This window comes from Haemophilus parainfluenzae, from assembly GCF_003252795.1.
GTDB lineage: Bacteria > Pseudomonadota > Gammaproteobacteria > Enterobacterales > Pasteurellaceae > Haemophilus_D > Haemophilus_D parainfluenzae_K.
This window is the reverse complement of record NZ_QEPQ01000001.1, coordinates 1-57671: the sequence shown is the minus strand read 5'-3', so window position 1 is coordinate 57671 and position 57671 is coordinate 1. Positions and strand designations below refer to the sequence as shown.

Sequence of the window (57671 nt, the reverse complement as noted above, 5' to 3'; positions counted from 1 at the left end):
CTGAATTGACTTTAACTTTGTTGTAGCCCACTTCGAATGCACGATCGATACCACGCATCACGTCATCAAATTTATTGATACCCGTAATTTGATGGAACATTTTGGGATCTAAGCTATCAACACTGACGTTAATAGACGTAATCCCTGCTTTCTTCCAATCAGCCACATCTTTTGCCATGCGATAGCCATTTGTCGTGACAGCTAATTGACGAATGCCATCAATGTTAGCAATGCTTTCAGCAATAGAAATAAAATCTTTGCGTAAAGTCGGCTCGCCACCTGTTAAACGGATTTTCTCTGTGCCCATTTCAGCAAACGCTTGAGCAAGGTGGGTGATTTCTTTTAAGGTTAAGAAACTTGGCTTGTTAGCTTCAGGTTGATAACCATCAGGTAAACAATAGGTACAACGAAAGTTACACTGATCGGTAATCGACAGTCGTAGATAGTAATATTGGCGTTGGAAAGGATCGACTAAGCGAGACTCTCCTACGTTTTTAATAGGAATGGATTGCATTTTACACCTTTCTAAATATGGAGAGGATAAACCGTTTCCAGCGTATCCCTGAATAACGTACCGCGTTATTGGCTTGCCGCCGTATTTCTTGTGAAACTTAGGCTAAACAAGCTCGGAGTTATGCGTTAAAAATAAATTGTGTTGATATTGTAATAAAAGCAAGCGGTTAATAGCAATAATTTGGTAAAATAACCCAACTATATTGATAAAAATAACAGCATTAACTTATATAAAAAAATATATAACATTATTTTTTATAATTATTTATAGGTAAAAAAGGAAGAAAAATGTCTGATTTATCTCGTCACAGCCGTCATGAACATTTAGACGAAATCAAACATATTGTTGCCATTGGTGGTGGCCATGGATTAGGGCGTGTATTATCGGCGCTTAGTTTTATGAAAGAGCGTTTAACCGGTATTGTCACCACCACAGATAACGGCGGTTCAACTGGCCGAATTCGCCAAGAACAAGGTGGTATTGCGTGGGGCGATCTACGTAATTGCTTAAACCAAATCATCATTGAGCCAAGCACGGCATCTGCATTATTTGAATACCGCTTTACTGGTGAAGGTGAACTTTCTGGGCATAATTTAGGCAATTTAATGCTCAAAGCCTTAGAAGATATGCATATTCGCCCCATTGAAGCCATTAACTTAATTCGTGAATTACTCAAAGTAAAATCTCACATTATTCCCATGTCAGAAGAACCTGTTCATCTTGCCGCGAGTTTAGGTTCAGGCTCCAGTATTGTCGGTGAAGTGAGCATTGATAATTTAACAGAATTACCCCAATCACTTTTCTTAGTGCCTATGGTTAAAGCTGCACAAGAAGCCATCCAAGCATTGGAGCAAGCGGAAGTCATTTTACTTGGTCCAGGAAGTTTTATGACGAGCATTATGCCTCCGCTATTGCTACCTGAATTAGCTACTGCCCTGCGTGATAGCAAAGCGAAAGTGATTTTTATTGATAATTTAGGGGTAGAAATTGGCGCCGCCTCTCAGCTTTCACTGGCTGATCGTATTCAGAAAATTCATGAAATTGTTGGCGAACCCATTATTGATGGTGTCATTACACCTTATCGCGAAAAAAGTGCGGTCGATTTGTCTGCGATTTCTTCTGTTAAAATTTTAGCTAAACGCTTGAATGCAGATGATATCAGCTATCGTCATGACAGAACATTACTTGCCAAAGCTATCGATGAATTAGTGGGTGAATTAGATTACGAATAAAAAACCGCACGTTAAAGTGCGGTCATTTTTTGCTTATTTTTTCCCGAAAACTCTTACATTCGTGAAACCATTTTCTTTTAAATAAAGTGCTTGCAGTTTACTCATCACACCTCGCTCACAATAAAGCACATAATTTTTACTTTGATCTAATGAGCCGAATTGTGAAGATAATTTATAAAACGGCAGTTGCATCACTTGATGCTCATCTGATTCAAATGGATTTTCATCTGTCTCTTCTGGGCTGCGAATATCTAAAATAATATCATTTTCACCAAGCACTGAAATGGTATCCACTTCCACCACTTCTTTCTCCGTTTCTTCTGCAATCTGACGAATATCTAAATATTGTGCATTTTCAACCGCACTTTCCAACACGCCAAAATCAAAGTGATTTTCTTCTTCAAGAATTTTTTCACGTACTGCTTTAATCGTTGGATTTTTAGAAATCACTCCACAGAATTCCGGCATTGATTTAGCAATATCATCTGTGCCGATCTCTTTCGCCATCGCGATAATTTGTTCTTTATCATGGGTAATGAGTGGACGTAATACTAACGCATCAGATGCTTCATCAATTAAACGTAAATTGGTCAAGGTTTGGCTCGAAACTTGTCCGAGTGCTTCGCCAGTAACAATGGCTTGAATATCAAAGCGTTGTGCGACTTTACTTGCAGCTCGTACCATCATTCGTTTTAACACGACGCCCATTTGTCCGTTATCGACTTTCTCTAAAATCTCGCCCACTACGCCTTCAAAAGGAATGGCAATAAAGCGGACTTTATGAGATGAGCTATAGCAATTCCAAATATGGTAAGCCATTTGTTTCACGCCAATTTCATGGGCTGCACCACCTAAATTGAAGAAACAATAATGCACACGTGAACCACGGCGAATGAGCATATAACTGGATACGCCTGAGTCAAAGCCCCCTGAAATCAATGAAAGCACGTCTTCCTGCGTCCCAATTGGATAACCACCAAGGCCAACATGACGAGCTCTCACCAGCATCATTTTGTCATCTTCAATATCAATACGCACCGTCACATCAGGATTTTTTAAGCGTACTTTTGCACTTTCAATATGCTGATTTAAACCACCACCGATATAACGTTCTGCTTCAATGGAACTAAAATCATGTTTTCCTTTGCGTTTTACACGTACACAAAAAGTTTTGTTTTCAAGTTGAGTAGCAACATCCGCTAAGGTTAACTCAAAGATATGATGTAAATCGGTAAACGGTTTTTCTTCCACTTCTAAAAAATGATGAATACCCGGAATGCGTTGTAAAAGCGCAATCAACTCTTCACGATTGGCTTCATTTTTTGACCGCACTTCGATGTAATCCCAATGACGAACAACAGCCGTTTCTTCATCATATTTTTGTAAAATATTGCGGATATTAGAGGTCAAAATTTTCGCGAAACGCTTACGCACGGTTTCGCTTTTAATCATAATTTCAGGAAAAAGTTTAACAATAAATTTCATAATAATCTGTGAATAATAAAAAATGGCCGTATTGTACGCTAAATTCCAGATCCCACAAAGTTCAAATTCTCACGAAAAACTGACCGCACTTTGAAATAAGTTTTTAACATCCCTATAAAAATCAAGTACAATACGGAGCAATTTATTCATCTGAAAAGGATAATTTAATGGCGCGTAAACCAGCAAATGCTGAACCAGATTTTGAAACAACACTTGCACAATTAGAAACCATTGTGACAAAACTTGAAAGCGGTGAATTACCATTGGAAGATGCGCTGAAAGAATTTGAAAATGGCATTAAATTGGCTCAACTTGGCCAAGAACGCTTACAACAAGCAGAGCAACGTATTCAAATTTTGTTACAAAAAAGCGAAACCGCCCCATTAAGTGATTATCAAGGGGACGAGTAATCCATGAGTTATCAATTCGGCACTGAACTCAAACAAGTTCAAGATCGTATTAATCAGTTTTTAGCCAATCAATTTGAAGAAATTGACTCTTATAATGCCCCTTTGCGTGATGCCATGAAATATGGCTTATTGCTAGGCGGCAAACGCGTTCGTCCTTTCCTTGTCTATGCAACGGGTAAAATGCTGGGCGCAGAAATGTCCGCTTTAGATTACGCGGCAGCAGCCATTGAATCTATTCACGCTTATTCTTTAATCCATGATGATTTACCTGCAATGGACAACGATGAACTTCGTCGTGGTCAACCAACTTGTCATATTGCTTTTGATGAAGCTACGGCTATTTTAGCAGGCGATGCGTTACAAACTTTTGCCTTTGAAATTCTTACCGAAGCCCCTTCTCTTTCCGCAGAACAAAAATTGCAATTAGTGAAAGTATTGGCTCAAGCATCTGGCGTACAAGGCATGTGTTTAGGGCAAAGTTTAGATTTAATTTCAGAGCACAAACAAGTTAATTTAGACGAATTAGAACTTATTCATCGCAATAAAACGGGTGCATTGCTAACAGCCGCATTAAAACTGGGTTTTATCTGTTCACCTCACTTTGAAAACAAAGAATTAGAGCAACAACTAGAACGTTATTCACAAGCTATTGGTCTGGCGTTCCAAGTGCAAGATGACATTTTAGATATTGAAGGTGACAGTGCTGAAATCGGCAAACCAGTGGGTTCTGATTTAGGTTTAGATAAAAGCACTTATCCAAAGCTGTTAGGATTAGAGGGCGCGAAACAAAAAGCACAAGAACTCTACCAAACCGCCTTACATGAATTAGACAATTTACCTTTTGATGCTACTGCATTGCGTGCATTAGCTGAATTTATTGTCAATCGTAAAAGTTAATGGTGACAGTACTGACTTTGATTTCTCAAAGTGCGGTCACTTTTTTCACATTTTAGGACTAACGAATATATGAACAACTATCCTCTTTTATCCTTAACTAATTCGCCGGAAGATTTGCGTCTTTTAAATAAAGATCAGCTTCCGCAACTTTGTCAGGAGTTACGGAGTTATCTGTTGGAATCCGTTAGTCAAACCAGTGGTCATTTAGCTTCTGGTCTTGGTACTGTTGAATTGACTGTTGCACTACACTACATTTTCAAAACCCCTTTTGATCAATTAATTTGGGATGTGGGCCATCAAGCTTATCCACATAAAATTTTGACAGGTCGTCGTGATCAAATGTCCACCATCCGCCAAAAAGGCGGCATTCATCCTTTCCCTTGGCGTGAAGAAAGTGAATTTGATGTATTAAGTGTTGGTCACTCTTCTACTTCTATCAGTGCAGGACTAGGGATTGCTGTTGCGGCAGAACGTGAAAATGCAGGTCGCAAAACTGTTTGTGTAATTGGTGATGGTGCAATCACTGCGGGTATGGCATTTGAAGCCTTAAATCATGCGGGTTCTTTGCATACTGATATGTTGGTCATTTTAAATGATAATGAAATGTCGATTTCTGAAAATGTGGGGGCATTAAATAATCACCTTGCGCGTATTTTCTCTGGTTCCTTATATTCAACAGTTCGTGACGGCAGTAAAAAAATCTTAGATAAAGTACCGACCGTTAAAAACTTTATGAAGAAAACCGAAGAGCACATGAAAGGTGTGATGTTCTCTCCAGAAAGCACACTCTTTGAAGAGCTTGGTTTTAACTATATTGGACCAATTGACGGACATAACATTGATGAATTGATTGCTACTTTAAGCAATATGCGTGATCTTAAAGGACCCCAGTTCTTACATATCAAAACCAAAAAAGGCAAAGGCTATGCCCCTGCAGAAAAAGACCCTATTGGTTTCCACGGTGTGCCAAAATTTGATCCAATTAGTGGACAACTGCCTAAATCAAACGCCAAACCAACCTATTCAAAAATCTTTGGCGATTGGTTATGTGAAATGGCAGAACAAGACGATAAATTAGTGGGTATTACTCCTGCGATGCGTGAAGGTTCTGGCATGGTTGAATTTTCAGAGCGATTCCCGCAACAATATTTTGATGTGGCCATTGCTGAGCAACATGCTGTTACCTTTGCGGCGGGTCTTGCAATTGGCGGTTATAAGCCGGTTGTAGCAATTTATTCTACCTTCTTACAACGTGCTTACGACCAACTTATTCATGATGTAGCCATTCAAAACTTGCCAGTTCTCTTTGCTATCGATCGTGCTGGTATTGTAGGTGCGGATGGGCAAACTCACCAAGGTGCTTTTGATTTAAGTTTTATGCGCTGCATTCCAAATATGATCATCATGACACCAAGTGATGAAAACGAATGTCGCCAAATGCTTTACACTGGTTATAAATGCGGTAAACCTGCTGCGGTACGTTATCCGCGTGGAAATGCAATCGGCGTAGAATTAACTCCACTTGCAGAATTAGAAATTGGCCGTTCAAAAATGGTTCGTCAGGGTGAAAAAATTGCAATTCTGAATTTTGGCACACTCTTACCTGCGGCTTTATCTGTGGCTGAAAAACTCAATGCAACTGTTGTTGATATGCGCTTTGTGAAACCAATTGATGAAGCTCGTATTCTAGAAATGGCAGATACCCATGACGTCATTGTGACATTGGAAGAAAATGCAATTCAAGGTGGTGCAGGTTCTGCTGTTTCCGAAGTGCTAAATTCTCATGGAAAAACAACCGCACTTTTACAGCTTGGTTTACCTGATATCTTTATTCCGCAAGGCACACAACAAGAAGCACTTGCTGAAATTAAATTAGATGAAAAAGGGATTGAAGAGCAAATTATTGCCTTTATAAAGGGCTAAATTCGTTCATTTTGGTTTAATTTTGATATTTTTAAAAATTTTTTCAAAAATATCGAACTATTTCAAAAACACACAGTCTGATACATTGCTAGTGCACTGCATATTGCAGTTATCTTTTTGAAGTTTCTTATAAATTAAGACCTCCCCGCTATTCAAGTTTTGAGTAGCGGTTTTTTCTTTTTTAGAGATAATAAAAAAGGACGCTTTTCAGCGTCCTAATTTTTTGAATCTAAACTTTAAAAAATTAAAGTGCAGATTTTGCTTTTTCAACTAATGCAGCGAAAGCTACTTTGTCGAATACAGCGATATCAGCAAGGATCTTACGGTCGATTTCAACAGACGCTTTTTTCAAGCCGTTGATAAATTTGCTGTAAGATAAACCATTTTGACGAGCCGCAGCGTTGATACGTGCAATCCATAATTGACGGAATTGACGTTTACGTTGACGACGGTCACGATATGCGTATTGACCAGCTTTGATCACCGCTTGGAAAGCAACGCGATACACGCGTGAACGTGCACCATAATAACCTTTAGCAGCCTTAAGAACTTTCTTATGGCGTGCTCTTGCAATAACACCACGTTTTACACGAGCCATTATTTAATCTCCTATGTAATATTTTAACTAATTTAACTAATCGTACGTTTTGCTTAAATAACGGCTTATGCGTATGGTAAGCAAGCGACTACTAAAACTTGGTCTGCTTTCGCAACCATTGATTTATGACGTAAATGACGTTTACGTTTAGTTGTCTTTTTAGTCAAAATATGACGTAAGTGAGATTGTTTACGTTTGAAACCGCCAGAAGCTGTTTTTTTGAAACGCTTAGCAGCACCACGTACTGTTTTAATTTTAGGCATTGTTAAAATAACTCCGCATTTTAAGTTAAACACATAATTAGGCGAATCCGAAGATTACTTGTAGGCACTAATTATTCCAATATGGCAAATTGAATTGCCCTTCTCCAAAAGCAATTAGGCTGCGTAGTTTGCCCAATGTGCAGTTGTATTCTCACCGAAGTGAAAATTCGATTATCTAGATTAGATCTAAATAAAAAATTATTTTTTCTTAGGTGCTAACACCATTACTGCTTGGCGACCTTCTAATTTACCTGGTGCAGATTCCACTACTGAAATGTCAGCCAAATCGTTTTTAACGCGTTCTAACACGTCTAAACCGATGTCTTGGTGAGCCATTTCACGACCACGGAAGCGTACGGTAATTTTCGCTTTATCGCCATCTTCTAAGAAACGAATTAAGCTACGTAATTTAACTTGGTAGTCACCTTCGTCAGTACCTGGACGGAATTTAATTTCCTTCACTTGTACAACTTTTTGTTTTTTCTTCTGTTCTTTTGCAGTTTTGCTCTTCTCATAGAGGAACTTGCCGTAGTTCATAATACGACAAACCGGTGGTTCGGCATTCGGACTGATCTCAACTAAATCAAGCGCTGCTTGTTCTGCCATATCTAAGGCTTGCTGAATTGATACAATCCCCGCTTGTTCACCATCTTGGTCAATCAAACGAACTTCTTTTACTCGAATTTCATCGTTAATGCGATTCGGGCGGTTAGCTGCCGGAGCTTTTTTTACGGTTTTGATAATGTTATTCCTTCTATTTATTTAAGAAAAAATCGACTGTCTTCAAACAGAAGATTTATTAAATCATTTGCATAAAAACAAACAAAAAACGGGCAAAATTTTATAGTATTTGCCACGTTTATGCAACAAGGATTTCTATTCCTTTAAATATCAACTGGTAAAGCACTAATTTCAGCAGAAATACTTTCACCAAATTGAAGTAATTTCTCTAATCTCGCAGTTTCAATACACACCATATTTCGATATCCATCTGCTTTCATTGCACTTGGCGTTTTTTCCCAAGGATTCCATAGCACAATTGAATCTGCATGATGATGGGTAATTTGAATACGTCGATTAAATGCTTTATCAACCAAGAATGTTTTATCTTCCTCTAGTGAATAAATACAGTCGACGCCTTGTTCTATTCTGCGTGTTGAAGGAACGTCAGTATGTTTACCTTGTAATGAGTCATAACAATGGTTTGGTAAATGTTGGACTTCAATTTGTGAAATATCACCAATATTAAAATAACTGTGTAATGCCGCTTGAGCAGGTTCTTGCCCTAAATGCGTTAAAGTCATTGTGCATTTACCGGTAAATTCCATTTTCATTTTGGCTTCAATCACACTATATTCAGAAAAGAGCGAAAATTCTAACCGCACTTTATTCGCTTGCAGATCATAGTCACTTAATTGCCACAAACGTAAACGCGCTGTACCGTGTGAAGGTTGTTTTACGCCACCAAACCAAGGGTAACAAAGCGGTACACCGCCGCGAATTGCCACACCTTGTGTGAAAGGCTCAATCTCACTTAACCAAAAGATATCCTGCTCTGCCCCTTTAGGCTGCCAATTTAATAGCTGCGCCCCTTGTAGTGCAATTCGAGCTGAACCGACAGAGTGATTTAAAGTTAAAACAGGAATTTCATTGATATTTTCTAAAGTTAATTCTGGTGTTAATTGCTGAATTTGAGCTGTCATATTCGCCTCCTTGTGATAAGGCTATTATATAGAAGAAAGAGATATTTGAGTTTATTTTTATACCGTGAATATAAAAAAACCGCACATAAAAGTGCGGTCATTTTTAATTAAGATTTTAAAGAATTAATTACTCTTCACCCAACAATTTCAACTCACGTTGTCTTACTTGGGATTTTAAGATTTCAGCAAATTCTTCAATGGTGAAAGTACCTAAATCTGCACCTTTACGGGTACGTACAGCCACTTTGCCTTCTGCGATTTCTTTATCACCGCAAACGAGCATATAAGGCACGCGACGTAAGGTGTGTTCGCGGATCTTGAAGCCGACTTTTTCATTACGTAAATCTGCTTTAACACGTAATCCAGCATCAGAGAGTTGTTTCACCACTTTTTGCACGTAGTCAGCTTGACTATCAGTAATATTCATCACAACCGCTTGAACTGGTGCTAACCATGCAGGGAAGAAACCCGCATATTCTTCGGTAATAATACCGATGAAACGTTCAATCGAACCTAAAATCGCACGGTGAATCATAACCGGTGTACGACGATCATTGTCTTCTGCGACATAAGACGCATTTAGACGACCAGGTAATGCAAAGTCTAATTGGATAGTACCGCATTGCCATTCACGATCTAAACAGTCACGTAATGCAAACTCAATTTTCGGACCGTAGAATGCGCCTTCACCTTCTTGAATTTCATATTCAAGACCGTTATGCGCTAATGCTGCTGCTAGACCCGCTTCTGCGCGATCCCACATATCATCTGCACCGATACGTTTTTCAGGACGAGTAGATAATTTCACCTGAATATTTTGGAAACCGAAAGTGCTGTAAATGTCGTAAACCATTTTGATACAGCTAGTTACTTCACTTTCAATTTGATCTTCAGTACAGAAAATGTGTGCATCATCTTGAGTGAAACCACGTACACGCATTAAACCGTGTAAAGAACCCGATGGTTCATTACGGTGACAAGAACCAAATTCCGCCATGCGGATTGGTAAATCACGGTAAGATTTTAAACCTTGGTTAAAGATTTGAACGTGACCTGGACAGTTCATTGGTTTAATCGCATATTCACGGTTTTCTGATTGTGTAGTAAACATCAAATCGCCGTAGTTTTGCCAGTGACCTGTTTTTTCCCATAACACACGGTCCATCATAAACGGACCTTTCACTTCTTGATAATCGTATTCTTTTAATTTAGTACGAACGAAGGTTTCCAATTCACGGAAAATTGTCCAACCATCGTTATGCCAGAACACCATACCCGGTGCTTCTTCTTGCATATGATATAAATCTAACGCTTTACCGATTTTACGGTGGTCACGTTTTGCCGCTTCTTCTAAGCGAGTCAAATATTCCGCTAATTGTTTTTTATCTGCCCAAGCCGTACCATAGATACGTTGTAACATTTTATTTTTGCTATCACCACGCCAGTACGCACCTGCCACTTTCATTAATTTGAAGTGTTGGCAGAAACGCATATTTGGCACATGCGGCCCACGACACATATCAATGTATTCTTCGTGATGATAAAGCGCAGGCGTTGCGGTACGTTCGATATTTTCATCTAAGATAGCCATTTTGTATGGCTCACCGCGTTTTTCAAAAGTATCTCTTGCTTCTTGCCAGCTTACCGGAGTTTTAATTACGTCATAATTGGTTTTCGCCAATTCAAGCATACGTTTTTCAATAGCATCAATGTCTTCTTGCGTTAAAGAACGGTCTAGATCCACGTCATAATAGAAGCCATTTTCAATCGTTGGACCAATTGCCATTTTGACATCTGGGAATAATTGTTTGATGGCGTGACCAAGCAAGTGTGCGCAAGAGTGACGAATAATTTCTAAACCGTCTTCATCTTTTGCTGTAATAATTTCAAGGTTGGCATCTTCATTAATGATGTCACAGGCATCATGACGTACGCCGTTTACACGACCCGCAATGGTTGCTTTGGCAAGACCAGCTCCGATATCTTGAGCCACTTCTAACACAGAAACTGGACGATCAAATTCACGTTTAGAACCGTCCGGTAAAGTAATAATAGGCATAATTTTTCCTTATACAGTGGTCGCCCATACGAAAGGCAACATGCAAATAATAATTAAAAACAAACCGCACTTTCATTCACTCCCACTATTGAGCAAACCAAGTGCGGCGGAGAATTTTAGCACTTTCCACCACACTTGTTAATATCTCGGTGAATTCTTTCCAATGAGTAAACAATGATTTTCCTGATAGAGACTTTATCTATTCAAAATTTCCGATAAAATGACCGCACTTTTGATAGACACAAATTAAAGGAAACTCTATGAACGTATTAGTATTAAAATCCAGCATCCTTGCAGATAACTCTCAAAGCAATAAATTAGCCGATTACACCATTGAAAAATTAAAAGGCCACAACATTGTAGTACGTGATTTGGCAGCGCAACCCCTTCCCCATTTTGATGCAACAGCTGCAACAGCAGTACGTGGCGAACCTAAAACAACAGAAGAAAATGCACTTTTAGCGCTATCAGATGAATTAGTCGCAGAATTAAAGGCTGCGGATATCATTGTAATTGGTGCACCTATGTATAATTTAGGCATCCCAACACAACTTAAATCCTATTTTGATTTTATCGCTCGCCCTCGTGTAACTTTCCAATACACCGCAAATGGCCCTGAAGGTTTACTTCAAGGCAAAAAAGCGATTGTATTAGCGAGCTTTGGTGGCATGTATGATGAAAACAATAATGTGACAAATTACTTAAAAGCGATTTTAGGTTTTGTTGGTATTACCGATGTTCAGTTTTCTTATGCAAAAGGTATCGGATTAGGTGCTGAAGCGATTGAAAAAGCACAACGTTCAGCAAGAAATAAAATTGATGAGATCGTTGCATCTCTCTAATCAATAAAATCCCCAGATAAGCCATTTTGAGATATACCTCGAAATGGCTTTTTTTTCTGATTGAAAATCTCTATTTCTAATCTTGTTGGTTAAAAATTAAAAAAATATTGTAAAATTACGCCAATTTTTTGATTATTTTCTTGACTTATGCACCATGTACTAGTTTAATAGTGCAAAAGTTCAGAATACAGGATTGATTATGAAAAATACCCCTTTTATTGCGGTGACCTCTCAACCGGTTCCCTATCATGCCGACACTACCGCAATTTTTAATACGCTTTGCCAACAGAACTCAAATTCTCTTCTTCTCGACTCTGCAGAAATTGGTAGCAAAAATAGCTTACAAAGTCTTATTCTAATTAATGCGGCCGTTAAAATTACTTGCTTAGGCAATCAAGTGACATTTAGAGCGCTAAATGCGAACGGTAAACAAGTGTTAAAAGAAATTCATCCCGTATTAAGCCAACTCGGTACTGTAAGTGCGGTCAATTTTGATGATGAATTTTCTGTGCAATTTGCACCGCTCGATAATCAATTAGATGAAGACAGTAAATTACAAGCTGCAACCATTTTTGATGGACTTCGTGTCATTTCTAACCATTATCAACATAGCAGCACGCCTGTCTTTTTAGGTGGTTTATTTGCTTATGACTTGGTGGCAAATTTTATTCCAATGCAAGGTGTTGAATTAAAAGATGATGGTATTCACTGCCCGGATTACAGTTTCTATCTCGCAGAAAACTTAATTACCATCGATCATCAAAGCCAACAAGCTACCTTAAAAAGCTTCTGTTTTAGTCAAGAAGAACAAGTGGAAGTCGCGAAAACAGCACTTTCTATTGCACAAAAATTAAAAAATATTGATGGCGTACTTTCCATTAAAGCGGCAAGTGATGAGGTCAGCACCAACTTTGAAGATCCTGAATTTACAGGTATCGTTAAAGCGTTAAAACATCATATTAATATTGGTGATGTGTTCCAAATCGTGCCATCCCGCCGTTTTTCATTAGCTTGCCCGAATACGCTTGCGAGCTACGCACAATTAAAACTTAACAATCCAAGTCCTTATATGTTCTACATGAACGATGAGGAGTTCATTTTATTCGGCGCATCACCAGAAAGTGCGTTGAAATATGCACCGGATAATCGCCAATTAGAAATTTACCCAATTGCAGGTTCTCGCCCACGTGGTTTTGATGCGCATGGTAATATTGACCCAGAATTGGATGCACGCTTGGAATTAGAATTACGTCTTGATCATAAAGAGCAAGCTGAACATTTAATGTTGGTGGATTTAGCGCGTAATGACATTGCTCGTGTTTGCCAAAGCGGTACACGTAAAGTCGCCGAATTAATGCAAGTGGATCGCTATTCGCACATCATGCATTTGGTTTCTCGCGTGGTGGGTAAACTTCGTCCTGAACTTGATGCCTTACACGCTTATCAAGCTTGTATGAATATGGGGACGTTAACTGGTGCGCCTAAAATTAAAGCCATGCAGTTAATTTATCAATTTGAACAGCAAAAACGTCATAGCTACGGTGGTGCAGTCGGTTATCTTACATCTGACGGCCGTTTTGATACCTGTATCGTGATTCGTTCTGCTTTTGTACAAAATGGCATTGCCCATATTCAAGCGGGTTGTGGCGAAGTATTGGATTCTGATCCACAAATGGAAGCGGATGAAACTCGCCATAAAGCAGCGGCGGTGCTTAAAGCAATCAAACAAATCAATACCCAAGCAAAATAAGGACGATAAATTATGGCTAATATTCTCTTTTTAGATAATTTCGATTCATTCACTTATAACTTAGTGGATCAATTCCGTGTGCTTGGGCATAACGTAAAAATTTATCGTAATGACACCAATTTAGAACAAGTGGTGCAAGAAGCATTAAATACACCGGATACGATTCTTGCGCTCTCACCAGGGCCTGGTACTCCGGCAGAAGCGGGCATCTTACTCCCGCTCATTGAACGTTTAAAAAATGATGTGCCAATTATCGGGATTTGCTTGGGTCATCAAGCGCTTATTCAAGCCTTTGGTGGAGAGGTTGTACATGCAGGCGAAGTATTACATGGTAAAGTATCGCGCATTCAACACGATAACCAAGCTATGTTTAAAGATATTGCCAACCCAATGCCTGTGGCGCGTTATCACTCTTTAATGGGTAAAAATCTGCCTGACGAATTTATTGTCAATGCCGATTACAATGGTATTGTGATGTCTATTCGTCATAAAACCCTGCCAATTTGTGCTTTCCAATTCCATCCAGAAAGCATCCTTACTGTGCAAGGTTCGAAATTATTACAACAATCTGTGGAATGGTTATTAAACAGAGATTAAGGAAGAAAAAAATGATTACCGTATATGGATTAAAAGAAGTGCTTGCGCCTCGTCGTCAAGATATTGCTGAAGTAATTTATAACTGTTTAAACCTTGGTTTAGACATTCCCCGTGGAAAGCATGCAATTCGTTTTTTATGTTTAGATAAAGAAAATTTCCTTTATCCTATCGATCGTAACGATGATTATACCGTTATTGAGATTAACCTCATGCAAGGTCGTATGGAAGGTACAAAAAAACGTTTAATCAAAATGCTCTTCAGCGAACTCGAATACAAAATTGGGATTAAATCTCACAACGTTGAAATTACGATTAAAGAACAACCTGCGCACTGCTGGGGGTTCCGTGGTATGACAGGCGATGAAGCACGCGATTTAGATTACGATATTTACGTATAAGGGACGAGATTATGCAAACGGCTCAATTATTAGAACAACTTTACAACGGAAAAACACTTAACAAAGAAGAAAGTGCGGTCATTTTTAATGCTATTATGCAAGGCGAACTGAATAACGAACAAATCGCTGCCATGCTGATTGCGTTAAAAGTACGTGGTGCCACTATTGATGAATTAAGTGGTGCGGTATCTGCGTCTTTGCAAAATGCCAAATCATTCCCTCGCCCTAACTACCCTTTTGCGGATATCGTGGGTACTGGCGGTGATGGTCAAAACACGATTAATATCTCTACGGCGAGTGCGATTGTTGCAGCCTCTATGGGTGCCAAAGTAGCCAAACACGGTAACCGCAGTGTATCAAGCAAATCAGGTGCCAGTGATGTATTAACCGCACTCGGTGTGAATGTCAACGTTACGCCAGAACAAGCTCGTCAAGCACTTGATGATATTGGAGTATGTTTCTTATTTGCTCAACAATATCACAGTGGATTTAAACATGTTGCCCCTGTTCGTGCGGCATTAAAAACACGTACTCTTTTTAATATTTTAGGTCCATTAATCAATCCAGCTCGCCCAACTTATCATTTACTTGGCGTGTATGCCCCTGAATTAGTGAAAACCTATGCCGAAACTGCTGTTGCATTAGGTCATCAACATACTTTTGTTGTGCATGGTGCAGGTCTTGATGAAGTCGCTGTACACGGCGAAACCCAAGTGGCAGAAATTAAAAATGGCAAAATTGACTACTTCACCTTAACACCTGAAGATTTTGGTTTAAAAACACAATCTTTAGAAAGTTTACGTGGTGGCGAACCGCAAGAAAATGCCCAGTATCTGACCGCACTTTTGCAAGGTAAAGGTAAAGCTGAACACGCTAATGCGGTAGCGGCGAATGTGGCATTATTGTTGAAATTATTTGGTCATGATGACTTAAAACAAAATGTTCAAAATGTATTGGCTCATCTTGCATCAGGCAAAGCGTTTGATACATTACAACATTTAACAAGATATTAAGATAAAGGCTGATTTGATAAGCCACAATAAAAAGAAATATTATGATCATGCAAGATTTCACCAAACCAATTGACTCTGCGACGGTACTGCAAAAAATCGTCTTAGACAAAGCACAATGGGTTAAAGCAAAGGAAGCTGAATTTCCGCTTTCACAATTTAAAGAAAACATTCAAAAATCTGACCGCTCTTTTTATGATGCGTTGGCTAAAGGCACACATCAAAAGCCCGCTTATATTTTGGAATGTAAAAAAGCTTCCCCTTCTAAAGGATTAATTCGTAATGAATTTAATTTAGATGAAATCGCCAATGTGTATAAACATTATGCATCAGCTGTTTCTGTACTAACGGATGAAAAATACTTCCAAGGTAAATTTGACTATTTGCCGCAAGTACGTGACGTTGTCTCACAACCTATATTGTGCAAAGATTTTATGATCAGCGAATATCAGGTTTATCTTGCGCGCCACTATCAAGCTGATGCTATTTTATTGATGCTTTCAGTGGTGAATGATGAAACCTATCGCGTACTAGCTGATCTGGCGCATTCTCTTGGCATGGGCGTATTGACGGAAACCAGCAACGAAGAAGAGTTTGAGCGAGCCCTTGCATTAGGTGCAAAAATTATCGGTGTCAACAATCGTAATCTTCACGATCTCACTGTTGATTTAAACCGCGTGGTAGAACTTACACAAAAATATGCCGATCGCATTCCTGCTGATGCACGTATTATCAGCGAATCAGGGATTTATAATCACAGTCAAATTCGTGATTTGCAAAAAGTGGCACATGGCTTTTTAATCGGCAGCAGCCTAATGGGCAGTGCTGATTTAAATAATGCTGTGCGTGAAGTGATTTTTGGAGAAAATAAAGTATGCGGTTTAACTCGCACGCAAGATGTCAAAGAGGTTTACGCAAACGGAGCATTATACGGCGGCTTAATTTTCGCCGAACATTCAAAACGCTGTGTAAGCCTGCGTCAAGCCCAAGAATTAGTGACAGCATCACCACTTCGTTTTGTTGGAGTATTCCAGAATCAAGAAACTGATTTTATTGTAAAAATCGCTAAACAATTGCAGCTTTATGCCATTCAGCTACACGGTTCAGAAACCACTGAATTTATTACTGCACTTCGCCATCAACTACCTGAAGAAATACAAATTTGGAAAGCTATTTCGGTGAGTACTGAGGCACAAAGTGCGGTTGATTTTATTGATGATTTAAATATCGCTCGCTATATTTTCGATAGCCAATCCGCTAATCAGCAAGGTGGCACAGGAAAAACCTTTAATTGGTCACTCATTCCTGAAAACTTGAAACACAAAATTATTTTGGCTGGTGGCATTTCGCCTGACAATATTGAACAAGCCATTAAGCAAGGTTGCTTAGGGGTTGATCTCAATTCTGGTGTAGAAACTACCGCAGGCGTAAAAGACAGCGAAAAAGTGCGGTCAGTTTTTAATAAGATTTTATCAAATTAATCCGATTGCTAAGGGGAAGCATTATGCAAAGAACAGCGTTAGTAACCGGCGCAACTGCCGGATTTGGTGCGGCAATTTGTCGTACCCTCATTGAAAATGGCTATCGTGTAATTGGCACGGGTCGCCGTGTGGCTCATTTAGAACAATTACAGCAAGAATTAGGTGAAAACTTCCACTTTCTTGCCTTTGATATTTCAGATCGCCAAGCAACAGAAGATGCTTTCCATTCCCTTCCCACTAATTGGCAATCCATTGATTTATTGGTGAATAATGCAGGTTTAGGATTAGGCTTAGAAAGTGCCGATAAAGCGAGTTTAGACGATTGGATGCAAATGATTGATACCAATATTAAAGGACTCGTCACCATCACTCGTCTTGTGTTACCACAAATGGTTGAACGCAATTCAGGTCATATTATTAATTTAGGCTCAATTGCAGGTACTTATCCTTATCCAGGTGGTAATGTATACGGTGGCACTAAAGCTTTTATAAAACAATTTAGTTTAAATCTTCGAGCCGATCTTGCTGGTACACAAATTCGCGTGTCCAATGTTGAACCCGGTCTTTGTGGTGGAACTGAATTTTCTAATATCCGCTTTAAAGGTGATGATGCCCGAGCAAAAAAACTCTATGAAAATGTAGAATATGTCAGCCCACAAGATATTGCTAATATTGTGTTATGGCTCAATCAACAACCAGAACATGTCAATATTAATCGCATTGAAGTGATGCCTACTGCACAAACCTTTGCACCACTTAATGTCGCAAGAATTCAAAAATAACAAGGAAATATTATGTCAGAAACCCTTTTAAATCCTTATTTCGGTGAATTTGGCGGAATGTATGTACCAGAAATTCTCGTACCGGTACTACAACAGCTAGAAAAAGCCTTTGTTGAAGCAAAAGACGATCCTGAATTCCAACGTGAATTTCAAAATTTACTTAAAAATTATGCGGGCAGACCAACCGCACTTACCCTTTGCCGTAATTTAACCAAAGGCACAAAAGCAAAAATTTATTTAAAACGTGAAGATTTACTTCACGGTGGTGCCCATAAAACCAACCAAGTGTTAGGTCAAATTTTATTGGCAAAACGCATGGGTAAAACACGCATTATCGCGGAAACTGGTGCGGGCCAACATGGTGTTGCGACAGCCCTTGCTTGTGCAATGTTAGATATGCCTTGCCGTGTTTATATGGGGGCAAAAGACGTAGAACGTCAATCACCAAACGTATTCCGTATGCGTTTAATGGGTGCGGAAGTGATTCCTGTACAAAAAGGTTCTTGCTCATTAAAAGACGCATGCTGTGAAGCGATGCGTGATTGGTCAGCCAATTATGAAAACACCCATTATTTATTGGGTACGGCGGCAGGTCCTCACCCATTCCCAACCATTGTGCGTGAATTCCAAAAAATGATTGGTGAAGAAACTAAACGTCAAATCTTAGAAAAAGAAGGGCGCTTACCGGATGCAGTCATTGCTGCAGTTGGCGGTGGTTCGAATGCAATTGGTATGTTTACTGATTTTATCGATGAAAAAGGTGTGCGATTAATTGGTGTGGAACCCGCTGGTCATGGCATTGAAAGTGGGGAACATGGTGCACCATTGGGCCATGCAAAAGTGGGCATTTATTTCGGTATGAAATCACCTTTAATGCAAACTGAAGATGGCCAAGTAGAGGAATCCTACTCTATTTCTGCTGGATTAGACTTCCCTTCTGTAGGGCCTCAACATGCTTACTTGCAAAGTATTGGTCGTGCTGAATACCCAAGTATTACAGATGATGAAGCGTTAAACGCTTTCCAAGCATTAGCAAAACATGAAGGGATTATTCCTGCATTGGAAAGTTCTCATGCATTAGCACATGCGCTAAAAATGATTCATCAAGAACCGAATAAAGAACAAATCTTAGTGGTGAATCTCTCTGGTCGTGGTGATAAAGATATTTTCACCGTTGATAAAGTTTTAAAAGAAAAAGGAATGCAATAATGAGCCGTTTTGAAACTAAATTTGCAGAACTTGCAGCGAAAAAAGAAGGGGCTTTTGTACCTTTCGTGACATTATGCGATCCAACATTTGATCGCTCTTTTGAGATTATTTGCACGTTAGTCGAAAATGGTGCAGATGCGTTGGAATTAGGCTTTCCATTTTCTGATCCATTATTAGACGGCCCTGTTATTCAAGCAGCTAATAACCGTGCGCTCAATGCGGGCCATAGCACTGAGGATAGCTTTAAATTACTCGCTAAAGTGCGGTCAGCATATCCAGAAATTCCGATTAGTTTACTTCTTTGTGCGAATTTAATTTTTGCGAAAGGCTTAGATAATTTCTATCAACGCTGTGCAGAAGTCGGCGTGGATGCAGTTTTAGTGGCAGATATTCCACTATTGGCAAAAGAAGAGTATATTCAAGCAGCTAAAAAGCATGGCATTCAACCTGTCTTTATTTGCCCACCAAATGCTGATGCTAAAACGGTACAAGGCGTTGCTGAAAATAGCGAAGGTTATACCTATTTAGTTTCTCGTGCAGGTGTAACAAGTGCGGAAAACCAAGCTCACGCTGCGAACTTAGATACACTCGTAGAACAACTTAAAGCCCATAAGGCTCCACCAATTCTACAAGGTTTTGGTATTGCTCAACCTGCTCAAGTGAAAGAAGCGCTTCAACTGGGTGCAGCAGGCGCAATTTCAGGATCCGCGACAGTAAAAATCATTGAGCGAAACTTAGATAATCAGGCTCAATGCTTATCTGAACTCGCCGAATTTGTTCGCAATATGAAAGCAGCAACCAAATAATAATAATAAATAAAAAAGTGCGGTTAAAATTAACCGCACTTTTGTTTTTCTTTCATTAATCCACAATTCGTAAATGAGATACTGATTTCTGTGGTTTCTTTTCAGCTTTAGGCTTATCTACCGCTTCTGCAAAACTTAATGGCTGTTCTGATGTTGGCTCACGATTTAATTCATCGTAAATTTCTTCTGGCTCAAACATCACGCCATCACCATTTTCACGTGCATAAATAGCTAAAGCGGCACCCATCGGAATATATAACTCACGAGCAACACCTTGGAAACGTGCATTAAACTGAATAAAGTCATTTGTTAATTGCAAATTCCCAGTCGCCCCAGCAGAAAGATTTAAAACTATTTGTCCATCTTTCACATATTCCACAGGCACATTGGTACCATAATAATTAGCATCTACCACTAAATATGGGGTGAAATCATTATCCACTAGCCAATCATAATAGGCTCTTAGTAAATAAGGGCGTTTTGGAGAAGGTGTATGAGCCATTATTTATCATCCATTAAATTTTTAGGTGCAGCTTCACCTACAGATTGTAAGAATGAATCACGGCTAAATACACGATCCATATAGCCTTTGATTGCTTTGCTTCCTGTACCGCTGAATTCAACGCCCATATTACGTAGTTTCCATAATAACGGTGCAACATAGCAATCAACCAAGCCAAACTCTTCGCTCATAAAATAAGGGGTTTGTTGGAAGATAACAGATACCGCTAGCAATTCTTCTTTTAACTGTTTTAACGCCTCTTCACGTTCAACTTCCGTGCCTTTTTCAGCAATTTCTAATGTCGGATACCAATCTTGTTCGATACGTAACATTAAAAGACGACTTTTCGCACGAGAAACGGGATAAACTGGCATAAGTGGAGGATGTGGAAAACGCTCGTCAAGATATTCCATAATAATGCGTGAGCTGAATAATACTAAATCACGATCCACCAATGTTGGTAATGTGCCGTAAGGATTTAATTCCATTAAATCTTCTGATAATGCTTGCAAATCAACTTCTTCGTTTTCGTAAGCAACACCTTTTTCAGCTAAGACAATTTTTACCTGATGGCAGTAAATGTCATTTTTATTTGAAAAAAGAGTCATTACTGAACGTTTACTTGATGCATTGGACATTTATTCCTCCGAAGATCCAAAATAATCTATATACTTCTACTAAAAGTGGGCGATTATTTTAACATAACCGAGATCCAAATTGCCAATATTTTCTTGTTTTTGTTTTAAAATCAATCAATTACAAATGCATAACAAGAAATCAAAGAATGGTAATTTTTAATTAATTTATTTTTTACAGACACAAAAAAGCAGAGATTGCTCTCTGCTTTCTTGAAACGATAATAAAAAATTAACGTTTGGAGTATTGTGGACGACGACGTGCTTTGTGTAAACCAACTTTTTTACGTTCAACGCGACGTGCGTCACGAGTAACGAAGCCAGCTGCACGAAGAGCAGGACGTAAAGTCTCATCATATTCCATTAATGCACGAGTGATACCGTGACGGATTGCACCCGCTTGACCAGAAATACCACCACCTTTAACAGTGATGTATAGGTCTAATTTATCAGTTAATTCCACTAATTCTAACGGTTGACGTACGATCATACGAGCTGTTTCGCGACCGAAATATACGTCTAATTCACGTTGGTTGATAGTGATTTTACCACTGCCCGGTTTGATAAATACACGAGCTGAAGAGCTTTTGCGGCGACCAGTGCCGTAGTTTTGATTCTCTGCCATTTCCTAAACCTCGTGATTAAATGTCTAATACTTGTGGTTGTTGTGCTGCGTGTTGGTGTTCTGCACCCGCATACACTTTTAATTTACGGAACATTGCACGGCCTAATGGACCTTTTGGCAACATACCTTTAACCGCAATTTCAATCACCGCTTCAGGACGGCGAGCGATCATTTCTTTGAAAGTCGCTTGTTTGATACCACCTACATAGCCAGTGTGCCAGTAGTAAAGTTTATCTGTTTCTTTACGACCAGTTACTGCCACTTTGTCTGCGTTGATAACGATGATGTAATCACCAGTATCTACGTGTGGAGTGTACTCAGCCTTGTGTTTACCACGAAGACGGCGTGCTAATTCAGTAGCTAAACGACCTAAAGTTTTACCTGTCGCATCTACCACATACCAGTCACGTTTTACTGTTTCCGGTTTTGCTACAAAAGTTTTCATTAATTAATTACCAAAATATAAGTTTGATACCCAGTGTTCCATATTGATTGAAACACAACCATTAATCTTAATCTCCACCCCTTCGAGTGTGATCTCGATAAAATAATGCACGGTGGGAATCCGTGCATTTACAGGGTCGGCGTATTATACCTATTTTTAGAAAAAATGCTAACTTTTTGTGCAAATAAATTGATTTTCTTTTAAAATACAACGCACAATAAACAATCATTAATTTCATTCATCATTTTGATGAAATCATTGAAATTGACGCATATTACTTCTTATCTTATGATAAGTGCATTCTAATAAAAAACGTAAGAAGGCATGCTATGAGCTACGCAAACGAAATTAACACATTAAATCAACATCTTGCTGATACTAACAAAAAAATTAATGTCTCCTTTGAATTCTTTCCGCCTAAAAATGAAAAAATGGAAAGCATGCTTTGGGATTCCATCCATCGCTTAAAAGTATTAAATCCTAAATTTGTTTCCGTCACCTATGGCGCAAACTCTGGAGAACGTGATCGTACACATAGCATCGTGAAAGCCATTAAAGCAGAAACTGGCATAGAAGCTGCACCACATTTAACGGGTATTGATGCCACACCTGAAGAATTAAAAGAAATTGCAAAAGATTATTGGGATAGCGGTATTCGTCGCATTGTGGCATTACGCGGTGATGAGCCAAAAGGCTATGCAAAAAAACCTTTCTATGCGGCTGATTTAGTTGAACTACTCCGCTCCGTAGCTGACTTTGATATCTCGGTTGCAGCATACCCTGAAGTTCATCCTGAAGCAAAATCAGCACAAGCAGATTTAATCAATTTGAAACGTAAAATTGATGCAGGTGCGAATCATGTCATTACTCAATTCTTCTTTGATATTGACAGTTATCTTCGCTTCCGTGATCGCTGTGCATCCATCGGTATTGAGGCGGAAATTGTTCCAGGTATTCTGCCTGTTACTAATTTCAAACAACTGCAAAAAATGGCATCATTTACGAATGTAAAAATTCCAGCATGGTTGGCTAAAGCATATGAAGGATTAGATGATGATCCTACTACTCGCAATCTCGTCGCGGCGAGTGTGGCAATGGATATGGTAAAAATCCTTTCTCGTGAAGGTGTGAATGACTTCCACTTCTACACATTAAATCGTAGCGAACTCACATATGCGATTTGTCACACATTAGGCATTCGCCCTACAGCAAATCCATAAAAGAAAAGTGCGGTTAAAATTAACCGCACTTTTTTATTTCCACTATACTCGTCTAACTTGCCAAAAAGCTTTTTTCCAATAAGGACTGTTCATCGAAGAATAAATCACACCGCCTTTGGTTGACGCGTGTAAAAATTTATCTTCTTTCACATAAATCCCAACATGATAGCCATTTGGTCCTCGTCCGGTTTTAAAGAAAATTAAATCGCCTGTTTGGATATCTTCTTTACGAACAAGTTTTCCGTAACCCGCTTGATCTTTCGTAGTTCTAGGAAGATTGATATTAAAACGATCAATAAAGGTTTTTTGCACAAAACCAGAACAATCAATACCACCACGAGACTGCCCACCTAACACATAAGGTGTACCCGCCCATTCATATTGTTGTTCACTTAACATGGCAATGGCTATAATCGGATCTCCAATCTGACCTTTATAGTTCATGGCATATTCTTCACGAACACCGCTTGAACAAGCAAAAAGCAAAAAACTTCCTGCGACTAAAAAAGCACATTTAATCTTATTCATGTTCAATCCTGACAAAAGTGCGGTCAAAAACGACCGCACTTTTATTACTATTGTTTTGGCTTGGTATTTTCCACGCGAGCACGTAATTTTTGCCCTGGCTTGAACGCCACTACACGGCGTGCAGAAACAGGAATACTTTCACCTGTTTTTGGATTACGCCCTGGACGTGAAGCTTTATTACGAAGTTCAAAATTACCAAAACCGGATAATTTCACTTCACCACCAGATTCTAACGATAAACGAATTTCCTCAAAAAAGTCTTCCACTAATGCTTTAGCTTCCGCTTTTTGTAATTGATACTTATCTAATAAGTATTCAGTAATATCAATTTTTGTAATCGTTGCCATGTTAGTCTCCTGTTTAGTCTCTAAGCTCCGCATTAAAGCGTTGTTTAACTTCGTTTAATACAGCAGAGATTACCGCATTAATCTCATCATCTTCAAGCGTTTTTTCATTATCTTGAATGGTTAAACTGATTGCTAAGCTCTTATGTCCGCTAGCAACGCCAATACCTTGATATACGTCGAATAAATTGACTTGTGTTAATTTTTCTCCGCCGGCTTGTTTACATGCATCAATAATGTCTCCTGCAGGGACATTATCTGCAACAACTAAAGCTAAGTCACGACGGTTCGCAGGGAATTTTGAAATCTCTTTGGCTTGAACCACACGACGATTTGCAATGGCATCCCATAAAATTTCAAAAACAACCGCTTTGCCATTTAATCCTAGTTTTTGAGCAATAAGTGGATGAATAGTTCCAATAAAACCAATTTCTTTTCCATCTAATTCAATTGCAGCAGATTGACCTGGGTGTAATGCACTGTATGCTTTTGCCACGAATTTAACTCGATTACCCACTTCGGTGAGAGAAAGAATACTTTCTAAATCACCTTTAAGATCAAAGAAATCAACCGTTTCTGCTTTACCTGTCCAACATTCTGATTTTGCTGTACCGGTAATCACACCTGCAAGAACAAATTCTTGTCGAACACCAAATTCTGCATTGGCATCAGGAACAAAACGTAAACCCGTTTCAAATAAACGCACGCGGTTTTGTTGACGATTTTGGTTGTATAGTACTGCACCGAGTAATCCACTTAATAATGAAACGCGCATTGCTGACATTTCAACTGAAATTGGATTTGGTAATACAAGTGCTTCAATTTCTGGATGAAGTAAAGTTTGTACTTTTGGATCAACGAAGCTATAAGTAATCGCCTCTTGATAATCTGCATCAACAAGTGCGGTTTTAATTCGGCTTAAATCTAAATCAGACTCTTTATGCTCACGCATACGAAGATGCGCTAATGGTGCGTTATTTGGAATGCTGTTATAGCCGTAAATTCGTGCTACTTCTTCAATGAGATCTTCTTCGATTTCAATATCAAAACGCCAGCTTGCTGAAGTCACGGTCCAAACATCATTAGCATATTTCACCGCAAAACCTAAACGTTCAAAAATCTCTGTCACGGTTTCAGTTTCGATATGATGACCTAATAAGCTATCTAATTTTTCACGACGTAAAGTGACTTCATTGACTTTTGGTAAATATTGCTCGCTCACCACTTCACAAATTTCGCCTGCTTCACCACCACAAATTTCAAGTAACAATGCTGTTGCACGTTCCATTGCGTGACGTTGTAGCGTAAAATCAACACCGCGTTCAAAACGATGTGAAGAATCTGTGTGTAAACCGTATTGTCTTGCACGTCCCGCAATCGCTAATGGTGCAAAGAATGCCGCTTCTAAAATTACATCTTTTGTTGTTTCAGCATCAACACCGCTAGCTTGACCACCAAAGATACCTGCCATTGCTAGAGGACCAGTTTGGTCTGCAATCACCAAAGTATTCGGCTGTAATTTTGCGGTTGTACCATCTAATAAAATAAGTTCTTCGCCGTTATTGGCTAAACGTACTTGAACAGGTTGAGACACTTTTGATGCATCAAAAGCATGCATTGGTTGACCTAATTCAAGTAAAACATAGTTGGTAATATCTACAATAGGATCGATAGAACGAATACCACAACGACGTAATTTTTCTTGTAACCAAATTGGTGATTGCGCTTTAACATTCACATTTTTCACCACGCGCAATAAATAACGAGAGCACGCTTCTGGCGCTTTTAATTCAATTTGAACTTTATCTGAAATCGTTGCAGGTACGACATCAAAGTGCGGTTGATTAACAACTTGTTTATTCACCACACCAACTTCACGTGCAACACCTGCAATACTTAAACAATCTGCACGGTTTGGCGTTAAGCTGATTTCAATGGCTTTATCATCTAAATCTAAATATTCACGTAGATTTGTACCCACTGGTGCATCTAACGGTAGCTCAATAATACCATCTGCATCTACATCAATGCCTAATTCAGAGAATGAGCAAAGCATCCCTTCTGAAGGTTGTCCACGTAATTTAGTCTTCTTAATTTTAAAATCACCAGGTAATACCGCACCTTCAGTTGCACATGCCACTTTTAAACCTTGGCGGCAATTTGGTGCACCACAAACGATATCTAATAAACGGTCGCCACCAACATTTACTTTAGTGACTCGTAATTTGTCTGCATCTGGGTGTTGTGCACATTCAACAACTTCACCTACAACCACACCGGTAAAGTCACCAGCTACCTTTTCAACGCCATCAACTTCTAAGCCAAGCATCGTGATTTGATCACATAACTGCTCTGTTGAAATTGATGGATTAACCCATTCTCTCACCCAATTTTCGCTAAATTTCATTATCTCTGTATCCTTTATTGATGAACGTGTTACGTTCTAAATTAATCATTATCGTCAATTTAACCCAACGGTTAATTACTTAAATTGTTTTAAAAAACGTAAGTCGTTTTCAAAGAATGAACGCAAATCTGTGACGTTGTAGCGTAACATGGTTAAACGCTCAACCCCCATGCCTACTGCGAAGCCAGAATATTCATTGGGATCAATACCTACGTTACGTAACACATTAGGATGCACCATACCACAACCTAGTACTTCTAACCATTTACCATTTTTACCCATTACATCAACTTCTGCAGAAGGTTCAGTAAATGGGAAATAAGAAGGACGGAAACGAACTTGTAAATCCTCTTCAAAAAATGCACGTAAGAAATCGTGTAATAAGCCTTTTAACTCGGTAAAGTTTGCTTTTTTATCGACATACAGCAATTCAATTTGATGGAACATTGGTGTGTGCGTTTGATCGTAGTCGTTACGATATACACGACCTGGCGCCATAATACGAATAGGTGGCTGCATTTTTTCCATGGTACGAATTTGTACACCTGAGGTTTGTGTACGAAGTAATAATTCAGGATTAAACCAGAATGTATCGTGATCAGCACGTGCTGGGTGATGTTTAGGGATATTTAATGCATCGAAATTGTAATAATCACTTTCAATTTCGGGACCGGTTTCCACAGAAAAACCTAACTCTGAAAAGAATTTTGTTACACGATTGATGGTAATGGTCACTGGGTGTAAACCACCCGTTTCTGTTTTACGACCTGGAAGGCTCACATCAATACGTTCTTTTTCTAATTTCGCATTGAGTTCAGCTTGCTCCCATTCTGCTTTTTTAGCATTTAAAAAATCTAACGCAGCTTGTTTCGCTTCATTGATTTTAGCGCCCATTGCGGGACGCTCTTCCGCTGCAACATTACGCAATTCCTGCATAAGTTGGGTAAAATGCCCTTTTTTACCAAAATATTCCACACGAATTTCATCTAATGTGGTTAAACTTTTATTTTCGATTTGTTCAATCGCCGATTTTGCTTTCTCAACAAGATCTTTCAGATGTTGCATAGTTTCCCCTGATTATCTTTTCTAACTAAAATACGCCTAATGATAATACTAACTCATTAAAAAATCACGCGTTTATTAGTGAATTGATGTTTCAGGTGAAAAATGACAAAAATTTTTGCTATTTTTTGAGATATATCACAGTAATTTTTAACGCTTTCGTTAGAATGAAGAAGAATCGACCATGTCTAGGAGGCGTATTATGTGGAAATCAATTTCTCAAGTCTTAGCTGATCAATTTGGTGCTTACTATAACATCAAAGAAAAAAACAAAGTGCCTGGAGGCGAAGTAAATGACACTTGGCTGATTGCGGATGGAATCCAACCTGTCTTTGTTAAAGTGAATGAACGGTCCTATCGTTCAATGTTCCGTGCAGAAGCTGACCAATTAAACCTACTAGGCAAAACCAATACAATTCGACTTCCTCAAGTGTATGGCGTAGGCTGTTCTCAAAACCATAGTTTCTTGTTATTAGAAGCGCTTCCTATTACTCAACAAACCAATGCAACGCCACATTTTGCAGAAGAATTAGCAAAACTCCATCAAGTATCTGGCACTAAAAACTATGGATTAGATTTTGATACTTGGCTTGGCCCTGAGTATCAACCGAATAAATGGAATGGAAGTTGGGCGAAGTTTTTTGCAGAACAGCGTATTGGATGGCAATTGCAACTCTGCAAAGATAAAGGTTTGGACTTTGGCGATATTGATTTAATTATTGAAAAGGTAAAACACAAACTTTCAAAACATAATCCTAAACCTTCTTTGTTACATGGTAACTTATGGGTTGAGAATACCGCTATTGTAGGAAATCAAACCTTTACTTACGATCCTGCTTGTTACTGGGGGGATAGAGAGTGTGATTTAGCATTCAGTGAGCTTTTCCAACCTTTCTCAGCTGAATTCTATGAAATTTATGACCGCACTTTCCCACTTGATAAAGAAGGTTTTGAAGAAAGAAAACACCTTTATCAGCTCTATTACCTGCTAAATTTCAGCCATCGTTTTAATGGAAGCTATATCAACTTAACCACTAAATTGATTGAAGAGCTTTTACTTGAATAATTCCTTAAATATCAGATAAAAAAAGAGCGTAATTTTCATTACGCTCTTTCTATCTTCTCTATCTATTATTTTTGATAAAGAGGTGCTGGACCTTGAGTTCCACCGTTAACTTGACCACCTTCTTGTAATTTTAATACAGAACCAGAAGCAGTGATTTCTACACGACGGTTTGGACGTAAACAGTCTTTCTCAGCTTTACTTGCGTGTTTGTAACCATTACAAGCTTTAACTTGTGGCACTTTACCGTAACCAACAGCTGTAATTTCAGATGTTACGCCATCTTCAATTAAACGAGCTTTAACACGGTTTGCACGACGTTGAGAAAGATCTAAGTTGTAAGCATCAGAACCTAAACGATCAGTATAACCTGCAACTTTAACTTCTTTAGCACCAGTTTCTTTTAATTGTGCTGCAACGTTATCAACAACTTCTTTACCACGTGGAGTTAAAGTATCTTTATCGAAGTCGAACAAGAAGTCACCACTTAAAGTAAATGCTGAGTTTCCGTTACAACCGTTTGGATACCAGAAGAAGCTTTGAGCATTGTGGTTTTTGTCAAATAATATTTTGTATTGACAAATTTTGTGAACACCGTTCTCACGATAGTTGAACGCATAATCCCACTCTTCAACACCGTATAAACCTTCAGAGAAGTGTGGACGACCGATTAGGTTATATAATTGGTCTTTGTTCATACCACGTTCGATCATACGAACGTTATCCCAGTTTGGCCATGAACCAAATTGGCTACCGTCATGGTTGAAACCAGCTTTATCAATCTTAGGCCATACGAGTTGTGGTACTTGTTGACCATCAACTTCTTTATATTCTGGAGTACCAGCTTCTGTAACTTTGCTTAAGTTACCACAAGCAGCAACTGTCGCTACTGCTACTGCAGATAATAAAATACGAGATAATTTCATTTCTTTACCTTTTTACTGTTAAGGTGCAATCCTTGCAAGAAGAACCTACACAACTAAACTTTATAAATTTTACAAATAAAACTATAAAAAGTTTCATGGCGTATGGTAGTCATAATTCTTTAACTTGTAAATAAAAAAACATTAAAAAATGATTTTTTATGGAACTTTTTTGTAAAGTTGTGTAAAGAGTTGTCAAATAAGTAAATTTTTTTCTTATTGAATAAAATCCTGTCCATTTTTTGTTAAATTTCGATGGATAATTCCCTCAATACTCTCTTCAGCTTGCTTACCTATTTTTTGTAAAAGTGGCTTTTTCACTTTATATTTCACCGCGATCACAGACTTATCTTTCATTTTTTCAAGAATAATATCATCGCTAGTTGCTAACTCATCGACTAGCTGAAGCGCTAGAGCTTGCTGACCGAACCAATGCTCACCAGTTGCGACTTTATCCACATCTAAGTGCGGTCGATTTTGAGTGACAAATTGTTTAAATAATTGATGAGTTTCTTCAAGTTCGGCTTGGAATTTCTGTTTTCCTTTTTCAGTATTTTCACCTAATACTGTAACGGTGCGTTTAAATTCTCCTGCTGTCATCACATCAACATCAACATCATGTTTTTTTAATAAACGATGAATATTGGGAATTTGCGCAACCACACCAATAGAACCAATGATCGCAAAGGGCGCAGAAACAATTTTATCTGCCACACAAGCCATCATATACCCACCACTTGCAGCAACCTTATCAACTGCAACCGTTAATTTAATCCCTTTTTGTTTTAAGCGAGCTAACTGCGAGGCGGCCAAACCATAACCATGAACAACACCTCCAGGACTTTCTAAACGTAGTAAGACCTCATCATCGGCTTTTGCTACATTAATAATCGCCGAAATTTCTTCTCGAAGTGCGGTCGTTTCGGATGCCGAAATATCACCTTTAAAATCGAGCACATAAACACAAGGTTTAGGCGTTTCTTTCTCACCATTTTTTAATTTCGCTTTTAATGCCTTTGCTTCTTGCTTTTTCGCTTTTTTCTCCACTTTTTCTGCTTGTTTAAGTTCTTCTTCTGAAAGCTGGAAATCGCGTAAATGCTTTACTGTTTCTTTAAATTCTTCTGAAAGATCTGTCACGACCAACTCACCATGATGTGTTGCATTACGCTGTTTTGCTGAAATAATCATTGCGACAATAGCGGCAATCACAAGTAAAATCGTTAAAATCTCCAAAATAAAAATGCCATAGCCGGTCAAAATATCAGACCACATAATTTTCTCCTAAAATAAAGTGAAGGCATTATTTTACTGTGCAAGCCTGATTTACACTAACTTTTTATGGAAAATTTTGCGATTTAAGGTAAACTAACGCAGTTTTATTGCCTAATTTATAATGAATTACAGAGGTTTATATGTCTAAAGTTGCATCCATTGTTGATGTGTTACAAGGTAAAATCGCTATTGGCGAAAAAGTTACCGTACGAGGTTGGGTTCGTACCCGTCGTGATTCTAAAGCTGGTCTTTCTTTCCTCGCTGTTTATGACGGCTCTTGCTTTGATCCTATTCAAGTCATCGTCAATAACGATATTGAAAATTATGAAAGTGAAGTATTACGCTTAACAACGGGTTGCTCTGTTATCGTAACCGGTACTATTGTTGAGTCACCTGCTGAAGGTCAAGCTGTTGAACTTCAAGCTAAAAAAGTAGAAGTGACAGGGTTCGTAGAAGATCCTGATACTTATCCAATGGCAGCAAAACGTCACTCAATTGAATACTTACGTGAAGTAGCTCACTTACGTCCTCGTACCAATATTATCGGTGCCGTGGCACGTGTTCGTCACTGCTTAGCACAAGCTATTCATCGTTTCTTCCATGAACAAGGCTTCTACTGGGTCGCTACCCCATTAATTACCGCTTCAGATACTGAAGGTGCGGGTGAAATGTTCCGTGTTTCAACACTTGATTTAGAAAATCTTCCTCGTGGTGAAGATGGTAAAGTTGATTTCAGCCAAGATTTCTTCGGTAAAGAATCATTTTTAACGGTTTCGGGTCAATTAAATGGTGAGACTTATGCGTGCGCATTAAGCAAAATCTATACTTTCGGTCCTACATTCCGTGCTGAAAATTCAAATACAACTCGTCACCTTGCTGAATTCTGGATGGTTGAGCCTGAAGTTGCGTTTGCAACGCTTGCTGACAATGCTAAATTAGCAGAAGACATGTTGAAATACGTATTCCGTGCCGTGCTTGCTGAGCGAAAAGATGACTTAAAATTCTTTGAAAAACACGTAGATAAAGATGTGATTACTCGTTTAGAAAACTTTGTAAACTCTGATTTTGCTCAAATCGACTATACTGATGCGATCGACGTGTTATTAAAATCAGGTAAGAAATTCGAGTTCCCTGTTTCTTGGGGTATCGACTTATCTTCTGAACATGAACGTTTCTTAGCTGAAGAATATTTCAAATCACCTGTTGTTGTGAAAAACTATCCAAAAGATATCAAAGCCTTCTATATGCGTTTAAATGATGATGGTAAAACTGTGGCTGCAATGGATGTTCTCGCACCTGGAATTGGTGAAATCATCGGTGGTTCCCAACGTGAAGAACGTTTAGACGTGTTAGATAAACGTATGGAAGAAATGGGCTTAAATCCTGAAGATTACTGGTGGTATCGTGATCTTCGTAAATATGGTACCGTACCACATTCAGGTTTCGGTCTTGGTTTTGAACGCTTAATCGTTTATGTAACTGGCGTACAAAATATTCGCGATGTGATTCCATTCCCTCGCGCACCAAGAAATGCAAATTTCTAAAAATATTGTTTAAATTGACCGCACTTTTTTAAAGTGCGGTCATCATTTTAGGCGATAAATTTATCCCCTATTTCATTTATTGTGTTTGAATCAATCTTTCAAATACATCACATTAAGGAAAGTAGAAATGGACAAAATTAAGCAACTCTTTGCTAACAACTACAGTTGGGCGCAAAGAATGAAAGAAGAAAATTCCACTTATTTTAAAGAACTTGCCGATCACCAAACACCTCATTATCTCTGGATTGGCTGCTCAGATAGCCGTGTTCCCGCTGAAAAACTCACAAATCTTGAGCCAGGCGAATTATTTGTTCATCGTAATGTTGCTAACCAAGTTATTCATACGGATTTTAACTGCCTTTCAGTTGTACAATATGCCGTTGATGTGCTCAAAATTGAACATATTATTATTTGTGGCCATACAAATTGTGGTGGTATCAACGCTGCTATGCAAGATCACGATCTTGGATTGATCAATAACTGGTTGCTCCACATTCGTGATATTTGGTTTAAACATGGCCACCTATTAGGCAATCTTTCAGCCGAAAAACGCTCCGATATGCTCACTAAATTAAATGTTGCGGAACAAGTTTATAACCTAGGACGCACATCTATCGTAAAAAGTGCTTGGGAACGTGGACAAAAACTCTCCCTACATGGCTGGGTATATGATGTAAATGATGGATTCTTAGTAGATCAAGGTGTTATTGCAACCAGTCGGGAAACCCTTGAAATCTCTTACCGTAATGCGATTGCTCGCCTATCTAGCCTCGCGGAAGAAGATATCCTGAAAAAAGAGCTTCCAGAAAACGAAGAATAAAAAAAGTGCGGTTAAAATCTAATGAGTTTTAACCGCACTTTTTATTTCAAACTGACTATTTAACTAACTCTGTTTGCATATACATCAAACGATCAATATTCGTTAAATAATGTCCTAGCTCTTGGGATTCTGGTTTATGAATATAAGGGATTTTACCTAGCAGAGGCGCATCAATCTGAGCCTCTAAAATATCCACCACCTCTTTATAATGCCCTAAGCAAGGATTAATTCGATTTGCAATCCAGCCTAATAAAGGAACGCCAAGCTGTTTAATCACTTGAGCAGTCAACAATGCGTGGTTAATACAGCCTTCTTTAATGCCTACAACCAATACCACGGGCATTTTATGCTCAACGACCCAATCAGCAAAACTCTTACCCTCTGCCATTGGTGTGAGTAACCCAAATGAACCTTCCACGACAACAGATTGATATTTTTGAACCAATGCGGTTAATGTTTGATTAATTTTGCTTAATTTAATGCGTGATTTATCTCGAGTCAGCATTGGCAATGAATGAGTAAAAGTATAGCTATTCACTTCTTGATAAGATACGGACTCATTCGTTGCATCCATTAAAGCTAACACGTCTGAATTATTTTCAGCATCATAATCTGTTTGGGATTCATTAGACTGATTTTCGACAGGATAAATCCCCTCTTCACAGCTACAAGCAATCGGCTTATAACCCACAATTCGCACGCCCTTTGCTTGTAATGCCTGAATAATGGCACGGCAGGCGGTGGTCTTGCCCACATCGGTATCTGTACCTGCCACAAAGAAACTACTCATTTTCATTCTCCTTTTAAAAGTGCGGTCAATTCTAAAGGAGTTTTTTGAAGAAAATATTGAGATAAAGCAAGATTTGGAGATTTTTAGGAAAAAATAAAAGGCTTATTTGATCTCACTCAAACTATTAAACAAGCCATCATCTTGTTTTGGCATTTGAAGATAAAATCCTTGCTGAGTAATTTTCCCCATAACCTCATCTTTATCTGCATGAACAAGCGGTTTACTCCCCCTCAAATTGAAAGGCATAAGAAATTGAGGCTTACCAAAACTCTGCATTAATATATCCGGTACAGCTGAAAAATCATCTCGTTTGGAAATATAAAGATAGCAGCCTGGTTTACGTTTACTTTTATAAATTGCACATAACATTTCATATTGCTCCAAAAAGAAAAAACCTACCAGATAATCTCTGATAGGTTTTATTTTACGAAAGTTTAATTATTTAGTCACAGCTTCTTTTACTTCAGCTGCTTTATTTGCTGCCGCATCTTTTGCTTCAGCCGCTTTATCAGCTGCCGCATCTTTTGTTTCTGAAGCTGAGTTTTTTACTGCTTCCATTTTAGAAGACATCGCATCTTTTGCTTCAGCCATTTTATTTGCTGCAGCATCTTTCATTTCAACTGCTTTATCTGCTGCTGCATCTTTTGCTTCAGAAGCTGCATTTTTTACTTCTTCCATTTTAGAAGACACTGCATCTTTTGCCTTAGCCATTTTATTTGCAGCAGCATCTTTCATTTCAGAAGCTTTATCAGCTACTGCTTCTTTTGTTTCAGCCATTTTATTTGCAGCTGAATCTTTTGCGTCAATTGCTGCATTTTTAACATCAGTTGCAACTTCTTTTGCTGCATCTTTAATTTGTGTTGCTGCATTTGCTGTTGCATCTTTTGCTGCTTCAACTTTTTGAGCTGTTTCTTGTTTATCGAAACAACCAGTTACGGCTAAAGATGCACCTAATACTAATACGGCTAATACTGATTTTTTCATTGTCATTCTCCATTTTATAATTAAGAATTAATCCAAAGCTATCTGCTTTGTGTGATCTAGTTTACGTAAAAAAAACTTAAAATAAAACATCTTTCAAAAAAATTTACATTTCTAAAGATATAGTTTTTTATAAAATCTCTCTAAAACAACTATAACCCAATGAAATTAAAAGATTTGTAAAAAAGTTCATTATAAAAATTTTATTTTTTGTAAAGATAAAAAATCACTTTTTTGTGTTTTTTTTGAACAATCCCACTCAGTTAATTTGAATAATCCTTAACTATTGCTTTTACTTTTCAGTTACTTTTTTACGGCTGCAGATTGATCTTTTGTTTCAGAATCTACATTTTTTACTTCCTCTGCTTTAGAGCACACAGCATCTTTTGCTTCAGTCATTTTATTTTCCGCAACATGTTTAACATAGTTAGCTGCTGCAACCACAGCATCTTTAACTTGTACTGCCGCGCTTACTGTGGCATCTTTTGCAGCTTCAACTTTAGAAGACATTACATCTTTTGCCTCTGAAAGCGAATCTTTTACTTCAGCAACTTTATCTTCGACAGCTTCTTTTGCTTTTACAGCTTTATCTTCAGCTGCATCTTTTAGCTCAGATGCTTTATCTGCAGCTTCATCTTTTGCTTCTGAAACTACTTTTTTCACTTCTGATGCTTTATCTTCCACCGCATCTTTTACTTCTGAAGTCGCTTCTTCTGCTTCTACAGCTTTATCTTCAGCCGCATCTTTCACTTCAGCAGCTTTATCTTCAGCTTCATCTTTTAACTCAGCCGCTTTATCTTCAGCTTCATCTTTTAACTCAGCCGCTTTATCAGCAGCTTCATCTTTTGCTTCAAAAACTGCATTTTTTACTTCAGCAACTTTATCTACAACTGCATCTTTGAATTTAACTACTTTGTCTACAACTGTATCTTTTGCTTCTGAAGCCGCTTCTTTTGCTTCTACAGTTTTATCTTCAGCTGCATCTTTTAGCTCAGATGCTTTATCTGCAGCTTCATCTTTTGCTTCTGAAACTGCTTTTTTTACTTCTTTTGCTTTATCTTCAGCCGCATCTTTCACTTCAGCAGCTTTATCTTCAGCTTCATCTTTTAACTCAGCCGCTTTATCAGCAGCTTCATCTTTTGCTTCAAAAACTGCATTTTTTACTTCAGCAACTTTATCTACAACTGCATCTTTGAATTTAACTACTTTGTCTACAACTGTATCTTTTGCTTCTGAAGCCGCTTCTTTTGCTTCTACAGTTTTATCTTCAGCTGCATCTTTTAGCTCAGATGCTTTATCTGCAGCTTCATCTTTTGCTTCTGAAACTGCTTTTTTTACTTCTTTTGCTTTATCTTCAGCCGCATCTTTCACTTCAGCAACTTTGTCTTCAGCTGCATCTTTTAGCTCTGCTGCTTTATCTGCCGCTTCATCTGTAGCTTCTGAAACTGTTTTTTTCACTTCTGATGCTTTATCTTCGACGGCTCTTTTTACTTCAGAAAATTTGTCATCGATTGCTTTTTTCATTTCAGTAGCTTTATCATCGATTGCTTCCTTTGCTTCAGAAACTGCTTTTCTTACTTCAGATACTTTATCTTCAGTTACATCTTTCACTTCAGTAGCTTTGTCTTCAACCACTTCTTTTGCCTCAGACGCTTTATGTGTCACAGCATCTTTAATATAGTTAGCCGCTGCAAATAATGCATCTTTAACTTGTGTTGCAGCATTCACTGTCGTATCTTTTACTTCAGTTGCTTTATCTCCGATTTTATTGTTCATAGCTACTCCCCTTGTGTCATTATGATGGCTTAATTTAAGCTATTCATTTATAGCTCATTTTCAGTCTATCAAAAAAATTTTAAAAAAACACCTAAAAATATACATTTTTAGGTGTTGCTTATTTTTGACTGCTTTTAAAAAGTAAATCATATAAACTTTGTTTTTCGTATTTTAGCCATTCTATTTTGGATAATGGAAAGCTTCAATGGTGCCTTTTTCACCATTCCACTCAATTTGAACAATCGTTGAAGGGTAAAAACTAATTGGATTTCGCTTACCGTAAAGCTCTGAAACAATACTGCCTACTAAAGGTAAATGAGAAACGAGTAAAACACTTTCAGTACCTTCTTCTTGCAAAACAGATAGATAATCAGCTACCAATGTAGCATTACCATAAGGTGTAATCCCACTCCAAATTTCAATATCATTAAGCGTGTTACCTAAGGCTGAATTTACAAGCTCAAACGTTTCTTGTGCTCTTACATAAGGGCTGACAATTACTTTTTGAACTGAAAGTGCGGTTGAATTTAGATGAGTTTTAAGCCATTGTCCCTGTAATATCGACTGTTTTCGACCGTAGTCATTTAAATGCCGAGCCTCATCGGATGAAGCGATAACTTCGGCTTCTCCATGACGCATAATAAAAATTTTCATGTATTGGCTTTCCTAAAAATAATAAAGATAATTCTATGGATCAAAAATGGGGGCAAGCCCCCACTCAATTAATTTGCTTTCACTGCTTCTGCAATTTCTTCTGCACATTGTTTTGCAAGTGCACCGTCTTCACATTCGACCATAACACGAATCAGTGGCTCTGTACCAGACTTACGCAGTAAAATTCGGCCTTTGCCTTCTAAGCGTTTTTCCACATCAGCGGCTACGGCTTTTACTGCTTCACTTTCTAACGGATTTGTACCACCTGCAAAACGAACATTAATCAGGACTTGAGGGAATAATTTCACCGCACTTGCAAGCTCGTTTAAGGATAAACGATGTTGAACCATTGCACTTAATACGGCTAATGAGGCAATAATACCATCACCTGTCGTGTTTTTATCCGCGATAATGATATGGCCAGAGTTTTCTCCACCTAACGTCCAGTTATGTTCTACCATTTTTTCTAGCACATAACGGTCGCCAACGTTAGCACGCACAAAAGGTACACCTAACATTTTTAACGCAATTTCTAGGCTCATATTACTCATTAATGTGCCGACTACGCCACCTTTTAATTGACCTGAACGTAAAGCTTCACGAGCAATAATGAAAAGGATTTGGTCACCATCTACTTTATTACCTAAGTGATCCACCATCATAATACGGTCACCATCACCATCATAAGCGAGACCAACATCCGCTTTAGTTTCAAGCACTTTTTCCTGTAACGCTTTTACATCGGTTGCACCACATTTTTCATTGATATTGATTCCGTTTGGATCAGTACCAATTTCAATCACTTCCGCGCCTAATTCACGTAATACATTTGGCGCAATATGATAGGTCGCACCATTTGCGCAATCCACCACAATTTTATAACCATCTAAACCTAAATGAGCAGGGAAAGTGCTTTTACAAAATTCAATATAACGTCCTGCGGCATCACTGATACGGCTTGCTTTACCTAAATCAGCAGACTCCACACAATCCATTGGCTGATCAAGCATGGCTTCAATCGCTTCTTCAATATCATCTGGTAATTTTGTGCCTTGTGAAGAGAAGAATTTAATTCCATTATCATAATAAGGGTTATGTGATGCAGAAATGACAATACCCGCTTCTAAACGGAACGTGCGGGTTAAATACGCCACGGCAGGTGTTGGCATTGGGCCGGTAAATGCAGCAGTTAAGCCAGCGGCAGCCAAACCTGCTTCAAGAGCAGATTCCAACATATAACCTGAAATACGAGTATCTTTTCCGATTAATACTGTGCGAGAACCTTGTGAAGCTAAAACCTTACCCGCAGCCCAACCTAATTTCAATGCGAAATCAGGCGTGATTGGATAAGTACCCACTTTACCGCGTACGCCATCTGTACCAAAATATTTACGATTTGCCATATTTATTCCTTAATAAATTGAATAATTGATGTTGCAGAAATCATTTACTCTACAACATATAAAATCTGTTACTTTCTTACGCCTGTTGCGTTGCTTGCCATACTTTCAAAGCATCTGCCGTTGCAGCGACATCATGTACGCGTAAAATTGTTGCACCATTTTGTGCAGCAATTAATGCGCCAGCTACACTTCCCACAACACGTTCAGTTACGGGTTTATCTAATACGGCACCAATCATCGATTTACGTGAAAGACCTGCTAAAATGGGATAACCACTTTCAAAAAAGTGTGCTAATTGCTGTAAAAGTTTATAGTTATGCTGCACGGTCTTACCAAAACCAAACCCCATATCCCAAATGATATTTTCTTTGGCAATTCCTGCCTCTAGACAAGCTTGAGTCCGAGCCTCTAAAAATTGATAAACATCTTTGACTACATCATCATAATGCGGATTAGTCTGCATTGTGCGCGGCTGTCCTTGCATATGCATGATACAAGTCGGTAAATTCAACTGTCCTGCTATTTCGAGTGCGCCAGGTTCACGTAAAGCACGAATATCATTGATTAAATCCATGCCGACCTTAGCAGCTTCTTGCATCACAATTGCTTTAGAGGTATCCACTGAAATCCAACAATCAAAACGTTTTTGTACGGCTTCAACAAGAGGTATCACTCGTCGCAACTCTTCAGTTTCAGGCACTTCTTCTGCCATTGGTCGAGTTGATTCCCCGCCAATATCAATAATTGTTGCACCTTCTTTGAGCATTTTTTCAACTTGAAATAATGCTTTGTCTAGACTAAAAAACTGTCCGCTATCTGAAAATGAATCGGGCGTGAAATTCAAAATTCCCATAATTTGAGGGAATGATAAATCTAGACATTTGTTATTAGCATAAAGTTTCATAAAGTGCGGTCAATTTTTAAATCAAATTTTAAAGGCTAGATTATAACGGAATATAGTGATGAAAAGAATGACATTATAAATAAAAAAGCCTTCCTAATTAGGAAGGCTTTATTCTTACTCTTCAGAATCTTCTGAATGATTAACCGCACTTTCAGTTGTTTCTTCTTGCGGCTTAGCTTTCGGGCTCGTGTCTTTGTTATCTTCCCAACCAGATGGTGGTGTAACAGGTTCACGATTCATTAGCTGTTTGATTTGTTCTTCTTCAATGGTTTCATATTTCACTAACGCATCTTTCATGGCGTGAAGAATATCCATATTGTCGATCAAAATCTGTCTTGCTCTCGCATAGTTACGATTTACAATCGCACGCACTTCTTCATCAATCGCATGCGCCGTTTCATCTGACATATGTTTTGCTTTCGCCATTGAGCGACCTAAGAATACTTCGCCTTCATCTTCGGTATAAAGAATCGGACCGAGTTTATCTGAGAAGCCCCATTGGGTCACCATATTACGTGCAATATTGGTTGCCACTTTAATATCGTTAGATGCACCAGTCGAAATATTTTCTTCACCGTAAATCAAATCTTCTGCTAAACGTCCTGCATAAAGAGTTGAAAGTTTACTTTCTAATTGTTTTTGGCTGATACTAATTTGATCACCTTCAGGCAAGAAGAAAGTCACACCTAATGCGCGGCCACGAGGAATAATCGTCACTTTATGTACCGGATCATGTTCAGGCACTAAGTAACCCACAATCGCGTGACCCGCTTCATGGTACGCTGTGGACTCTTTTTGTTTATCCGTCATGATCATGGTGCGACGTTCAGGCCCCATATTGATCTTATCTTTAGCTTTTTCAAACTCAAGCATCGATACAGTACGTTTATTGCTACGCGCAGCAAATAATGCCGCTTCATTAACCAAGTTCGCTAAATCTGCACCTGAATAACCTGGTGTACCACGAGCAAGTGTCATGGCATCTACATCATCAGCCACAGGGACTTTTCGCATGTGAACTTTTAGAATTTGCTCACGGCCTTTGACATCCGGTAAACCGACAACAACTTGGCGGTCAAAACGGCCTGGACGCGTTAATGCTGGGTCTAGTACATCTGGACGGTTAGTTGCTGCAATAACGATTACGCCTTCGTTACCACCGAAACCATCCATTTCTACTAACATTTGGTTAAGAGTTTGTTCACGCTCATCGTGTCCACCACCTAAGCCAGCACCACGTTGACGACCTACCGCATCAATTTCATCAATAAAGATTAAGCATGGTGCATTTTTCTTCGCTTGCTCAAACATATCACGTACACGAGAAGCACCAACACCCACAAACATCTCTACAAAGTCAGAACCTGAAATGGTAAAGAAAGGCACTTTTGCTTCACCTGCAATAGCTTTTGCTAATAAGGTTTTACCTGTACCTGGAGGACCTACCATTAAAATCCCTTTTGGAATTTTACCGCCAAGGTTTTGGAATTTTTTCGGTTCACGCAAGAAATCAACTATTTCAGCCACTTCTTCTTTTGCTTCATCACAACCTGCAACATCTGCAAAAGTCACTTTAATTTGATCTTGGGTCAGCATTTTAGCGCGGCTTTTACCGAAGCTCATGGCTTTCCCGCCTCCACCTTGCATTTGACGCATGAAGAAAATCCATACCCCTACAAGGAATAGCATTGGGAACCACGAAATTAAAATTTGTGATAATAAACTGCGTTTTTCAAAAGGCGTACCTTCGATTTTAACTTTTTTATTTAATAAGTCATCTAAGAGCTTTTTATCTTCCAACGGTGGCATGACGGTCATATATTTAGAACCATCATTTTTAGTCACGGTGATTTCATTCGCATCAAAACGCGCTTCTTTCACTTGACTGTTACTCACATCATACACAAAGGTTGTGTAATCTGTTGAGTCACTCACGCCATTGGAATTAAAACTTTGGTAAGCTGTCATCATGACAATTGCTACCACAACCCATAGAACTAGATTTTTAACCATATCGTTCAAGGTTTAACCTGCCTTTCTTAAGTTAATTAAAATTAAACGAGATACTATCTCATCCCCGACACAATGAAAAGCTATCAAAGCAATTATCTATTCGCCTTTATAACCGCTTGCTACAATATAAACTTCGCGAGAACGCCCACGAGAGGCTTCAGGCTTACGCACTTTTACGACACTAAAGAGTGAACGAATTTCGCGCAGATACTCGTCAAAACCTTCTCCTTGGAATACTTTGACCACAAAACTGCCTTTTTTCGCCAAAACTTGCTTACACATATCTAAAGCCAGTTCAACTAAATACATTGCACGAGGAATATCAACAGATGGCATGCCGCTAAAATTTGGCGCCATATCAGACATCACTACATCAACTTTTGCTTCACCAACTCGTTCTAATAATGCATTCAGCACATTTTCGTCACGAAAATCGCCTTGCAAGAAATCCACGCCGACAATTGGGTTCATATCCAAAATATCACAAGCAATCACTCGACCTTTGCCACCAATTTGGCTCACAACATACTGTGACCAACCACCTGGTGCGGCACCGAGATCCACTACGGTCATTCCCGGTTTAAACAATTTATCCGTTTGTTGAATTTCATCTAACTTAAAGTAAGCACGTGAGCGTAATTTTTGTTTATGTGCTTTCTGAACAAACGGATCTTTAAAATGTTCGTTTAGCCAACGAGAAGAACTCGCCGAACGTTTTTTCTTTCCCATAATCTCTTTCTTTTGTACTATTTTTTGTAGTAGTTTCGTCTATATTTGGGTACAATCTGCCAAATTCAAGGCTAGACTTACCAAAAAGTGCTGAAAAACCACGTTTTTTCTGACCGCTCTTTTCGGTCTTTTTATGATTCATATTCATCTATTTAAAGGATTCCTTATGACAATATTATCAACAAAACAAAAACAATTTTTAAAAGGACTCGCTCATCACCTTAGCCCTGTCGTCATGCTTGGCGGTAACGGCTTAACCGAAGGTGTATTAGCCGAAATCGATAATGCGTTAAATCATCACGAATTAATCAAAGTAAAAATTGCTGGCGCAGATCGCGAAACCAAACAATTAATCATTGATGCGATTGTTCGTGAAACCAAATCATCTAACGTTCAAACCATCGGACATATTTTGGTGCTTTATCGACCAAGCGAGGAAGGTAAAATCCAGCTGCCTCGTAAATAATTGTTATCCCCTCAATTTGAGGGGATGTTTTTTTAGATGTAATTTACTTCAATAATCTCGAACTCAACCGTTCCACCTGGTGTGGTAATATTTACGGTATCGTCCAACTCTTTCCCTACCAAGCCACGAGCAATCGGTGAATTCACAGAAATCAAACCTGATTTAATATCTGCCTCATCATCGCCCACAATTTGGTAAGTGACTTCTTCATCAGTATCGGTATTCACTAATACAACTGTCGCACCAAAAATAACTTTTCCGTTATTTGGTAATTTAGTGACATCGATAACCTGACAATTTGCAAGTTTGCTTTCAATTTCTTGAATACGCCCTTCGCAAAAACCTTGTTGTTCACGCGCAGCGTGATATTCTGCATTTTCTTTTAAGTCACCATGCTCACGTGCTTCAGCAATCGCCTTGATAATTTCAGGGCGACGCTCATTTTTTAAGAAATCTAATTCTTGGCGTAATAGCTCCGCACCGCGCACGGTCATTGGAATTTGTTTCATTCTTTTTCCTTAAAATTTGGTAAAAACAAAACCACGACAACGTCTTGCAACCTTGCCGCAGTCAATGAAAAATAAAAAATGATTTACTCTATTGAGTTCGGAGCTTATTATTATTCGTCTTGAGAAAAATAGCAACCATAACAGAACTAAAAATGACTAAAAAATCTTCTATTTCGACCGCACTTAAAGCGGCATTTATTACACTCGGCTTTTCTTTTTCCGCTATGGCTGAAGTTAATGTGGCTTCTATTACCCAATACCTACCTGAAGGTGCTTCTGCCAGTATCATTGCCAAAAACCTCAATAAAGATCAAATTATTGCAGACTACAATGGTTCAACATTTATGTTGCCTGCCAGTACGCAAAAAGTGTTCACAGCCGTTGCTGCTAAATTAGTATTAGGTGATGCCTTCCAGTTTGAAACCTCACTTTTAAGTAACGGAAAAATTCAGAATAATGTTTTAGAAGGCGATCTTGTGGTGCAATTCACTGGCGATCCCGATCTGACCAGCGGACAACTTTATAGCCTATTAGCTAATTTAAAAAACCAAGGCATTCAGAAAATCAATGGTGATCTTATTTTAGATACCTCTGTATTTGCTAGCCATGATCGTGGGTTAGGTTGGATTTGGAACGATCTTACAATGTGCTTTAACTCCCCTCCTGCTGCAGCAAATATCGATAATAACTGCTTCTATGCCGAGCTAGATGCAAATCAACCTGTAGGTGAAACCGTCAAAATTAACGTTCCCGCTCAATTCCCTATTCAAGTTTTTGGGCAAGTTTATATTGTGGATCAGCAAGAAGCCGGTTATTGCCAATTAGACGTCGTTGTCCATGACAATAACCGCTATCAAGTAAAAGGCTGTATTGCACGCCAAACTAAACCATTTGGGCTTAGCTTCGCCGTGCAAGATCCAGATGCCTACGCTGCTGCCATTATTCAACGTCAATTAAAACGTCTTGGTATTGAATTTACCGGTCAGGTAAAACAACCTCAAAAACCACAGCAAGGACAAAAACTCGCTCAGCATTTATCTAAACCGTTGCCTGAGCTATTGAAAAAAATGATGAAAAAATCGGATAACCAAATTGCCGATGCCTTATTCAGAGCCGTAGCCTACAACTACTATAAACGCCCTGCTTCATTCCAATTAGGCACATTAGCGGTGAAATCCGTATTGCAAAAACAAGGCATTAAATTTGGTAACAGCATCTTAGCAGATGGTTCGGGGCTTTCTCGTCATAATTTGGTTGCACCGAAAACCATGCTTTCCGTCTTGGAATACATCGCCAAAAACGAAGATAAATTACACTTAATGGAAACTTTCCCAATTGCAGGTGTGGATGGCACAATCAGTGGGCGTGGTAGCTTAATTAATCCACCACTGGTAAAAAACGTCATCGCTAAAACTGGCTCATTAAAAGGTGTATATAACCTTGCCGGTTTTATGACCAATGCACGAGGTGAAAAAGTGGCTTTCGTTCAATTTATCAATGGCTACTCAACCGGTGATTTAGAAAGTAAAACAAAGCGTGCTCCACTTGTGCAATTTGAGAGTGCACTTTATAACGATCTTTATAAAGATTAAAACGCATATAAAAATGACCGCACTTTGAATATATCAAATACGGTCATTTTTCTTTCTATTTAATCAAAAATAAAAAGTACTAAATCCTCATTGAATTAGTGCTTTTTTACGCTCTTAAATGCACTTAACCTTCATTATGGATTTCAAGGTTGCTTGCATCTTTTTCTCGTTTTTTCTTTGCCGAATCACTCCGTTGAGAAGCAATGCTATCAAGGTATTCTGGCGTGATATCGCCAGTGATATATTCGCCAGTAAAGACTGAACAATCAAAGCCTTGAATAGATGGATTTTCTTGGCGTACTGATTCTGTCAGCGCTTCAAGATCTTGGAAAACCAATTTATCTACGCCAATCAATTTAGCAATTTCATCAACATTACGGCCATAGGCAATGAGTTCTTGTTTTGTTGGCATATCGATGCCGTACACATTCGGGTAACGAATTTCTGGTGCAGCTGATGCAAAGTAAATTTTCTTCGCTCCCGCTGCTCTAGCCATACTCACGATTTGTTCGGATGTTGTACCACGAACAATAGAATCATCGACTAATAGCACATTTTTATCTTTAAATTCTGCTTTAATCGTATTGAGCTTACGACGAACTGAACTGATACGTTGTGCTTGACCAGGCATGATAAATGTACGGCCAACATAGCGGTTTTTCACAAAACCTTGACGATAAGGTTTGCCTAAGATTTTCGCAATCTGTAAAGCAATGTCTGTTGAAGTTTCAGGTACTGGAATAACAACATCAATGTTATCAGCTTCCTCAACCCATTCTTTTGCAATTTTTTTACCTAAATGTTCACCCATGTGAACTCGTGCGGCATAGACAGACACACCGTCTATTGTTGAATCAGGACGAGCAAAGTACACATATTCAAAAATACACGGATTTAAGACCGCACTTTCCGCACACTGCTCAGCATAAAGCTGGCCATCAAAGGTCACATAAATCGCTTCGCCTGGCGCAACATCACGCACTAATTCAAAACCTGCGACGTCTAATGCCACACTTTCAGAGGCAAACATATATTCCACAGAACCATTTTCTTCTCGTTTACCTAACACGAGTGGACGAATACCAAACGGATCACGAAATGCCACCATGCCATGTCCAATAATCATCGCTAAGCATGTATAAGCACCACGGATATCTTTGTGTGTCGCACGAATTGCATTAAAAATATCTTGCGGATCGAGATGGTATTTATTCACTCTATCTAAATGATTTGCAAGAATATTGAGAAGAAGTTCTGAATCCGAATTAGTATTTATGTGACGACGTGCTTCTTTAAATAATTTATCTTTTAATTCGTCTGAATTGGTTAAGTTGCCATTGTGAACAAGGCTTAAACCATAAGGTGAGTTAACATAGAAAGGCTGCGCTTCAGATACACTTGAACTGCCGGCGGTTGGATAACGTACATGTCCGAGGCCTGCATGACCTTGTAAACGTAACATATGTTCTTGTCTGAATACATCGCTTACAAGACCATTAGCCTTACGCAAACGAAAGCGGTTTTCATCATCGATTGTGACAATCCCCGCCGCATCTTGACCTCGATGCTGTAATAACGTTAATGCTGCATAAATGGATTCATTAACCGGATTTTGGCTAACGATACCGACAATTCCACACATACTGATTGACTACCTTATTGTTTAAAAGTTGAGTTTAAAAAACTAGAACTTGCTTGTAGTTGTTGGAAGAACCATTCAATAATGAAGCCGAAATGAGGAATTAATTTTGATTCTTTCCACCAATCGGTTTGCTCAAAGTTAGTGAAGGTATCCAAGAAGAATAAGATCGCAGCAACGATTAACGCCCCACGAATTAAGCCAAATGCCGCACCAAGAACACGATCTGTTCCGGTAAGTCCTGTTTTATCCACTAATTGGCTAATCACATAATTAACAATGCCGCCTACAATTAAGGTTAAAACAAATAAAATGCCGATTGCTGTGCCGTTACGCACGTAGTCAGATTCGATTTGAGTAAGATAAGTGGCAAGATAAGGATAAAATTGGCTAGCGACAATAAATGCAACGACCCAACTTGCAAGGGACATAACCTCTCGCACAAACCCACGTAATAAACTCACGATAATCGAAAATGCGATGATGCCAATGATAATGTAATCAATCATTAAATAGTCTCTCAATTAAAAAGGGCCGCCATTGCGACCGCAGTATTTTACATAAAAAACAACAAAAGGAAAACGTTTGCGTCAATTAAATTTGGAGCCATTGGCTAGATTTCCTGCCAAAATGCTTTATCTAATTTTTGCTGTGCCTTTTGTAGTACTTCTGCCAAGTGCTGATATGTCGGTTTATCTTGCACGGTTGGCAAACTTTCATGTTGTTTTCTTAAACGTTCACTAATCTCATAAAACCACTGAGAACTTTGCGGTTCTAACGGTGATTTTGCACGTTTTCCCAACCAGTATAAACCTTGTAATGGCATCACTAACGCACAAAGTGCGGTCAAAATAGCAATCGCTAATGCAGTAAGATCCGTCTTGGCATAAAGCTGTTGCCAAACCACCGAAAATACCGCCATAAAAGGCATAAACTTCTGTGCAAATTTTGTGGCTTTAATAATGCGATTTTCGGGAAAAATAATGCCGAGTTTCGCTTCTAATGGCCACGTTTGCAAATATATTTGCCCATGTTTTAAGGTTGAAAAAAATAATGACATAAAAACATCCTAGAAAATAACCGCACTTATAATACTCTAGTTTAGGTTTAATTGTCATCCTTAACTAGAAACTGTTGAAATTTTCAACTTTTCTAATAAAAGATCGTATTTTTCCCTTCTAGTGAATTTATTTTATACGCCAAAAGGTGTATTCTATGCAAGATTTGTAGTCTGTTCTTTTGAATAGATTTTTATTAACCTCAATCAAAAATAGGGTTCCTATGTCAAAACTTGTTCTCATCCTTAACTGTGGTAGTTCTTCATTAAAATTTGCAATCCTTGATCCTGCAACAGGTGAAGAAAAACTATCAGGCTTAGCAGAAGCATTTTATCTTCCTGAAGCTCGTATCAAATGGAAACTTAACGGTGAAAAAGGTAGCGCAGATTTAGGTGCTGGTGCAGCGCACACAGAAGCGCTTAACTTCATCGCGTCAAACATTATGACTGATGAGCTTAAAAACTCTATCACCTCGATTGGTCACCGTATCGTTCACGGTGGTGAGAAATACACTCAATCTGTTATCGTCACAGATGAAGTGGTTAAAGGTATTGAAGATGCAGCGCAATTTGCACCACTTCACAACCCTGCTCACTTAATCGGTATCCGTGAAGCATTTAAAACATTCCCACACTTAAAAGATAAGAACGTTGCTGTATTTGATACAGCATTCCACCAAACCATGCCTGAAGAAGCATACTTATATGCACTTCCGTACTCACTTTACAAAGAACATGGCGTACGTCGCTACGGTGCACACGGTACCAGCCACTACTTCGTTTCTCGTGAAGTCGCTGAATACGTAGGCAAACCAGCAGACCAAGTAAACGCAATTATCTGTCACTTAGGTAATGGTGGTTCTGTTTCTGTGGTTCGTAACGGTAAATGTATCGACACCTCTATGGGTTTAACCCCGTTAGAAGGTTTAGTCATGGGTACACGTTGTGGTGACATCGACCCTGCGATCGTTTTCTACCTATACAAAAACTTAGGTATGTCAATGGATCAAATCGAAGAAACTTTAGTGAAAAAATCAGGTCTTTTAGGTTTAACTGAAGTAACAAGCGACTGTCGTTATGCAGAAGACAATTACGACGATACATCTAAACCAGAAGCAAAACGTGCATTAGATGTTTACAGCTACCGTTTAGCAAAATACATCGGTGCATATATGGCTGTTTTAGGTGATGATCACTTAGATGCGATTGCATTTACGGGTGGTATCGGTGAAAACTCAGCTCACGTTCGTGAATTAGCATTAGGCCACTTAAAATTATTTGGTATCAAATTAGACCAAGAACGTAACCTTGCTGCTCGCTTTGGCAAATCAGGCGTAATCACTACTGATGACTCTACATTCAAAGCGATCGTTCTTCCAACTAACGAAGAATTAGTAATTGCACAAGATACAGCACGTTTAGCGGGCTAATCAACTTTCTTTAAACCTGCTGAGAAATCAGCAGGTTTTTTCATTCATTAAAAGGTATGTTAAAATGACTAAAGCTGTTATTCTTATTCCAACTAGCGCAGAAGCAAATTTAGCGGCAGCATTAGACGCAGCTAAAACAACAGGCGCTGTCGTATTTAATGCAGTAGAAGATGTAAAAGCCGCTCAAGCATTAATCGCAAATAATCAAAAAGACGTGTTATTAGAAAAAATCGTTGCTGATTTCCAAGCATTAAATGCAAATTTAGTGGTTGTTAAAGGTGTTCAACCTTCAGCTCAAGCACCTTTTGCAAATAGCTTAAACTTCGCAATTGCACAAACCTTAGATGCACAAATCATCTTAGTAGCAAACAATGAAGAAAGCACATTAGTAGAAGCCGTTGCTTCAGAATTTGGCGGTGTGAACAACGCTGACATCTTAGGTGTATTTGGTGCACAAGCAGGCAAAATTAAAGCTTTAGATGCGCAAGCATTAGCGAATGCAATCTCTGCACCACTTGCTCGTGAAGCACGTATTTCTCCAGCAGCATTCCGTTTCAAATTAACCGATTTAGCACGCAAAGCAAGTAAAACCATCGTATTACCAGAAGGTGATGAACCTCGTACTGTTAAAGCGGCAGCAATCTGTGCTGAACGTGGTATCGCAAAATCTGTATTATTAGCGGATCCTGAATCAGTGAAAAAAGTTGCGGCTGAACAAGGCGTGACTTTAGGTCCTGACGTAACCATCATCAATCCAGCTGACGTACGTGAAAACTACGTTGCTCGTTTAGTTGAATTACGTAAATCTAAAGGCTTAACTGAAGAACAAGCTCGCGCACAATTAGAAGACACCGTTGTATTAGGTACGATGATGTTAGAAGCTGGCGAAGTAGATGGTTTAGTCTCTGGTGCCGTTCACACCACTGCAAATACCATTCGTCCACCGATGCAAATCATCAAAACAGCACCAGGTAGCTCAATTATCTCATCTGTATTCTTCATGTTATTACCAGACCAAGTATTAGTGTATGGCGACTGTGCAGTAAACCCAGAGCCAACTGCAGAGCAACTGGCTGAAATCGCAATTCAATCAGCTGAATCTGCAAAAGCATTTGGTTTAAATCCGAAAGTGGCAATGCTTTCTTACTCAACCGGTACTTCTGGTTCTGGTCAATCTGTAGAGAAAGTGAAAGAAGCTACCCGTATTGCACAAGAAAAACGTCCTGATTTATTAATCGACGGTCCATTACAATACGATGCTGCGGTTATGAAAGATGTAGCAGCGTCTAAAGCACCAAATTCTAAAGTAGCAGGCCAAGCAAACGTATTTGTATTTCCTGATATCAACGCAGGTAATATCGGCTATAAAGCAGTTCAACGTTCTGCTGATTTAGTCGCTGTAGGCCCAATGCTTCAAGGTATGCGTAAACCAGTTAATGACTTATCTCGTGGTGCATTAGTGGATGATATCATCTACACCATCGCATTAACTGCAATCCAAGCAGCTCAAGTTTAATTAAAACCATCGTTGTAAAACACTAAAGAAAATAACCGCACTTTTGATAATTCAAAGTGCGGTTATTTTTAGACTTGTTTTTAATGTCTATTCTACAGATTTTAAGTATTCAACCAGCTTTAAGCCAATCTTTCTTCTCCACCCTAAAAGCAGATCGGGCTGCTTGGTCATATCTTCATTTTTTAGCCAAACCCATTTGATGAGATCTTCTAAATTTCGTTTACTCGCCAGAATATCAAGGGTTAATCCTTTTGGGGTCAGTTCATAGGCTTTTTCTTGTAACAATCGAATTGCCTTTTTATAACGAGGATCATCCACAATACGCACTAAACGTTTAGGATAATCATAAGGGGAAATTCGGCGGCTTTGTGCTAACAATTGAAGCATTTTTTTACCACGCACACGGACTTCATTTTCAGATAATCCAAGCGCTAGCATTTCTGAGGTATTACGAGGATTATTTTTTGCGACTTTCCAAAGGTTATCCGATTTCACCACATAAGAAAGGGCTAAGTTTCGAGCCATTGCCGTTTCTTGTCGCCATTTGGCCAATAGCTGTAAACGCGCTAATTCGAGCGGATTCAATTTCCAAACATTCGGAATATCCAAATAAGCCTTATTTGGATCGCGATCGTCTAATTTACTGGTTTTCGAAATTGCAAGCTGGCAATCATCAATTACCGCTTGAAGCCAAGGTGATTGCGCTAATTCTATTTGCATCTTTTGATAGACCGGCAAGAGATACCATACATCCCCTGCGGCATATTGTAGCTGTACGGGTGAAAGTGGACGTTTTAGCCAGTTTGTACGCGTTGCCCCTTTATCCATTTCAATGCCTAAATAATGTAACACCAATTTGGCCAGGCCCGCTGAATTAGCAAAACCTAAAAAACGCGCAATAATTTGTGTATCCATCATAGGTTGTGGAAGTGCATCAAACTCTTGTAAGAAAACCAATAAATCTTCATTACAAGCATGCAAAATTTTTGTTACCTGCTCATCGCGTAACAATTCCACAAAAGATGAAAAATCAGTAATGGATAAAGGATCGATTAATGAAACACGTTCACCATCATAAAGTTGAATTAACCCTAATTTAGGATAATAGGTCGATACCCGCATAAATTCAGTATCTAAAGCGACCGCACTTTGCTGACGCGCTAACTGGCAAACCTGAGCCAGTTCTTCATTATTTTGAATTAACGTAAAGTGCGGTTGATTTTGGCATTCTTTTATCATTGTAATAGGATTTATTTTCAAATAGAGATACAGACTAAACAGGGATATGAACACATATCCCCGATTTAATTAATGTTGCGCGCGTTTAGCTATTTCTTCATCACGCAGTATGCGTCTTAAAATTTTGCCGACATTACTTTTCGGTAATTCATCACGAAACTCAATATCTTTCGGGACTTTATAACCTGTGAGATGTTGTCTGCAATGCTGGCGTAATTCATCACGCGTGAGGCTATCATCTTTCTTCACAACGAAGATCTTTATGGTTTCTCCCGACACCTCATGTGGCACACCGATAGCGACCACTTCAGCAACTTTATAATTTAGCATCACCACATCTTCAATTTCATTCGGATAAACGTTAAAGCCCGATACTAAGATCATGTCTTTTTTGCGGTCAACAATACGGAGACTATAGCTCTCGTCCATAATGACGATATCACCCGTTGCCATCCAACCATCTTTAAGCACTTCAGCTGTCGCTTCAGGACGTTGCCAATACCCACGCATGACTTGTTCACCTTTAACCCAAAGCTCTCCGGCTTCACCAAGTTGTGCTTCTGAGCCATCATCTTTGATAATTTTAATATCAGTATTTGGCACTGGTACACCGATTGTACCATTGTGTTTCACCACATTAATCGGACAAGCGGCAATTAGCGGTGAGCATTCTGTCATGCCGTAACCTTCAATGATGTTACAGCCGGTTAAATCATGCCAACGTGTTGCGACTGATTGCTGGATCGCCATACCGCCGCCAACAGAAAGTTTTAATCGTGAAAAATCCACTTCTTTGAAATTTTCATTATTAAGCAGCGCATTAAACAAGGTATTTACCCCTGTAATCGCTTCAAAGCGGTATTTTTTGAGCTCTTTAACAAAGCCATCAATATCACGTGGATTCGTAATTAAAAGCGCAGTCACGCCAAGCTCTAAGAAAAGTAAACAGTTTACCGTTAAGGCAAAAACATGATAAAGCGGTAAAGCCAGTACGGCAACGCGTTGCTTAGCATGATCGCCAATAAATGGCTCTGCAATCCACTTAGCTTGGAAAATATTGGTAATAATATTGCCATGTGTCAGCATAGCGCCCTTGGCAACACCTGTCGTTCCGCCTGTATATTGTAAGAAAGCCAGATCTTCACGATCTACTTGAGGACGAACATATTGGCGAAATTTACCAATACTCAATACTTCACGGAAAGTGACGGCATTCGGTAATTTATATTTTGGCACTAACTTTTTAACATATTTCACCACAAAATTGACCAAATTACGCTTACCAAAAGAAAGCTGATCGCCCATTCTTGTTAAAATAACGTGCTTCACTTTAGTATTAAATACAATTTTTTCTAAGGTTGAAGCAAAGTTTGAAACCACAACAATGGCTGTTGCGCCACTATCTTGTAACTGATGCTCTAATTCACGCGGGGTATAAAGTGGATTCACGTTTACCACAACCAAACCCGCACGTAAGATACCAAAAAGTGCAATAGGATATTGCAATAAATTCGGCATCATCAACGCAACACGCTCACCACGTTCTAACTTTAATTCATTTTGTAAATAAGCGGCAAATGCACGGCTACGCTCTTCTAATTTACGAAATGTTAAAACCTGCCCCATGTTGATATAGGCGGGACGGTCTGGGTGCTCACGAATTGCTTTATCTAAAATATCGAGAATCGAATCATACTTGGATGTATCCAGCGTGGTAGGTGAACCTTCTGGATAATTTTGAAACCAAACTTTTTCCATTTTTTATCCTTATTCTTTGGAAAATTTTCTTAATTTTATCATTTAGTTAATAGAGATAATAGCGAATTTCAGGCTCGCCATACCAATAATACGGTCGTCTACCGAAAAAGCCCCAATCATCCCACATATCATCTGGATAATAATAACTTTGTGAAAGCTTCCAGACACGATAATGATTGGTTTTAATAACCGGATAAATATAATTGGCTTGATCAACCTTGCCTTGTTCTGTTTTCAGCAAGGTACCACCAATTGTAATAAATTGATCTTTTAAGCTTTCTGGCTCCACAAAACCATCAAGATAAGTAATAAAACGTCCATTAGGTTGTTCATCAATCATAGGTTTTGCTGAGCTTGAATAAACTGGATAGCTTAATACTTCAATCTTAGTTTTATTTGGCAAGGCTTGTGCGGTTAATACTTTTCCGCCCAAACGAATTGATTTGCACTGACAGCTATAATCACTCGGTTGAATTGAAGATAATGATTTTAAAGTAAACTGCTCTTTTTCCAATCCTTTCGGTGCATTGACACATCGCACTAATGTGGCCGAAAGTGCGGTCAAAACTAAGATTGTTTTTTTATTCATCTTCAACTCCTTTTTAAAAATTATTCACGCCCAGGTAATTTTTTCCAAGTTACTTCATTACGCAAATAAACCGGTTCAATTTCTAAGGCGGATATGACTTTATTCTGAGCATAATCTGTTAAAGCAAGCTCAAGCATATATTGTGCAGAAGGTAAAATAATATCACTCCCTTCTAAACCACTGTCTTTAAATTGAGGATACGCAGCCCAACCAGTGCCGACTCGATAGGCAGTTAAATCTGAAAATTGCTCAAGTACTTTTTCTGGTTGGCAAACTTGTTCTTCAATGACAGGGTTCCATTGGAAAAACTCACCCAATTCTGACCGCACTTTTTCTCGTTTTACTTGAGAAAAATAAACTTCATTCATTCTCGCATCAATGGCAGCTGCCACATTTTCAGCTTGATGTAATTCAAATGCGGCCTGAGCCATTGCTGTTAAATTTGATACCGCAATAACAGGTAAATCAGCACCAAATGCAAGCCCTTGAGCAATCCCTGCACCGACACGAATACCTGTAAAACTACCAGGTCCGCGTCCAAATGCTAACGCATCTACTTGCTTCAAATTAATACCTGAATAGGCAAGCAACTCATCAATCATTGGAAGAATACGTTTTGTGTGTGTACGTTGTGCTAATTCATCTAAATATGTTTTTTCGCCTTTATGCCAAAGTGCAACAGAACAAGCCTCTGTTGAAGTATCAAGCGCTAATAAAGTGATATTTTTCATTATTAATCCATTTTCTCATTTTGTAAGAATTGTACCACTTTGTTGAGATCTCGGGTACGGGTTGAATTAGGTAAACTTTTTAGAAAGGTTTCGCCGTAATTTCGCATAACAAGACGATTATCACAAATAATTACTGCACCACGATCAGTCACATCTCGAATTAGACGTCCTACACCTTGTTTCAGTGTAATAACCGCTTCAGGGATTTGTATATCATTAAACGGATCGCCACCTTGTAATCGGCAATCTTCAATACGTGCTTTTAGTAAAGGTTCATCTGGTGCGGTAAAAGGCAATTTATCAATAATGACTAAGGAAAGTGCATCACCACGGACATCCACGCCTTCCCAAAAGCTAGAGGTGGCAACCAATACACTATGGGTTTCATGAATAAATTGTTCGAGTAATTTAGCTTTAGGCATTTCACCTTGTAATAAGATAGAAAGCTCACTATTTTCTCTAAAATACTCTGCCAAGCCTCTCATCATTAAATAGGAAGTACAAAGCACAAAGCATCGCCCTTTATTCGCTTCAATGATAGGCAACAACATTTCACCAAGAGATTGTAACGTATTATTTTGATTCGTTGCGGGTAAATAACGTGGCACGCAAAGTAGCGATTGATTAGGATAATCAAAAGGACTATGAAGAATTTTTTGTTCTGCTTGCTCAATACCAAGTCGCTGACAAAAATGATTAAAAGTGCCGCCGACTTCAAGCGTCGCTGAGGTGAAAATCCAAGCAGCTTCTTTATTATTTAACTGTTCACCAAATTTATCTGCGACAGTAAGTGGCGTAATATGCAAACCAAATTGTCGCCCCATACTTTCGTACCAATAACAATAGCCAACAATGGCCGTATCACAAAGACGAATTAATTGATTCTTGATACTTTCAGTGCGCTCAAAAATACTATCCAAAGTCTGAGAGCGACCTAATGCAATCTTGATAACTTCAGAAAGAAACTCTATTTTTTCTTGTAATAATTCAACTGATTTTTTGACCGCACTTTGCTTAAATAGCTCACGCCAATTTCCTCGCTGATTTCCTTCCCCAAGAAGAAGACGGAAATCTTGAATAACTTTAAGCAATGTATCTGCAGTAGTGCCAAGCTGTGGCATATCTTTCAATTCTGTTCGATAAACAATATTGATATCTTTACATAAATCAAATAACTGGCGAGAGGTTAATGATTGACCAAAATACTGGCTTGCAATATCGGGAAGTTGATGAGCTTCATCAAAAATAATAACTTCTGCATTAGGGATAAGCTCACCAAAGCCACTTTCTTTTACCGCCATATCAGCAAAGAAAAGATGGTGATTTACAACAACGAGATCTGCATTTAACGCTTTTTTACGAGCTTGTGCTACATAGCATTCAGCGTAGTTAGGGCAATCTGTTCCCAAACAACTTTCTGCCGTACTCGTCAATTGAGGCAAAATTGGGCTATCTTCAGCCAATTCAATACATTCTGTCAAATCACCTGTTTTCGTCGCATTATTCCATTTTCTTACTTTACTTAAATCGGCTAAAACAGATTTATCCCCAAGCACACCTTGAGCAATAACTTGATCCAGGCGCTCCAAACACAAATAATTGGCTCGTCCTTTCAATAACGCAATTTTTCCAGAATAATTTAAGGCTTTTTTTATGGCAGGTAGATCTCTTGAAAAGAGTTGATCTTGTAGATTTTTAGAGCCGGTTGAAATAATCGTTTTCTTTCCAGCAATGAGTGCCGGCGCCAAATAAGCAAAAGTCTTTCCAGTACCTGTTCCAGCTTCTACAACAAGCGGTCGCTTATGTTGAATAGCATATCCTACTGATTGAGCCATTTCGAGCTGCTCTGCTCGTGGCTTAAATCCTTTGATATTCTTACTCAATTCGCCATCACTGGAAAAGATCTTACTTATCTGTTTTTTCATAATTATTGCTATCTAGAAATAGGCGAAGATTTTATCATTATTAGGCTCATTTATGTATGAATTCTAATATTTTATATAAAACAAAACCCCAAGCTCTTCAGCTCGGGGTTCTACATTCAGTACCTGGCGGTGTCCTACTCTCACATGGGGAAGCCCCACACTACCATCGGCGCATCGGCGTTTCACTTCTGAGTTCGGTATGGGGTCAGGTGGGACCACCGCTCTATCGCCGCCAGGATTATTCCTTTAATAACTTCTTCTATCTCTTTCTGCTCTCACTATCTCTAGTGCTAACAACCAAACAAGCTGATTCAACTTCAAAACTTTCTCTTTCGTCTCTGAGTTTCTTCTCGTCTTACCCAACACCCAAAACCCTTGAGCGTTGTATAGTTAAGCCTCTCGGGCAATTAGTATCTGTTAGCTCAACGGCTCGCACCGCTTACACACCAGACCTATCTACGTCTTAGTCTTAAACAACCCTTACTGTCTTAAAAACAGGGAGAACTCATCTCTTGGCAAGTTTCGTGCTTAGATGCTTTCAGCACTTATCTCTTCCGCACTTAGCTACCCGGCAATGCGTCTGGCGACACAACCGGAACACCAGTGGTGCGTCCACTCCGG

General features: G+C 38.8%; 56 protein-coding genes, 2 rRNA genes, 1 pseudogene and 1 riboswitch (1 of these 60 running past the window's edge). Of the genes and pseudogenes, 22 read left to right on the top strand and 37 right to left on the bottom strand.

Going from position 1 to position 57671, the window contains the following annotated elements:
• On the bottom strand, positions 1 to 514 hold the 5' portion of the coding sequence (gene moaA / locus DPV81_RS00290) for a GTP 3',8-cyclase MoaA (RefSeq protein WP_005696149.1). 500 nt of this gene lie to the left of the window's left edge; 514 of the gene's 1014 nt are visible here — the first part of the coding sequence; it begins with the start codon at positions 512 to 514; its stop codon lies beyond the left edge, outside the window.
• Positions 503 to 644, bottom strand: a riboswitch (molybdenum cofactor riboswitch). (Overlaps the previous gene by 12 nt.)
• 157 nt (positions 645 to 801) lie before the next feature.
• Between moaA and DPV81_RS00285 the strand changes: the two genes are divergently transcribed.
• Positions 802 to 1746: a gluconeogenesis factor YvcK family protein gene (locus DPV81_RS00285; RefSeq protein WP_111386071.1), complete on the top strand. Its 945-nt coding sequence runs from the start codon at positions 802 to 804 to the stop codon at positions 1744 to 1746.
• A gap of 33 nt (positions 1747 to 1779) precedes the next feature.
• Here DPV81_RS00285 and thiI read toward each other — a convergent pair whose 3' ends face one another.
• On the bottom strand, positions 1780 to 3231 hold the full coding sequence (thiI, locus tag DPV81_RS00280) for a tRNA uracil 4-sulfurtransferase ThiI (protein ID WP_111386069.1): 1452 nt from the start codon (positions 3229 to 3231) through the stop codon (positions 1780 to 1782).
• 167 nt (positions 3232 to 3398) lie between these two features.
• On the opposite strand from thiI, the gene xseB reads away from it, so the two are divergent.
• From xseB to dxs, 3 genes are all read left to right on the top strand, one after another.
• Entirely contained in the window at positions 3399 to 3641 is a 243-nt protein-coding gene (xseB, locus tag DPV81_RS00275) for an exodeoxyribonuclease VII small subunit (RefSeq protein WP_005696153.1), read from the top strand.
• A gap of 3 nt (positions 3642 to 3644) precedes the next feature.
• Positions 3645 to 4538: a (2E,6E)-farnesyl diphosphate synthase gene (gene ispA / locus DPV81_RS00270; protein ID WP_111386068.1), complete on the top strand. Its 894-nt coding sequence runs from the start codon at positions 3645 to 3647 to the stop codon at positions 4536 to 4538.
• A 69-nt stretch (positions 4539 to 4607) separates the two neighbouring features.
• Positions 4608 to 6461, top strand: coding sequence for a 1-deoxy-D-xylulose-5-phosphate synthase (gene dxs / locus DPV81_RS00265; protein WP_111386066.1), 1854 nt, complete (start codon positions 4608 to 4610; stop codon positions 6459 to 6461).
• Between the two features lie 244 nt (positions 6462 to 6705).
• On the opposite strand, the gene rplT is transcribed toward dxs, so the two are convergent.
• The 5 genes from rplT to thrS all read right to left on the bottom strand — a co-directional run bounded on the left by rplT (position 6706) and on the right by thrS (position 11084).
• Entirely contained in the window at positions 6706 to 7059 is a 354-nt protein-coding gene (gene rplT, locus DPV81_RS00260) for a 50S ribosomal protein L20 (protein ID WP_005596075.1), read from the bottom strand.
• Positions 7060 to 7124: 65 nt separating this feature from the next.
• Entirely contained in the window at positions 7125 to 7322 is a 198-nt protein-coding gene (gene rpmI, locus DPV81_RS00255; RefSeq protein WP_005596065.1) for a 50S ribosomal protein L35, read from the bottom strand.
• A 198-nt stretch (positions 7323 to 7520) separates the two neighbouring features.
• Positions 7521 to 8063 (bottom strand): translation initiation factor IF-3, encoded by a 543-nt coding sequence (gene infC / locus DPV81_RS00250; protein WP_080351268.1) that lies wholly within the window; start codon positions 8061 to 8063, stop codon positions 7521 to 7523.
• A 143-nt stretch (positions 8064 to 8206) separates the two neighbouring features.
• Entirely contained in the window at positions 8207 to 9025 is an 819-nt protein-coding gene (locus DPV81_RS00245) for a D-hexose-6-phosphate mutarotase (protein WP_111386065.1), read from the bottom strand.
• Between the two features lie 127 nt (positions 9026 to 9152).
• The gene (gene thrS, locus DPV81_RS00240) at positions 9153 to 11084 is read right to left on the bottom strand and encodes a threonine--tRNA ligase (RefSeq protein WP_111386063.1); all 1932 of its coding nucleotides are present in this window, start codon (positions 11082 to 11084) and stop codon (positions 9153 to 9155) included.
• 260 nt (positions 11085 to 11344) lie between these two features.
• Between thrS and DPV81_RS00235 the strand changes: the two genes are divergently transcribed.
• The 9 genes from DPV81_RS00235 (at position 11345) to trpA (ending at position 19959) form a co-directional block, all read left to right on the top strand.
• On the top strand, positions 11345 to 11926 hold the full coding sequence (locus DPV81_RS00235) for an FMN-dependent NADH-azoreductase (protein WP_111386062.1): 582 nt from the start codon (positions 11345 to 11347) through the stop codon (positions 11924 to 11926).
• A gap of 199 nt (positions 11927 to 12125) precedes the next feature.
• A complete protein-coding gene (trpE, locus tag DPV81_RS00230) occupies positions 12126 to 13676 on the top strand; it encodes an anthranilate synthase component I (RefSeq protein WP_111386060.1) in 1551 nt (516 codons plus the stop codon).
• A gap of 12 nt (positions 13677 to 13688) precedes the next feature.
• Positions 13689 to 14273 (top strand): aminodeoxychorismate/anthranilate synthase component II, encoded by a 585-nt coding sequence (locus tag DPV81_RS00225; RefSeq protein ID WP_111386058.1) that lies wholly within the window; start codon positions 13689 to 13691, stop codon positions 14271 to 14273.
• Between the two features lie 11 nt (positions 14274 to 14284).
• Positions 14285 to 14671 (top strand): tautomerase family protein, encoded by a 387-nt coding sequence (locus tag DPV81_RS00220; RefSeq protein ID WP_049365458.1) that lies wholly within the window; start codon positions 14285 to 14287, stop codon positions 14669 to 14671.
• An 11-nt stretch (positions 14672 to 14682) separates the two neighbouring features.
• Positions 14683 to 15684: an anthranilate phosphoribosyltransferase gene (trpD, locus tag DPV81_RS00215; RefSeq protein WP_111386056.1), complete on the top strand. Its 1002-nt coding sequence runs from the start codon at positions 14683 to 14685 to the stop codon at positions 15682 to 15684.
• 41 nt (positions 15685 to 15725) lie between these two features.
• Complete coding sequence (gene trpCF / locus DPV81_RS00210) at positions 15726 to 17162, top strand: bifunctional indole-3-glycerol-phosphate synthase TrpC/phosphoribosylanthranilate isomerase TrpF (RefSeq protein WP_165818943.1); 1437 nt, start codon at positions 15726 to 15728, stop codon at positions 17160 to 17162.
• A gap of 23 nt (positions 17163 to 17185) precedes the next feature.
• Positions 17186 to 17944 carry an SDR family oxidoreductase gene (locus tag DPV81_RS00205; RefSeq protein ID WP_111386052.1) on the top strand — a complete coding sequence of 253 codons (759 nt, stop codon included), beginning with the start codon at positions 17186 to 17188 and terminating at the stop codon, positions 17942 to 17944.
• Between the two features lie 12 nt (positions 17945 to 17956).
• Positions 17957 to 19153, top strand: coding sequence for a tryptophan synthase subunit beta (trpB, locus tag DPV81_RS00200; protein ID WP_111386050.1), 1197 nt, complete (start codon positions 17957 to 17959; stop codon positions 19151 to 19153).
• Positions 19153 to 19959: a tryptophan synthase subunit alpha gene (gene trpA, locus DPV81_RS00195; RefSeq protein ID WP_111386048.1), complete on the top strand. Its 807-nt coding sequence runs from the start codon at positions 19153 to 19155 to the stop codon at positions 19957 to 19959. Before trpB ends, trpA begins: the two co-directional genes overlap by 1 nt.
• A gap of 55 nt (positions 19960 to 20014) precedes the next feature.
• On the opposite strand, the gene DPV81_RS00190 is transcribed toward trpA, so the two are convergent.
• The 4 genes from DPV81_RS00190 to rplM all read right to left on the bottom strand — a co-directional run bounded on the left by DPV81_RS00190 (position 20015) and on the right by rplM (position 22166).
• On the bottom strand, positions 20015 to 20461 hold the full coding sequence (locus DPV81_RS00190) for a ClpXP protease specificity-enhancing factor (RefSeq protein ID WP_111386046.1): 447 nt from the start codon (positions 20459 to 20461) through the stop codon (positions 20015 to 20017).
• Positions 20461 to 21099, bottom strand: a complete 639-nt coding sequence (sspA, locus tag DPV81_RS00185) for a stringent starvation protein SspA (protein ID WP_005696172.1) — start codon at positions 21097 to 21099, stop codon at positions 20461 to 20463. The genes DPV81_RS00190 and sspA overlap by 1 nt, the downstream gene beginning before the upstream one ends.
• Positions 21100 to 21328: 229 nt before the next feature.
• Positions 21329 to 21721 (bottom strand): 30S ribosomal protein S9, encoded by a 393-nt coding sequence (rpsI, locus tag DPV81_RS00180; RefSeq protein WP_005696173.1) that lies wholly within the window; start codon positions 21719 to 21721, stop codon positions 21329 to 21331.
• Between the two features lie 16 nt (positions 21722 to 21737).
• Positions 21738 to 22166, bottom strand: coding sequence for a 50S ribosomal protein L13 (gene rplM, locus DPV81_RS00175; RefSeq protein WP_005628896.1), 429 nt, complete (start codon positions 22164 to 22166; stop codon positions 21738 to 21740).
• Positions 22167 to 22495: 329 nt separating this feature from the next.
• Here rplM and metF point away from each other — a divergent pair, with 329 nt between their 5' ends.
• A complete protein-coding gene (gene metF / locus DPV81_RS00170) occupies positions 22496 to 23386 on the top strand; it encodes a methylenetetrahydrofolate reductase (protein ID WP_049365449.1) in 891 nt (296 codons plus the stop codon).
• Between the two features lie 42 nt (positions 23387 to 23428).
• On the opposite strand, the gene DPV81_RS00165 is transcribed toward metF, so the two are convergent.
• The 4 genes from DPV81_RS00165 to pheS form a co-directional block, all read right to left on the bottom strand.
• Positions 23429 to 23914, bottom strand: coding sequence for a C40 family peptidase (locus DPV81_RS00165; RefSeq protein WP_005696176.1), 486 nt, complete (start codon positions 23912 to 23914; stop codon positions 23429 to 23431).
• 47 nt (positions 23915 to 23961) lie between these two features.
• A complete protein-coding gene (locus DPV81_RS00160) occupies positions 23962 to 24261 on the bottom strand; it encodes an integration host factor subunit alpha (RefSeq protein ID WP_005697518.1) in 300 nt (99 codons plus the stop codon).
• Between the two features lie 13 nt (positions 24262 to 24274).
• Positions 24275 to 26665, bottom strand: coding sequence for a phenylalanine--tRNA ligase subunit beta (pheT, locus tag DPV81_RS00155; protein WP_111386044.1), 2391 nt, complete (start codon positions 26663 to 26665; stop codon positions 24275 to 24277).
• Between the two features lie 75 nt (positions 26666 to 26740).
• On the bottom strand, positions 26741 to 27730 hold the full coding sequence (pheS, locus tag DPV81_RS00150) for a phenylalanine--tRNA ligase subunit alpha (RefSeq protein WP_049365446.1): 990 nt from the start codon (positions 27728 to 27730) through the stop codon (positions 26741 to 26743).
• A 199-nt stretch (positions 27731 to 27929) separates the two neighbouring features.
• Here pheS and DPV81_RS00145 point away from each other — a divergent pair, with 199 nt between their 5' ends.
• Positions 27930 to 28793, top strand: coding sequence for a fructosamine kinase family protein (locus tag DPV81_RS00145; RefSeq protein ID WP_111386042.1), 864 nt, complete (start codon positions 27930 to 27932; stop codon positions 28791 to 28793).
• Between the two features lie 65 nt (positions 28794 to 28858).
• On the opposite strand, the gene DPV81_RS00140 is transcribed toward DPV81_RS00145, so the two are convergent.
• Both DPV81_RS00140 and sohB read right to left on the bottom strand, forming a co-directional pair.
• Positions 28859 to 29716 carry an OmpA family protein gene (locus DPV81_RS00140; RefSeq protein WP_049365443.1) on the bottom strand — a complete coding sequence of 286 codons (858 nt, stop codon included), beginning with the start codon at positions 29714 to 29716 and terminating at the stop codon, positions 28859 to 28861.
• A 213-nt stretch (positions 29717 to 29929) separates the two neighbouring features.
• Positions 29930 to 30985, bottom strand: coding sequence for a protease SohB (gene sohB, locus DPV81_RS00135; protein ID WP_111386040.1), 1056 nt, complete (start codon positions 30983 to 30985; stop codon positions 29930 to 29932).
• 140 nt (positions 30986 to 31125) lie between these two features.
• On the opposite strand from sohB, the gene asnS reads away from it, so the two are divergent.
• Both asnS and can read left to right on the top strand, forming a co-directional pair.
• Entirely contained in the window at positions 31126 to 32529 is a 1404-nt protein-coding gene (asnS, locus tag DPV81_RS00130; RefSeq protein ID WP_111386038.1) for an asparagine--tRNA ligase, read from the top strand.
• Positions 32530 to 32656: 127 nt separating this feature from the next.
• Positions 32657 to 33349, top strand: coding sequence for a carbonate dehydratase (gene can / locus DPV81_RS00125; protein WP_049365440.1), 693 nt, complete (start codon positions 32657 to 32659; stop codon positions 33347 to 33349).
• Positions 33350 to 33404: 55 nt separating this feature from the next.
• Here can and bioD read toward each other — a convergent pair whose 3' ends face one another.
• From bioD to rlmE, 9 genes are all read right to left on the bottom strand, one after another.
• On the bottom strand, positions 33405 to 34139 hold the full coding sequence (gene bioD, locus DPV81_RS00120) for a dethiobiotin synthase (RefSeq protein ID WP_111386036.1): 735 nt from the start codon (positions 34137 to 34139) through the stop codon (positions 33405 to 33407).
• A gap of 102 nt (positions 34140 to 34241) precedes the next feature.
• Complete coding sequence (locus tag DPV81_RS00115; protein ID WP_049371326.1) at positions 34242 to 34508, bottom strand: YcgL domain-containing protein; 267 nt, start codon at positions 34506 to 34508, stop codon at positions 34242 to 34244.
• A 69-nt stretch (positions 34509 to 34577) separates the two neighbouring features.
• The gene (locus DPV81_RS00110; RefSeq protein WP_049373402.1) at positions 34578 to 35123 is read right to left on the bottom strand and encodes a histone; all 546 of its coding nucleotides are present in this window, start codon (positions 35121 to 35123) and stop codon (positions 34578 to 34580) included.
• Positions 35124 to 35423: 300 nt separating this feature from the next.
• The gene (locus DPV81_RS09385) at positions 35424 to 36896 is read right to left on the bottom strand and encodes a hypothetical protein (RefSeq protein WP_115041564.1); all 1473 of its coding nucleotides are present in this window, start codon (positions 36894 to 36896) and stop codon (positions 35424 to 35426) included.
• Between the two features lie 180 nt (positions 36897 to 37076).
• Positions 37077 to 37550 carry a phosphohistidine phosphatase SixA gene (sixA, locus tag DPV81_RS00100; RefSeq protein WP_049369267.1) on the bottom strand — a complete coding sequence of 158 codons (474 nt, stop codon included), beginning with the start codon at positions 37548 to 37550 and terminating at the stop codon, positions 37077 to 37079.
• A 68-nt stretch (positions 37551 to 37618) separates the two neighbouring features.
• Positions 37619 to 38953, bottom strand: coding sequence for a phosphoglucosamine mutase (gene glmM / locus DPV81_RS00095; RefSeq protein WP_049369265.1), 1335 nt, complete (start codon positions 38951 to 38953; stop codon positions 37619 to 37621).
• A gap of 76 nt (positions 38954 to 39029) precedes the next feature.
• On the bottom strand, positions 39030 to 39857 hold the full coding sequence (gene folP / locus DPV81_RS00090) for a dihydropteroate synthase (protein WP_111386034.1): 828 nt from the start codon (positions 39855 to 39857) through the stop codon (positions 39030 to 39032).
• 114 nt (positions 39858 to 39971) lie between these two features.
• Positions 39972 to 41870, bottom strand: a complete 1899-nt coding sequence (gene ftsH / locus DPV81_RS00085; RefSeq protein WP_111386032.1) for an ATP-dependent zinc metalloprotease FtsH — start codon at positions 41868 to 41870, stop codon at positions 39972 to 39974.
• A gap of 96 nt (positions 41871 to 41966) precedes the next feature.
• Positions 41967 to 42599 carry a 23S rRNA (uridine(2552)-2'-O)-methyltransferase RlmE gene (rlmE, locus tag DPV81_RS00080; protein ID WP_005697532.1) on the bottom strand — a complete coding sequence of 211 codons (633 nt, stop codon included), beginning with the start codon at positions 42597 to 42599 and terminating at the stop codon, positions 41967 to 41969.
• A 166-nt stretch (positions 42600 to 42765) separates the two neighbouring features.
• On the opposite strand from rlmE, the gene yhbY reads away from it, so the two are divergent.
• Positions 42766 to 43065 (top strand): ribosome assembly RNA-binding protein YhbY, encoded by a 300-nt coding sequence (gene yhbY, locus DPV81_RS00075; RefSeq protein ID WP_005696198.1) that lies wholly within the window; start codon positions 42766 to 42768, stop codon positions 43063 to 43065.
• Between the two features lie 32 nt (positions 43066 to 43097).
• Here the strand turns inward: yhbY and greA are convergent, their stop codons facing one another.
• On the bottom strand, positions 43098 to 43574 hold the full coding sequence (gene greA, locus DPV81_RS00070) for a transcription elongation factor GreA (RefSeq protein ID WP_005697514.1): 477 nt from the start codon (positions 43572 to 43574) through the stop codon (positions 43098 to 43100).
• A gap of 152 nt (positions 43575 to 43726) precedes the next feature.
• On the opposite strand from greA, the gene dacB reads away from it, so the two are divergent.
• A complete protein-coding gene (gene dacB / locus DPV81_RS00065; protein WP_102704380.1) occupies positions 43727 to 45166 on the top strand; it encodes a serine-type D-Ala-D-Ala carboxypeptidase in 1440 nt (479 codons plus the stop codon).
• Between the two features lie 124 nt (positions 45167 to 45290).
• Here the strand turns inward: dacB and purF are convergent, their stop codons facing one another.
• The 3 genes from purF to yfbV form a co-directional block, all read right to left on the bottom strand.
• Positions 45291 to 46808 (bottom strand): amidophosphoribosyltransferase, encoded by a 1518-nt coding sequence (gene purF / locus DPV81_RS00060; RefSeq protein ID WP_111386030.1) that lies wholly within the window; start codon positions 46806 to 46808, stop codon positions 45291 to 45293.
• Between the two features lie 14 nt (positions 46809 to 46822).
• Positions 46823 to 47314, bottom strand: a complete 492-nt coding sequence (locus DPV81_RS00055; protein WP_005696203.1) for a CvpA family protein — start codon at positions 47312 to 47314, stop codon at positions 46823 to 46825.
• A 104-nt stretch (positions 47315 to 47418) separates the two neighbouring features.
• A complete protein-coding gene (gene yfbV / locus DPV81_RS00050; RefSeq protein ID WP_111386028.1) occupies positions 47419 to 47865 on the bottom strand; it encodes a terminus macrodomain insulation protein YfbV in 447 nt (148 codons plus the stop codon).
• 221 nt (positions 47866 to 48086) lie between these two features.
• Between yfbV and DPV81_RS00045 the strand changes: the two genes are divergently transcribed.
• The 3 genes and pseudogenes from DPV81_RS00045 (at position 48087) to pta (ending at position 50808) form a co-directional block, all read left to right on the top strand.
• Positions 48087 to 49292, top strand: coding sequence for an acetate kinase (locus DPV81_RS00045; protein ID WP_111386026.1), 1206 nt, complete (start codon positions 48087 to 48089; stop codon positions 49290 to 49292).
• Between the two features lie 64 nt (positions 49293 to 49356).
• A pseudogene (locus DPV81_RS09525) lies at positions 49357 to 49680 on the top strand (AAA family ATPase); the annotation flags it as partial.
• A gap of 30 nt (positions 49681 to 49710) precedes the next feature.
• Positions 49711 to 50808, top strand: coding sequence for a phosphate acetyltransferase (pta, locus tag DPV81_RS00040; protein WP_432206712.1), 1098 nt, complete (start codon positions 49711 to 49713; stop codon positions 50806 to 50808).
• 87 nt (positions 50809 to 50895) lie between these two features.
• Here pta and rnd read toward each other — a convergent pair whose 3' ends face one another.
• The 7 genes from rnd to DPV81_RS00005 form a co-directional block, all read right to left on the bottom strand.
• Entirely contained in the window at positions 50896 to 52047 is a 1152-nt protein-coding gene (gene rnd, locus DPV81_RS00035) for a ribonuclease D (RefSeq protein ID WP_111386022.1), read from the bottom strand.
• 69 nt (positions 52048 to 52116) lie between these two features.
• On the bottom strand, positions 52117 to 53805 hold the full coding sequence (gene fadD / locus DPV81_RS00030) for a long-chain-fatty-acid--CoA ligase FadD (protein WP_049373393.1): 1689 nt from the start codon (positions 53803 to 53805) through the stop codon (positions 52117 to 52119).
• A gap of 46 nt (positions 53806 to 53851) precedes the next feature.
• Positions 53852 to 54394 carry a Slp family lipoprotein gene (locus tag DPV81_RS00025; RefSeq protein WP_111386020.1) on the bottom strand — a complete coding sequence of 181 codons (543 nt, stop codon included), beginning with the start codon at positions 54392 to 54394 and terminating at the stop codon, positions 53852 to 53854.
• A gap of 20 nt (positions 54395 to 54414) precedes the next feature.
• Positions 54415 to 55125: a tRNA (adenosine(37)-N6)-threonylcarbamoyltransferase complex dimerization subunit type 1 TsaB gene (gene tsaB / locus DPV81_RS00020; protein WP_111386019.1), complete on the bottom strand. Its 711-nt coding sequence runs from the start codon at positions 55123 to 55125 to the stop codon at positions 54415 to 54417.
• A 2-nt stretch (positions 55126 to 55127) separates the two neighbouring features.
• A complete protein-coding gene (yoaA, locus tag DPV81_RS00015; protein WP_432206701.1) occupies positions 55128 to 57050 on the bottom strand; it encodes a DNA repair helicase YoaA in 1923 nt (640 codons plus the stop codon).
• Between the two features lie 121 nt (positions 57051 to 57171).
• A 5S ribosomal RNA gene (gene rrf / locus DPV81_RS00010) occupies positions 57172 to 57287 on the bottom strand.
• 149 nt (positions 57288 to 57436) lie between these two features.
• A 23S ribosomal RNA gene (locus tag DPV81_RS00005) occupies positions 57437 to 57671 on the bottom strand; the annotation flags it as partial.

What these genes read in the sequence shown, in the direction of transcription:
- DPV81_RS00285 (WP_111386071.1), top strand. Translation starts at nt 802, where the DNA reads ATGTCTGATTTATCTCGTCACAGCCGTCATGAACATTTAGACGAAATC.
- thiI (WP_111386069.1), bottom strand. Translation starts at nt 3,231, where the DNA reads ATGAAATTTATTGTTAAACTTTTTCCTGAAATTATGATTAAAAGCGAA.
- xseB (WP_005696153.1), top strand. Translation starts at nt 3,399, where the DNA reads ATGGCGCGTAAACCAGCAAATGCTGAACCAGATTTTGAAACAACACTT.
- ispA (WP_111386068.1), top strand. Translation starts at nt 3,645, where the DNA reads ATGAGTTATCAATTCGGCACTGAACTCAAACAAGTTCAAGATCGTATT.
- dxs (WP_111386066.1), top strand. Translation starts at nt 4,608, where the DNA reads ATGAACAACTATCCTCTTTTATCCTTAACTAATTCGCCGGAAGATTTG.
- rplT (WP_005596075.1), bottom strand. Translation starts at nt 7,059, where the DNA reads ATGGCTCGTGTAAAACGTGGTGTTATTGCAAGAGCACGCCATAAGAAA.
- rpmI (WP_005596065.1), bottom strand. Translation starts at nt 7,322, where the DNA reads ATGCCTAAAATTAAAACAGTACGTGGTGCTGCTAAGCGTTTCAAAAAA.
- DPV81_RS00245 (WP_111386065.1), bottom strand. Translation starts at nt 9,025, where the DNA reads ATGACAGCTCAAATTCAGCAATTAACACCAGAATTAACTTTAGAAAAT.
- thrS (WP_111386063.1), bottom strand. Translation starts at nt 11,084, where the DNA reads ATGCCTATTATTACTTTACCGGACGGTTCTAAACGTGAATTTGATCGT.
- DPV81_RS00235 (WP_111386062.1), top strand. Translation starts at nt 11,345, where the DNA reads ATGAACGTATTAGTATTAAAATCCAGCATCCTTGCAGATAACTCTCAA.
- trpE (WP_111386060.1), top strand. Translation starts at nt 12,126, where the DNA reads ATGAAAAATACCCCTTTTATTGCGGTGACCTCTCAACCGGTTCCCTAT.
- DPV81_RS00225 (WP_111386058.1), top strand. Translation starts at nt 13,689, where the DNA reads ATGGCTAATATTCTCTTTTTAGATAATTTCGATTCATTCACTTATAAC.
- DPV81_RS00220 (WP_049365458.1), top strand. Translation starts at nt 14,285, where the DNA reads ATGATTACCGTATATGGATTAAAAGAAGTGCTTGCGCCTCGTCGTCAA.
- trpD (WP_111386056.1), top strand. Translation starts at nt 14,683, where the DNA reads ATGCAAACGGCTCAATTATTAGAACAACTTTACAACGGAAAAACACTT.
- trpCF (WP_165818943.1), top strand. Translation starts at nt 15,726, where the DNA reads ATGATCATGCAAGATTTCACCAAACCAATTGACTCTGCGACGGTACTG.
- DPV81_RS00205 (WP_111386052.1), top strand. Translation starts at nt 17,186, where the DNA reads ATGCAAAGAACAGCGTTAGTAACCGGCGCAACTGCCGGATTTGGTGCG.
- trpB (WP_111386050.1), top strand. Translation starts at nt 17,957, where the DNA reads ATGTCAGAAACCCTTTTAAATCCTTATTTCGGTGAATTTGGCGGAATG.
- trpA (WP_111386048.1), top strand. Translation starts at nt 19,153, where the DNA reads ATGAGCCGTTTTGAAACTAAATTTGCAGAACTTGCAGCGAAAAAAGAA.
- DPV81_RS00190 (WP_111386046.1), bottom strand. Translation starts at nt 20,461, where the DNA reads ATGGCTCATACACCTTCTCCAAAACGCCCTTATTTACTAAGAGCCTAT.
- sspA (WP_005696172.1), bottom strand. Translation starts at nt 21,099, where the DNA reads ATGTCCAATGCATCAAGTAAACGTTCAGTAATGACTCTTTTTTCAAAT.
- rpsI (WP_005696173.1), bottom strand. Translation starts at nt 21,721, where the DNA reads ATGGCAGAGAATCAAAACTACGGCACTGGTCGCCGCAAAAGCTCTTCA.
- rplM (WP_005628896.1), bottom strand. Translation starts at nt 22,166, where the DNA reads ATGAAAACTTTTGTAGCAAAACCGGAAACAGTAAAACGTGACTGGTAT.
- metF (WP_049365449.1), top strand. Translation starts at nt 22,496, where the DNA reads ATGAGCTACGCAAACGAAATTAACACATTAAATCAACATCTTGCTGAT.
- DPV81_RS00165 (WP_005696176.1), bottom strand. Translation starts at nt 23,914, where the DNA reads ATGAATAAGATTAAATGTGCTTTTTTAGTCGCAGGAAGTTTTTTGCTT.
- DPV81_RS00160 (WP_005697518.1), bottom strand. Translation starts at nt 24,261, where the DNA reads ATGGCAACGATTACAAAAATTGATATTACTGAATACTTATTAGATAAG.
- pheT (WP_111386044.1), bottom strand. Translation starts at nt 26,665, where the DNA reads ATGAAATTTAGCGAAAATTGGGTGAGAGAATGGGTTAATCCATCAATT.
- pheS (WP_049365446.1), bottom strand. Translation starts at nt 27,730, where the DNA reads ATGCAACATCTGAAAGATCTTGTTGAGAAAGCAAAATCGGCGATTGAA.
- DPV81_RS00145 (WP_111386042.1), top strand. Translation starts at nt 27,930, where the DNA reads ATGTGGAAATCAATTTCTCAAGTCTTAGCTGATCAATTTGGTGCTTAC.
- DPV81_RS00140 (WP_049365443.1), bottom strand. Translation starts at nt 29,716, where the DNA reads ATGAAATTATCTCGTATTTTATTATCTGCAGTAGCAGTAGCGACAGTT.
- sohB (WP_111386040.1), bottom strand. Translation starts at nt 30,985, where the DNA reads ATGTGGTCTGATATTTTGACCGGCTATGGCATTTTTATTTTGGAGATT.
- asnS (WP_111386038.1), top strand. Translation starts at nt 31,126, where the DNA reads ATGTCTAAAGTTGCATCCATTGTTGATGTGTTACAAGGTAAAATCGCT.
- can (WP_049365440.1), top strand. Translation starts at nt 32,657, where the DNA reads ATGGACAAAATTAAGCAACTCTTTGCTAACAACTACAGTTGGGCGCAA.
- bioD (WP_111386036.1), bottom strand. Translation starts at nt 34,139, where the DNA reads ATGAGTAGTTTCTTTGTGGCAGGTACAGATACCGATGTGGGCAAGACC.
- DPV81_RS00115 (WP_049371326.1), bottom strand. Translation starts at nt 34,508, where the DNA reads ATGTTATGTGCAATTTATAAAAGTAAACGTAAACCAGGCTGCTATCTT.
- DPV81_RS00110 (WP_049373402.1), bottom strand. Translation starts at nt 35,123, where the DNA reads ATGAAAAAATCAGTATTAGCCGTATTAGTATTAGGTGCATCTTTAGCC.
- DPV81_RS09385 (WP_115041564.1), bottom strand. Translation starts at nt 36,896, where the DNA reads ATGAACAATAAAATCGGAGATAAAGCAACTGAAGTAAAAGATACGACA.
- sixA (WP_049369267.1), bottom strand. Translation starts at nt 37,550, where the DNA reads ATGAAAATTTTTATTATGCGTCATGGAGAAGCCGAAGTTATCGCTTCA.
- glmM (WP_049369265.1), bottom strand. Translation starts at nt 38,953, where the DNA reads ATGGCAAATCGTAAATATTTTGGTACAGATGGCGTACGCGGTAAAGTG.
- folP (WP_111386034.1), bottom strand. Translation starts at nt 39,857, where the DNA reads ATGAAACTTTATGCTAATAACAAATGTCTAGATTTATCATTCCCTCAA.
- ftsH (WP_111386032.1), bottom strand. Translation starts at nt 41,870, where the DNA reads ATGGTTAAAAATCTAGTTCTATGGGTTGTGGTAGCAATTGTCATGATG.
- rlmE (WP_005697532.1), bottom strand. Translation starts at nt 42,599, where the DNA reads ATGGGAAAGAAAAAACGTTCGGCGAGTTCTTCTCGTTGGCTAAACGAA.
- yhbY (WP_005696198.1), top strand. Translation starts at nt 42,766, where the DNA reads ATGACAATATTATCAACAAAACAAAAACAATTTTTAAAAGGACTCGCT.
- greA (WP_005697514.1), bottom strand. Translation starts at nt 43,574, where the DNA reads ATGAAACAAATTCCAATGACCGTGCGCGGTGCGGAGCTATTACGCCAA.
- dacB (WP_102704380.1), top strand. Translation starts at nt 43,727, where the DNA reads ATGACTAAAAAATCTTCTATTTCGACCGCACTTAAAGCGGCATTTATT.
- purF (WP_111386030.1), bottom strand. Translation starts at nt 46,808, where the DNA reads ATGTGTGGAATTGTCGGTATCGTTAGCCAAAATCCGGTTAATGAATCC.
- DPV81_RS00055 (WP_005696203.1), bottom strand. Translation starts at nt 47,314, where the DNA reads ATGATTGATTACATTATCATTGGCATCATCGCATTTTCGATTATCGTG.
- yfbV (WP_111386028.1), bottom strand. Translation starts at nt 47,865, where the DNA reads ATGTCATTATTTTTTTCAACCTTAAAACATGGGCAAATATATTTGCAA.
- DPV81_RS00045 (WP_111386026.1), top strand. Translation starts at nt 48,087, where the DNA reads ATGTCAAAACTTGTTCTCATCCTTAACTGTGGTAGTTCTTCATTAAAA.
- rnd (WP_111386022.1), bottom strand. Translation starts at nt 52,047, where the DNA reads ATGATAAAAGAATGCCAAAATCAACCGCACTTTACGTTAATTCAAAAT.
- fadD (WP_049373393.1), bottom strand. Translation starts at nt 53,805, where the DNA reads ATGGAAAAAGTTTGGTTTCAAAATTATCCAGAAGGTTCACCTACCACG.
- DPV81_RS00025 (WP_111386020.1), bottom strand. Translation starts at nt 54,394, where the DNA reads ATGAATAAAAAAACAATCTTAGTTTTGACCGCACTTTCGGCCACATTA.
- tsaB (WP_111386019.1), bottom strand. Translation starts at nt 55,125, where the DNA reads ATGAAAAATATCACTTTATTAGCGCTTGATACTTCAACAGAGGCTTGT.
- yoaA (WP_432206701.1), bottom strand. Translation starts at nt 57,050, where the DNA reads ATGAAAAAACAGATAAGTAAGATCTTTTCCAGTGATGGCGAATTGAGT.